The sequence below is a fragment of the Pseudoalteromonas sp. SWXJZ10B genome (assembly GCF_015864475.1).
In the GTDB taxonomy this organism is placed as follows: domain Bacteria; phylum Pseudomonadota; class Gammaproteobacteria; order Enterobacterales; family Alteromonadaceae; genus Pseudoalteromonas; species Pseudoalteromonas arctica.
This window is the reverse complement of record NZ_JADYXD010000003.1, coordinates 57,056-114,726: the sequence shown is the minus strand read 5'-3', so window position 1 is coordinate 114,726 and position 57,671 is coordinate 57,056. Positions and strand designations below refer to the sequence as shown.

The following is a 57,671-nucleotide window of genomic DNA, read 5'->3' as shown; positions in this document are numbered from 1 at the left end:
TGCCAATATTGTGTATGGCGGCACGCAAACAAGCCCAGTAATACCAAAACTTAATGGCCGACCACTCCCGGGCAACGAGTTTGTAAAATTTAGCTTGCCTGTAAGTTACATGCAACAAGCCAAAGGCCCTTATAAAGTTATCGACAATCACGAAGTCACCACGCTTGAAAAAACCTATAAAGCGGGTTCGTACGGCGAGCTTAAAAATAATATTGCGGTTAATGGCGGCGGTGGTGGTTACCTATCTAACGAAATATCGTACCGAAGCATTCGCCTGCGCGATGCGCTTAATTCAAGTATACCTACAGGGCATATTCATACCCCACGTATACAACAATTCGAACCTGAAACAGAAGCTAAAATAGTAAAACAAATAAAGGCAATGCTAGAGCAAAGCTTAGTAGCGCTATAGTTTATAAAAACCAATTTAAGCGCATAAAAAAGGGCAATAATATTGCCCTTTATTTTCTCACGCACTCTCCCATTATAAATTACATGGTAAACGCATTCTTAAACTCTATTCACCGTGGTCTCGACAGAGTAATTGACTCGATGAGCAATAAACTAAAAAGCTAGGCATTTGATGTGTAGTCAAAATTTGGCGCCTTTGGTTTTTACAGTTAACTGAGGGCTTAATTAGCTCTTAATTTATTTAATGCTATTCCAAATAGGTAACGTTTTCCAATCTTCAGGAAAGCCCATTTCGGTTACGTCAATATTATACACCTCAATCAAGCTAGCTAACTTTTGTTTCCAATGGTGATTAGGGCTAATTAAATCCATAAAATAAGCACACATAACGAGTGTGTTGTATAACTGCTTAGTTGTATCGCTAAAGCTATTAAGTAAAACACTGTCGCCATTTGTTGGCAGCTTCATGGTAAATGTAAAATCTCGGTTGTATAAGCGGCTATGATGGGCACAGATATTACGCACCGTAGTTATGTGGTGTAAAAAAGATGAAAGTATTGTTTCTTTAACTTTATATGAATCTGCAATATCATTTTTTAGCGCTCGTCGCCCTATTGCATCATAACTTCTTGAAAGCCAGCCGAAGCTCATTACTTCAGCAATAATCCAAATAGCGGGTGTTTCTTCATTATATTTGTAATTTTGCTTTTTTATATTTGTATCTGACGTTCGTTGAATTTCAGCACAAATATTACTAACAAAGTCGTTATGGTTAAATTTAGAAGTAAATGCAGTAGGATTTAAGTGTGCATGTGAACCATGCTTTTTTGCTAAATGATATGCCCATTGAGTTCGCAGAGAAACTTCTATTCGCTCAATGGCATCAAGTAATAACAACCTTAGCTCTCTATCAAAAGAATACAGATTTAACACTTGCTCAAACGTAGTACAAGACTTAAAAGTATGATTTTGATGATCTTCAATAAACGACCACCAATAAGTGCCTAGTCTGTAATAATTAATATGGCTAAGATAAAAGGCTGCTGATTCTTTATCATTAATTACTAGCCCGCGCTCTTCTAGTAAGTCGACTTGCTGCGCAAATGTTATAGGGGCTTTAGGGAACTGCATGAAGGCTAAATCCTTTTACCATGCTATAGAAATAATTAACCCCTCGCAGGGCGCTGAGCTTACGGGTAGCGGGAGGGGTGTTGTTACGCGTAATTATAGAGCTTAAAAGTATAATTTCAAGATATTTATAGCTTGGGCTGATACTGGCGCTAAACGATAACTGTGGGGCAAGCCAAGGGACTAATTTATATGGCGTTCTTTATTCAAGCCACGATTCATATTCACACCAATCGACGTCATGACTAGGTGCATAGTCATATTTAAATTGAGTTTAAATAATAAGAACGCTTAGTTTTGAATAAAAAGGTCAAGCAAAAACAGTAGCCTGCTTGACCGGAGCTTTCTAATGGATGAGTTTTTTATATTTCGAAAGTGGGATCACGGATACTGACACCCTATTATTTATTTAACTTATCCTGAATTTCTTGCTCTGTCTTCCTGTAACTTAGACTATGAATAAAGTCGATATTCGCACCCATAATCCTAAGCACCGACCAAACCTGATTAAGCACTAAGTATAAAATAAAGCCAAAATAAAATAATTTAAACCAATATGAATATTCTTTAACAAATATAAATGACTCAAATATAGGTTTTAGTGTGTTCAGCATTAAAATCCAAATAAGAACAAAAGCTGAAGTAAATATAGTCAAAACAAGCATTTTGATTCTTTGTGTTGCCTCAATCCCTTCTAAAAGCTTTACTTTTTTGGGGTTAGCTAAGGCAGTTATAGCTTCGGGGTATAGATACGCAACCCAAATTCCTGCAAGTGTAAAAACAGCGGCTGAAATATTCTGAAGAGTAGCCAATACTGGTGAAAACTTTGAAACTGCAACTGGGTCAAGCATGGGGTCAAATCTTGACTTCATACATCAAGCTATCTCGCAAAGAAGCATGAGCATGGTGAGCATGGGGTCAAATCTTGACTTCATACATCAAGCTATCTCGAAGTTTTTCGAACTGTAAGTTGATCTTATCATCTTCAATTATTAACTTATTTAGCCTACATACCGTTTGGGATATGGCTGAATAATGTTGAACATTAAAAAAGGCTTGGGGTCTAAAAAAGGCTTGGGGTCAAATCTTGACTTCATACATCAAACTATCTCGAAGTTTTTCGAACTGTAAGTTGACCTTATCATCTTCAATTATTAACTTATTTAGCCTGCATACCGTTTGGGATATGGCTGAATAATGTTGAACATTAAAAACAACGGCTAACGCTTTCAAATTTTGCCCTGTTAAATCTTGGCATAATTTTATGGCAAACATACGAGGTAAGTTTTTCTCTTTACGCCCTTTTTTAACCATTACAATATCATGTGCATCTATACAAAAATATTTAGCTAAGTACGCAATAACATCATCAGTTGAACGCCTCTGAACAACAACGCTTTTTTCGTTGTCTGATTTTGCAATGTACTTCTTAATATTCTGAATAAATTCATCGCCGCCCAAAACCGAAAATAACTTTTTAGCGCCATAAAACGTACTTATTTCTTTATTATTTTCATATTCAACAAACTGTTTATACGCAGCATATTTACGATTTTTTCCTTGAAGCGAAAATATAAAATCCAGAACTAGCCATTTTGGTGTTGCTGCCTTTTTTATAAAAGCTGGATAGCTAGACCATTTATAGTCAATAAGCTCATCTACTAACGGTGTACTTGTTTCTATTGGGTTACGATGTATATAACGGCTAACATGTAGTAAGTAATTATCAGCATCCACCAGCACCGCCTTGTAGCGACCTCTAAACAGTGCACCATCTGTATTGTGTGTTCTATTAAAATATTGCGTATAGAGACCATTAATATGTTTCATGGCTCTGCCTAAATTTGCATCAGGGGTTTTTATTAGTAGGTGGTAATGATTGGTCATTAAACAATACGAATGCACTTCAATATTAAAACGAAGGCTTGCTTGCTCAATGCAGTATAAAAAATGCTTAAAATCGTCATCACTCAAAAAGGTATTTTCACGCCCTCTGCCGCGATTCATCACATGATAAAACGCATTCTCATACTCTATTCGCAGCGGTCTAGACATAATAATAAACTCAATGAGCAATAAACTATAAATCTAGACCATTGATGTATGAAGTCAAGATTTGACCCCTTTGGTTCCCTTAAATCTAGACCATTGATGTATGAAGTCAAGATTTGACCCCTTTGGTTCTTTCTGAGATAAGGGCTTTTAATTGGTTTGAAACTTGGTTAATCTGCATGTGAACTCTGTTTTTAGTCATGTTTTTATTGGCGTAACTATTTGATCATTAACAGAGTTCAACTTCAAGTTTTCTTAAGATCCAACCTATGAATAATTACTATAAAATACTAAAATATTTTCTGGATGACTTAATCATTTGAAAAATAAAGTAACTGTTAATTACACGAGTGAACCAATCAAAAATATAAAACCACTCTCCTCCTTTATAGTTAATTGATTCCACTCTATGCGTTGGGTTCAGCAATGTAATCGCATCAATTAAATTAAGAAGCGGTAGCTGGCTTAGGTTCACTAGACTGATGCCTTGAGAGGTAAAGCCAATAATAGTTATAATTGAATTTACAAATAAAAATAGTACTAAATTGATACTTATAAAACCTATCAAAGATGTTTTAAAACAACTCCCGTGTTTAGAAGCGTTATACCCAATAGTCAATAGTAGCTTATCAAACTTGCTAGAAGTTGTTGCTCTGGTATTTTCTAAGATTGCTACTTGTGCATTTTGCAACTTTATTAATTGCCCTTCATTCTTATATCTGACTTGGACAAACTTAAAATAAGATGAATTAGCTAAACTATAGTCTACACCTTCCAGTTTCCAAGATGTATTAACCGACAATACTTCACTGAGATCAGTGTTTTTCAACTCAAAATTATTAACTTCATCTATTGAACAATTAATAAAGCTCTTATTGTACAATCTTGAGGAAAATATAAAAAAGCTATCTGTAACAATAACATCCCTCAATTCAAAATTTTGTTCTTTATTAAAATTACACTTATCTACTCTATAGTATGAAATATTAACGCCAGTAACTTTCAATTTATTATCAAAAGTAGAGTTTTCAAAATTTAACCTTTTAATTGATATCTCAAAAACATCAATATTACTAAATATCATAGCATCATCAATTGTAAACCTGTTTAACTCTACTTTTTCAATCGTAGAATAATGTAAATCCTCGTGCAGGTCACTCTCTTCGATTAAGTCTCGTTCCAAGCTTTCCTTAAGGCTTATTATCTCAATACCTTTTGAAAAAAGTATTTTACCACTCAAAGTAATATTATTTTCTAATCCAATTCCTGAATTCCCTATAATAACTATTAATTTCGAACCTATAACATTTTTTAAAATTAGAGTTCTATTAATAAGAACGATTATGACAGTGTCCTTAAACTCGCTATCATAAATAGAAACTAAGTTTTTATTTTCTGAGCTCCCACTATCTAATAATTTAAACCCATCTAAGTATGAAGTTTTTATAGAAACCCTTTCAATTTCTGAGTTGAAGCTAAACTTTAAACCTCTTATTAAGTCAGATCTATTAATAGTCAAGTATTTACAGATTAATGTTCGAAATTCAACATAACCACAAAATTCAGAGTTACTTTTTATTAATTCAATCTCATCCATACTTAGGCTAACAAGAGAATTTTTTTTCTTAAATAAAGCATCAGATCCTAGTAGGTAATTTTCTTTATTTTTATAATAATCATCTTTGCTAATTCTTAGGTTTAATTTTTCAGTGTAATATTTAATGTTAGAAATAATAGTAACCTCACCTTTTCTATTAAGGTGAGAAAAGGTACTGGAATTCAACAATCCTAATACTTTTTCTTGATCTATATCGTCTATATCATTACTAATTAAAAGTCCTTTCAATTTTTTTCCTTTATTATCTAATTAACTGAAAAAATGGGGGAGTTTACTGTTGAAATTCAGCTTTTTAATTTACTCTTAAATATTACTGATAATATTGCATATTAAAAAGCATTTGTTGATAAATACAAATAATAGATCTTTTTGCAGTGACCACAAAGCTGCCACCAATAGCCTAGAGAACATCGAATGTACAATGCAGAGCGTGAAGTTTGCTTCTTACCAACATCAAACACCAATCTCACGTTTAACAGCCTTCCCCGTCATCGCGCCCTGAAAATAAGCATTTGATGAGTAATGCATTTCATGGATGAAATGAAAGCCATGCTTGCACATGGATGTGCTTTCAATAGCGTGATGCTCGGGTGCGCTGAGAGTGTCCAGAGAGGGACCAGCGGCAGCCCCTCTTTGGCTGCCGTCGCCAGCGCGACAAAACCTTGAATAAGGTTTCTAATTTCTAGAAGTACGAAACGTATTCGCGTTATCGGTGATGATAACCTCAAACACCTATTCAAATACTTATTCGGGCTATCGCCCGCGCGTCAGCAAGCTAAACGCCTACAATAAATAACACATACTCTTGGCTTTTAAGCGAGTAAGTATATTTGTGATTTGTTGGGCTTCGTTTCCCTCTACCCAGCCTATGCAACTTGTGTTGTAAGGCGAAAGTTAAGTGCTTTCATCACTTTAAAAATAGTTTCCCAACGTGGCTTGGTTTTACCGTTAACTGCCTTATATAAGCTTTCACGGTTTAACCCCGTTGCTTTCGCAATATCACTCACGCCATGTTTTTTAACTAATAAGCCAAGTGCTTCAATAAAGGTATTTGGATCATCATCAGCTAAACACTCTTCTAAAAATGTATTAATTTCTTGCTGTGTTTCCATATAGTCAAACGGGTTAAAATCTGATGTTTGTAGCGCCATAGTAATTACTCCTATTTATTCAACTTGCTGAACAAATGTAGCCTAAAAGCTACAAGCGTACAATGTTATTTATAACTTTTGGGCTGCCGCCCGCGCGCCAGCAAGCTAAACGCCTACAATAAATAACACATACTATTGGCTTTTGAGCGAGTATGTATATTTGTGATTCGTTGGGTTTCGTTTCACTCTTCCCAACCTACGCCTATATAATTTATGGCTTATCGCTACACAAAAAAGCCGTTGCATTGCTGCAACGGCTTTTATAATTTTGATAAATTCCCAAACTATAATGGGACTTACTTACCATGGAATTTTTTCAAAAATTAATCGCGGTATGTCTCAACTGGTGGGCAAGCACATACTAAGTTACGGTCGCCGTATACGTCGTCTATACGTGTAACGGTTGGCCAAAACTTGTTTTTAGCCACTGCAGGCACTGGGAATGCAGCGTAAAAACGGTCGTATGCGCGGTCCCATTCATTACCTAACACGTCGCCTTGTGTATGCGGTGCAAACACTAGCGGGTTGTTTTCGATTGACCATTCGCCAGAGATTACTTTTTCAATTTCGCCTTTAATTGACACCATTGCTTCGATAAAGCGGTCAATCTCACCTTTTGACTCAGACTCAGTTGGCTCAATCATTAGTGTACCGGCTACTGGGAACGACATAGTTGGTGAATGGAAGCCGTAGTCTTGCAAGCGCTTAGCTACGTCCATTTCAGTAATACCTGATTGCTCTTTAAGCGGGCGTAGGTCAACAATACATTCGTGAGCAACACGGTTGTTACGACCACGGTATAAAATTGGGAAGTGCTTGCTTAGCTCATGCGTTAAGTAGTTAGCATTAACAATTGCCATTTCAGTGGCTTGTTTTAAGCCCTCTGAACCCATCATGGTGATGTAAGCCCATGAAATAGGTAAAATAGCGGCTGAGCCGTAAGGCGCTGCCGATACCGCACCATTACCAATGTTAGTACCTGGTACGTTAATTACGCTGTGGTTTGGCATAAATGGCGCAAGGTGCGATTTAACACCAATTGGGCCAACACCTGGACCACCGCCACCGTGTGGAATACAAAACGTTTTATGCAAGTTTAAGTGCGATACATCTGAGCCAATAAAGCCTGGGCTTGTTACACCAACTTGTGCGTTCATGTTTGCGCCGTCCATGTAAACTTGGCCGCCGTGCTCGTGAATAATGTCACAAATTTCGCGAATTGTTTCTTCGTATACGCCGTGCGTAGACGGGTATGTGATCATAATGCACGATAAGTTTTCAGCAACTTCTTCAGCTTTCGCTTTAAGATCTGCCATGTCTACGTTGCCGTTTTTGTCGCAGTTAACAACCACAATTTTCATGCTCGCCATTTGCGCTGATGCAGGGTTAGTACCGTGCGCAGAGCTTGGGATTAAACATACATTACGGTGTGCATCCCCGCGTGACTCGTGGTATTTACGAATCGCGATTAAACCTGCGTATTCACCTTGTGCGCCAGAGTTTGGCTGTAGTGATACTGCATCGTAACCAGTAATGTTTACTAGCCAATCGTGCAGCTCACCAATCATTATTTGGTAACCTTCTGCTTGATCTAGCGGGCAGAATGGGTGAAGGTTTGCAAATTCAGGCCACGTAATTGGGATCATCTCTGCGGTCGCGTTTAGTTTCATGGTACATGAGCCTAACGAGATCATTGAGTGATTAAGCGATAAGTCTTTGCTTTCTAGTCGCTTAATGTAGCGAAGCATGTCTGTTTCGCTGTGGTAGCTGTTAAAGTTTGGATGCGTTAGTACTTCGTCATCACGTACTAAACTTGCAGGAATTGACTCGCTGCCATTTGCTTCAACGTCGGCTGCAATAGCGTCAACACTTAGGCCATGGCCTTCGCCTAAAATAATATCGAATAACTCAGTAATATCGGCGCGCGTTGTGGTTTCTGATACCGAAATTGAGTACTCGCCGTCGTGGTTTGTTGCAAAGTTAACGCCTTTTGCAATTGCACGTGCTGTTACGTCGTTTTTGCTGTCGCTTACTACTGTTAGCGTATCAAACCAAGTGCTGTGCTTAAGTGCGATGCCTTTAGCTTTTAGGCCAGCAGCTAAAATATCAGCAAAGCGATGTATACGCTGCGCAATAGTTTTTAAGCCTTGTGGGCCGTGGTACACCGCGTAAAACGCTGCCATGTTGGCAAGTAATACTTGTGCTGTACAAATGTTTGAATTGGCTTTGTCGCGGCGAATGTGTTGTTCGCGCGTTTGCATTGCCATACGTAGTGCGTCGTTACCTAAACGGTCTTTAGATACACCAATAATACGACCTGGTAATGAACGTTTGTATGCGTCACGTGTTGCAAAAAATGCAGCATGTGGGCCGCCGTAACCCATAGGTACGCCAAAACGCTGAGCCGAACCAAGTACTACGTCTGCGCCTAGTTTACCCGGTGCTTTTAATAGTAATAAACTCATTATGTCGGCAGCAACACAGGCAATGGCCTTTTTGCTTTGTACGCCAGCAATTAGGTCTGTTATGTCTACCACTTCGCCAGATGTAGATGGGTATTGGAATAATGCGCCAAAAATGTCGTGGTTAACGGCATCTTCTGCTTTACCTACAATTATTTCAAAACCAAACTGCTCTGCACGCGTTGTTACTACGTCGATTGTTTGTGTGTGTACGTCGTCGGCGATAAAAAAGGCATTGGCTTTTTTAGCTTTTGATACGCGTTTTGCAAGGCCCATAGCCTCTGCAGCCGCTGTTGATTCGTCAAGTAGTGATGCACTTGCTAAATCAAGACCAGTTAAATCTAGGGTCATAGTTTGGAAGTTTAATAATGATTCTAAACGCCCTTGTGCAATCTCTGGCTGATACGGTGTGTACGCTGTATACCAACCTGGATTTTCTAGTACGTTACGTAAAATTACGTGCGGTACGTTAGTTGGGTGGTAGCCTTGGCCAATGTACGATTTGAAAACTTTATTTTTGCTGGCTACTGATTTTAGGTAGCTTAGTGTTTCAACTTCAGTACGGCTTTCGCCAACTGTTAGCGGTTGTTCTAGACGAATGCTAGCCGGTACAGTTTGGTCAATAAGCTCTTGCACACTCGATACTTCTAAAGCACTTAGCATATCGCTTACTTGTGCTGGGCTTGGCCCAATATGGCGGCGAATAAAATCTTGCTTTTGCTCTAGTTCTTCAAGAGATTTGGCGTTTGACATGAATCCAGATTCCTATGATCCTAAATGCTAATGGGTAACTAGCATTAATTAAAATATTTGACGATTTAACAGTTCACTCAGTATGGGGTTGTGCGCTGTAAAATCATAAAAGCCCCATTTTTATACATTAAACGGGGCTTTTAGTTATCTACAAAAAATGATTATTCTTCGTCGATAGTGTGCGAGTAACCTTCAGCGTCTAATAAGTTGTCTAGCTCAGACTCGTCAGATGCTTTAATACGGAATAACCAACCGTCGCCGTAAGCGTCGCTGTTTACTGTTTCAGGTGAATCTTCAAGCTCTTCGTTAATAGCAACAATTTCGCCACTGATAGGTGCGTAAATGTCTGATGCTGCTTTAACCGACTCTGCTACTGCACAGTCTTCGCCAGCGTCTACTTCGTCGCCAACTTCTGGTAATTCAACAAATACCATGTCGCCAAGAAGCTCTTGTGCATGCTCAGAAATACCAACAGTAAATGTACCGTCGCCTTCACTGCGAACCCACTCGTGTGAAGGTGCGTATTTTAACTCGCTAGGAATGTTGCTCATTTTATTTGTCCTTTGGTTTATATTGGGTGGATACCAATCACAATGATTATTGTGATTGGTATAACCAAATTATTTAAATTATTGATTTACCGTTACGTACAAAGCTAGGCTTTACTACTTTAACGTTTACTAATTTTTTACGCATTTCTACTTGAGCTGTGTCGCCTGTTGAACGTGGTACACGTGCAAGGGCTACACTAAAACCAAGTGTTGGTGAAAAAGTACCAGAAGTAATAATACCTATCCCACCGTCAACAATTACTTTAGAACCGCTACGCAAAACGCCTTTTTCTTCAAACACTAAGCCAACTAGTTTGTCAGTGCTTTTTTCTGCGCGTTGCTTAACAAGTACGTCACGACCAATAAAGTCGCGTTCTTCTGGTTCCCATGCAATGGTCCATGCCATGTTAGCAGCAAGTGGTGATACACTTTCGTCCATATCTAGGCCGTAAAGGTTCATACCTGCTTCTAAACGTAACGTGTCGCGTGCACCTAAACCAGCTGGCGCTACACCTGCATCTAGCAGTTGTTGCCATAAATCGGCTGCTTGGTCGTTCGGTACTACTATTTCGTAACCGTCTTCGCCAGTATAACCCGTTGTGGCAATAAATAAATCACCTACTTGAACGCCAAAAAACGGCTTCATACCTTCAACGGCTGCTTGTTGCTCAGCATTTAAAAGTGTGGCTGTTTTTGCTTTAGCGTTAGGGCCTTGCACTGCAATCATTGCAAACTCTGGGCGCTCTGTAACAGTTACGTCAAAGTCGCTCGATACGTTAGCTAAATGTGCTAGGTCTTTTTCGCGCGTTGCTGAGTTAACAACTAGGCGGTAAAAGGTTTCGCTAAAGAAATAAATAATTAAGTCGTCTATTACACCGCCTTGCTCGTTAAGCATGCCTGTGTAAAGCGCTTTACCTGGTACGGTTAATTTTGCAACGTCGTTAGCTACTAGCTTACGTAAAAATGCTTGTGCTTGAGGCCCTTCAATATCAACAATAGTCATGTGTGATACATCAAACATGCCTGCGTCGGTGCGAACGGCATTGTGTTCTTCTATTTGTGAGCCGTAGTTGATTGGCATTTCCCAGCCATGAAAATCAACCATTTTTGCGCCCGCTTCTAGGTGCTTAGCATGTAGTACAGTTTTAGAAGTCATAACATTCCTTCACGTTTAAATTAACCCTGTTTAGGGCGTGGCTTAAATTAGTTTTTACTTAACCGTAATTAAAAACAGGTAAACATTGTTATGTTCACCTGTTGTTTGTATTCGTTATGCGGCTTCACTATGCATAAGTGCAAAACCTTGCGCTTGCATGTAGCTTTGCCATTTTTGTAATTCTTGTTGTTTAGCTACTAATACAAAGTGTTGTTCGTCGTTTTTATCAATAGCGGTAATAAATACATCACCACTTTGCGCACCGTAGCATAGTTGCGCGTCAGAAAGGCGCAAACCTGGTGTTAATTTAAAAGCATTTACTAAAGTATCAAACGCGTTGTCGCCACTTAAAATAAAGCTTGCTAGATCGGTGCGTACTACATAATCAATATCAAAACGTAGCTGTTGCTCGTTTATAAGTGCTTGTAGTTGAAGGCTTGCATTGTGTGGCAGTACGAATCTAAAGGCGGTTTCGCTAAAGTAATAAACAGCAAAGCTGTAGTCAGAATTATAGTCGCCATCAAGCGTGCCCTTTAAGCCTAAACCGCTGGCGGTAAGCTTAGTTAAATCAAGGCCTAAAATAGTGCTTAAAAATACACTGGTTTCGGTGCCGCTAAAATCCATTACAACGTGATTGTTGCTAGTTTGCAAAGCGTTAGTAACCGCACTACTTGCGTTGCTGTGGCGGGCAAACATTATTGGGTTAAAAGTCATAACAAACACCTGTGTATTTTCGATTATAAAAGTATATTGCCCACGCCGACCAACAACAAATTGTAATTTTTTATCAATTGATAAATAATACTTATATATATAGCTATATAAATTGTAATTTTAAATATGAAAAACATATCAACAGACGGTTTACGTACTTTTGTGATGGTAGTTGAAATAGGTGGTTTTGCTAAAGCAGGCGATTTACTTGGCCTTTCGCAACCTGCTGTAAGTTTGCAAATAAAGCGCCTAGAAGATGTGCTCGGATATAAACTATTTAAAAAACAAGGACAGCGCCAAGTATTAAACCAGTACGGCGAGCTATTATTGCCTATGGCAAAACAAATGATGCAACACAACGATGCTATTTTGCAGCAGTTCACCTCAGAGAACATTGCAGGTAAAGTGCGTTTGGGTATTCCGAGCGAATTTGCAGCGCGTATTTTACCTTCTATTATTGGCGACTTTGTGGCGCTCTACCCTGAGGTGTCGTTAGAGGTTAAGTCGCGTTTAAGTAAGCATTTGCTTTCGGCCTCAAGGCAAGATCAGTTCGATTTAGTACTTGCACTAAATGAGCGGCTCAACTCTGATAAGTTTCCTATTTTTATGCAAGACGAATTAGTGTGGGTGGGCGACCTATCACTTGCGCAAAACGATGTAGTTACGCTAGTTACCGCACCAGAGGGATGTATTTATCGTCGCCGTGCAATTGATGCATTAAAAAGTGCGGGCATAAAATACCGAATTGTCTATAGCAACGCCGATTTAACCGGCCTTATTGCGGCATTAAAAGAAGGCTTAGGCATTACGGTACTTGCTAAAAGCACAGTACCTAGCGAGCTTAATTATCAAGTTCAAACCAAACATTTACCCACTCTTGGCAATATTGGTATTAGTTTAATTAAAAGCTCGGGCGAATCGGATCATGCTGTAGATAAACTCGCGGAGTTTATAGCGCTACGCTTAGGTTATAGCTAATCAAAACTTTATAACTAGTTTATAAGTTATGAAGCAATACAAAAGTAACGGTTTAGTTAACAACATTGCATAAACAGGTGTTTTTAGTTCTATTAAACTGAATAATTAAATACTTAATAACATTGATTCGTATTCGTTAACGTGTTCAAATTACGCCAATTAAGATAATTGACATGATTAGGAACACAATGAACCCTAAGTTTTTAGTATCTACCCTGGCAACTGCGGTTGCTTTGTCTTTTAGTGCTACTGCAATAGCAAAAGACACCAGCGATAAAGAACAACGCTTTGAACAAATTACCGTTATTGGCTCAGAACAAGCAATTAACGATATTCCTGGTTCGGCTACGTTTATTTCTGAAGAAGAGCTTCAAAAATTCCAGTTTACCGATATTTCTCGCGTTTTAGCGTCTGTTCCGGGCGTTTACGTGCAAGAAGAAGAAGGCTACGGTCTGCGCCCTAATATTGGTATGCGCGGTACAGGTACTGGCCGTAACGATAAAATATCAGTAATGGAAGACGGTGTATTAGTTGCACCAGCACCCTATTCAGCACCTTCTGCTTACTACTTCCCTACTATGGGTCGTATGGAGTCTATTGAAGTATTAAAAGGCGCGGCATCAGTTAAGTATGGCCCGCGTACTACGGGTGGTGTTTTAAACTTACTTTCGCGCAGCTTACCAACTGAGCCAAATAGCTCAAAAGGTATGGTAGATGCAGCCCTTGGTAGCGACGGTTACTACAAAGGCCACGCTTACTTTGGTAAAGAAAAAAACAACACAGCAGGCTTAATTGAAGTATTTACTTACGGCGCAGACGGCTTTAAAGAGCTGCCAGTAGGTAATGACAACACCGGCTTTGAAAAAACAGATTTACTATTAAAGTTTGGCCATACGTTTGGTCAAAACGATGCGCATAATCTTGAGCTAAAAATTAAGTACTCTGACGAAACATCAGACGAAACATACATGGGCTTAACTGACGAAGACTATCAAGAAAGTCCTTACCGTCGTTATGCTGCATCGCAAAACGATGAAATGAATACTCGCCACAACGCATACCAACTTAACTACGCGTACCGTTTTGGTGATGGCTATGAATTTTTAGCTACGGCTTACTTAAACGATTTTCATCGTAACTGGTATAAAGCCAGCAAAGTAAGCGAAAGCTACCTTGAGCAATACAGTGAATTTGAAGCAAACCCTACAAGCGAAGGTATTGAAGGTATTGGTATTAAAGCTAATAACCGCGATTACCAAGCTAAAGGTATTCAGTCTGAATTACATATTCCTGCAGGCGACCACTATGTGACTGTTGGCGTACGTTACCACGAAGACGAAATGGATCGTTTTCAATGGGAAGACAAATACACACTTAATCAAGATCTAAGCTTAACGCTTACAGAGCAAGGCGTTCCGGGCTCTGACAGCAACCGTGTAGATAGCGCAGAAGCAAGTACCTTGTTTATTCAAGACGAGTGGACAATTGATGCATTAGTAGTAAGTGCAGGCCTTCGTTATGAAGACATTACTATTACGCGTGAAGAGTGGTCTAAATCAGATCCAACACGCAGCAACGGTTTAACTAAAGATGTGTCGAACGACACTGAAATTTTAGTTCCGTCACTAGGTGCTACTTACACACTTAACGAAAACGTAACGCTACTTGCGGGCATTCAAAAAGGGTATGCACCAGCAGCACCTGGTAATGCTGACCAAGAAGAAGAAGAAAGTGTAAATATTGAGTTTGGCTCTCGCTTTAATATGAATGGCTTTAGCGGTGAAGTAATTGGCTTTTACTCTGACTACAGCAACATGCACGGTAACTGTACTGCAGCGGTTGGCTGTAGCGACGACAACATTGGCGACCAATACAACTACGGTGAAGTAGAAGTAGCGGGCTTTGAATTTAGTGCAGGCCGTACTTTTGCAACTGATACAGCTATGTTCCCAGTTAAATTAACATACACCTACACAGACTCTGAGTTTAAAAACGATTTTGATTCAGAAATTTGGGGCACGGTAGAAAAAGGCGATGCAATGCCTTACGTACCAGAAAACCAAGTAGCGTTATCGTTAGGTGCTGAGTTTTCTGCGTTTGTAGTTAACAGCCAAATACGTTACGTATCTGATGCGCATGCTAACTTAACGCAGTCGGGCTTAAACGCAATTGATAGCCGCGTAGTATGGGATTTAGCTGCTAAATACTTAATCGATGAAAATCAAAAAGTATACCTAAGCGTTGATAACTTGTTTGATAAAACATACGTTGCTAACCGTTCAAACGGTGGCATTCAACCAGGTAAGCCGCGTACTGTACAGATGGGCTACACTTACTCATTCTAAATTGAAAGCTGGTTAAACGGTTCACTAACAGCGTTAATAATTTTTTATGTAAGACCAATACATCTAAATTATTGCCTTGTTATTAAACCGTTTACCTGCGCTTTGTATAGGATAAGTGGTTTATTAGCTGCTTTAAAAATAACTCATGTAAGAACAATTATATTTCGTTATTTTTGCCTTGCTATAGAGTTATTTTCCTATCGCTATAATAGAGCATCAATTGATGTAAAGTTAAAAGCGTAAGTTACAGATACAAAAAAGCCGAGATTGAATTTCAATCTCGGCTTTTTTAATACTTAATTTAAATTAGGTATTATTAATTAGGTATTAGTTATTTGCGTTACGTTGGCGTAATACTTCAAACAAACAAATACCCGTGGCTACCGATACGTTTAAGCTTGAAACAGTACCCGCCATTGGGATTTTAACAAGCATATCGCAATGCTCACGCGTTAAGCGTCGCATGCCCTCGCCTTCTGCGCCCATAACAATAGCCATTGGCCCCGTTAAGCTTGCATCAAATACGTGGTTATCAGTTTCGCCAGCAGTGCCTACAACCCATACGCCTGCATCTTTAATTTCGCGAAGCGTACGTGCAAGGTTAGTCACTTGAATAAGCGGTACTGTTTCGGCTGCGCCACAAGCTACTTTACGTGCTGTGCCGTTAAGCTTGGCAGAGCGATCTTTAGGTACAATTATAGCGTGAACACCAGCAGCGTCAGCACTACGTAGACATGCGCCTAAGTTATGCGGATCGGTAATACCATCAAGCACAAGTAAAAACGGTGTGTCTTCACGAGCGATTATCGCATCAAGATCTTTTTCGTTAAACGTTGGCGCTGCTTTTACGTTGGCAATAATACCTTGATGCTGCTCACCCTTTGATTTGCTATCAAGGGCTTTACGCTGCATAAACTGTACTGAAATACCAAACTTACGTGCTTCATCAATAATCGGAGTTGAGCGTTTGTCGTCACGACCTTTAAGGGCGTAAATTTCTACAAAGCGCTCTGGCTCGCTTTCTAAAATTGCTTCAACAGAGTGAAAGCCAAAAATTAATTCATTACTCACGTATTATCTGCTCCTGGGCTAGTACTTTTACGGGCATTTTTGCCAGCTCTTTTAGGCTTTTTAACTGCCTTCTTCTTCGGCTTTTTCTTTACGGCAGTGTCTGCTGCTTTTTTATCTGCGGGTTTAGTTGCAGACTTATTTGCAGGCTTGCCTTTATCTTTATTTGCTGGCTTTTTTTTACCTTTTGGCTTGTCATCGCTGTGCGACTTTTTACCCGGTACTTTGCCTGCTTTTAATTGCGAACGCACACTTGCTGGCGCATGCTCAGATTTACCTGAACCTTTTTTTGGCGCACGACGACGTGAGTATCTGTCTTGTGCAACATCGCCTTTAAGCGTTAAGTTGATACGGCGATCGTCTAAACTAACCGACGCAACTTTTACTGTTACTTTATCGCCAAGGCGATAAATTTTGTGAGAGTGCTCACCTATTAAGGTGTGTTTTGCAGCATCATGCGCAAAAAACTCGTCGCCTAAATTAGTAACATGAATAAGCCCATCAATTTGTAAATCGTCTAAACGAATAAACAAACCAAAGTTAGTGACCGATGAAATAACACCGTCAAACTCGTCACCTACGTGATCTTGCATAAACTCACATTTAAGCCAATCGGCAACTTCGCGAGTTGCATCATCGGCGCGGCGCTCTGTGGTAGAACACTGCTCACCTAGTTGATCAACTTCGTCGTCGGTATAAGCGTATTCGCCAGACGTTTGCTGACCTTGTGCTTTTATAACTGCTTTAATAGCACGATGTACTACTAAATCTGGGTAACGACGTATTGGCGATGTAAAGTGCGCGTAAGCCGATAACGCTAAACCAAAGTGACCAATGTTATCTGGCTGATATACAGCTTGTTTCATTGAACGCAGTAGCATAGTTTGAATAAGCTCGGCTTCTGGGCGGTCACCTAGTCGCGCTAATACTTGGGTTATTTCTTTTGGTGTTGGCTCGTCGCTTAATGTGCTTTCGATACCTAACTCGCCTAAAAACTTAGTAAAGTTACCTAGCTTTTCGCTGTCTGGTTCGTCATGCACACGATAAAGCGCGCTTGCTTCGTGCTTTTCAAGAATTTTAGCCGCCGATACGTTGGCTAAAATCATACATTCTTCAATTAGTTTGTGCGCATCGTTACGAATAACAGGCACTATTGATTCTATTTTACGCTGAGCGTTAAATACAAAACGTGTTTCTAGGGTTTCAAACTCAATGGCACCACGCTCTTGACGTGCTGCTTTAAGTGCCATATACATTTGCTGTAAGTCAGTTAAATGTGGCACTACGGCTGAGTATTCTTCGCGTAGTTTTTCGTCGTTTTGTAAAATGGCATTTACTTTGGTGTAAGTTAAACGTGCATGCGAGTTCATTATCGCTTCGTAAAACTTATAGCCCGAAAGTTTACCCGAGCTCGATACGGTCATTTCGGCAACCATACATAAGCGATCTACTTTTGGATTAAGCGAACATAATCCGTTAGAAAGCACTTTTGGTAGCATCGGAATTACTTGCTCAGGAAAATACACTGAGTTACCACGCAAAATTGCTTCTTTGTTAAGCGGCGTGTTCATTCCTACGTAATGCGATACATCGGCAATGGCAACCCATAAGCGCCAGCCACCCGATTTTTTAGGTTCACAGTATACGGCGTCATCAAAGTCGCGAGCGTCTTCGCCATCAATAGTTACAAGTGGTAAGTCACGTAAATCTACGCGGCCTTGTTTGTCAGCGTCTTCAACAAACTCACCTAGGTGAGCAACTTGTGCTTCAACTTCTTCTGGCCATACATGTGGAATATCGTGATTGCGAAGTGCGACTTCAATTTCCATACCTGGGGCTAAATGCTCACCAAGTACATCAATAATTTTACCTACCGCGTTCATGTTACGGCTTGGATTTTGAGTGATTTTAACCTGCACCATTTGGTTATGGCGGGCACCGTTTTCGTTGCCTGGTAAAATCATTATATCTTGCGTTATGCGCGGGTCTTCAGCTACCACAACGGCAACACCATGCTCTACAAAGTAACGGCCAACAATTGGCGCGCGCTCGTTAGTAAGCACTTTTATAATACGTGCATCGCATTTTGAGCCAGAGCCACGTTTAGTGCCTTTAGCTAGTACAATGTCGCCATGTAACACCATATTCATTTGGTGCTTAGCAATAAACCAATCTTTACTCTCGCCTTCAACTTCTAAAAAGCCAAAACCGTCTCTGTGGCCTATTACTTTGCCTTTGGTTAAACCGGCTTCGTCAATTAGGGCATAGCATTTAAATTTATTAAAATACAGCTGTCCGTCACGCTCCATAGCGCGAAGGCGGCGTTTAAATGCTATTTGGCGTTCGTCATCGTTTACTGCTAGTTCTTCACATAATTGCGCGTAGTTAGCAGGCTTTGAACGCTCTTGAAGGTGAGTAAGTATAAACTCACGACTAGGGACTGGGTTTTCGTACTTTTCTTGTTCTCGACTGAGATTTGGATCTTGGTTTGACATTCACTATCTTGTTAGTTGGTTATGTAGGTATTTTAACCCATATAGTTATAATGAGACAGGTAAAAGCGATTAAACTTTTAAGAAAGCACTTTTACCTTGCTGTTTATCTTGCTGTATAGTTTAAAAATCTAGCGCAATGGGGCTTAACGACCCCTTAACTGCAAAGTGTTTAGCCATATCGTAGTAATGCTAAAACCCTTTCGCGCTATTATAACCTGAGCTCTGGCTAATAAATCTATCTCGAGCAGCTATTTTCAGCGCTAACAGCGTTGAATATACTTGCAATAGGCTAGGGTCTGTTGATCTTTGCGGATTAAAATTTGTTCAAACTAGGGGCTATTTAATCGCGGCGCGAGATTTGTAACCTAGTGGGCTAAGTAAAAACCGAGCAACAAAGAGTAAGTAGCCCCTAGGAAGAACCCTTTGGGCAGCGCCTGTTTGGCATTAATGCTACGTTATCGCCCATTTATGGGGAATAACCACACTGCATAGGCTCTGCCTTGCCTAAATACCAAACAGACTGCTGCAAATTTAACCTTGAAAGATCAACAGACCCTAGCTATTGACGCGTAAATTCGCCTTGTTTTCACTGAAAATCTCTGGCTAGAGAAAATAAATTTAAATATCAACATGATTCAATACGTTAGTAAATCTCTTAACCAGAGTTCAGGTTATTTATTTTTTTGTAGGTTTTTCCAGAGCAGTTTGCTTATATTATCAATAAAGCTTGGGTCTTCTTCTTTCATTGTAAGCAAAATTTGCTTATTCATTTGTGATTTATTTTGAGCGTAAATCCAGCGGTTTTTGTTAAACTGCTGGGCAAACTCAAGTACACCTGCTTGTAGTTCATCGTTATTTGCAAACACAGCTTCAACTACTTTGTTCTCTAGCAACTGCTGTGCACCAACACGCTCTCCTGACATAGCTAAACGATTAAAGAATGTTTGCGAAATAGCTTTATTAATTATAGGAAACATCGACGGTACAAACGGCACCATTACGTCCACTTCAGGAAAACAAAAGAAGCCTTTATCTGACTTCATAAATCTAAAATCGCACGCACACGCAAGCACCGAACCATTGCCATAGGTATGCCCGTTTAACGCAGCAATAATAGGCATAGGAAAAGTAACTATGCGCTTAAACAAGTCACTTATTTGAATCATAAAGTCAGAAATTGCAGCAGGTAAAATACTTGGATTGGACATCCATTGAAGGTCGATACCCAATGACCAATTTTTATCACTCGAGGACGTTAAAATAACTGATTTAATATTTTGATCTGCTTCAATGTGGTCAAGGTGTAAATTAAACTCGGCCAAAAACGCTGGATTGTGACGGTTTTCAGCGGTATTCATGGTGAGTATAGCGGTGTTATTTTTAGTTGTTAGTTCTATTAAATTTGCCATTAAAACCTCTTTTAGCGCTTTTTAAGCTAATTTTAAGCGCTGTTCGTTACTTTTATAAGTAATACCAACCTGCATAAATCTTTGATCAATTTAACGAATTAAATTTCACTATAACGTCGTTAAAAAATTTTTATTTAGAACAACTAGATACAAAAATTTTTGCCTAGTTCTAGCGTAATTTTCTTAACGTTAAATAGACCCCATATATAAGCAGATTGGTATAACATAGTAATACTTTGCTTATAATTTATAAACCCACTATTTAAAGCCATCCTTTTTGTTTAGCTATACGCGCAGCATCTATACGGTTAGTGGCGTTTAGCTTAGCAATAGCGTCTGATAAATAATTACGTGTGGTACCTTCACTTATAAATAACTGCTTGGCTATGTCGCTTGTTTTAAGGCCGTCGCTTGCAAGTTTAAGTGCTTTGCGTTCTTTATCTGTAAGCGGATCTGCGTCGTCTAATGCATTGATAGCAAGCTCTGGGTCTATCACTTTTTGTCCCTGCATTACTTTTTTAAGCGCATTTATTAGCTCTTCACTGGGTGCTTCTTTTAAAATAAAACCTTTAACGCCTGCCGTAAGCGCTCGCCTAATATAACCCGCACGAGAAAATGTGGTCATAATAACCATTTTTATAGCGGGGAACTTAGCGGCTATTTTTTCACTCAGCTCTATACCATTCATGGTTGGCATTTCTATATCGGTTAAAATTATATCGGGATGTAAATCACTATCAAGTGCTTCAATTGCATTAAGTGCATCTTGCCCGTTACTTGCTTGCCCAATAATCTCAATATTAAAATCGAGTCCTAACAATGCTGCTACTGCGTCGCGCACAAGCGCTTGATCTTCCACTAAATACACTCTGATCATTGTAAATCCTTAGCTGAAATTGGTAGCATTACATTTAAAGTAAAAATATCGCCACAGGTAAATGTTGCACTGCCATTGAGTTGCTCTGCTCGCTCTTTAATACCATTTAGGCCATTGCCCGAATTTAATGTAGAGCACGGTGCACGATCAATAACGGTAATGAGTAGCTGCTGCGCTGTTTGTTCTATATTTATTTCGCAATTTTTTGTGCTGCTATGACGTAGCAAATTGGTAACGGCTTCTTTAATTATAAGGCCTGCGATGCCCTCTACTTTAGCGGGTAGAGTATTTAAAACTACATTAAATGAAACGTTAAAGTCTTGTTCTATTAATCTTTGTTTTAACTGTGCTACTTGGCTAACAAGGTTAAGCTGTTTTAAATCACTAACGGCGCTTCTTACATCACTGAGTAACTGCCTTGCCAGATCGGCCACTTGTGCAATTTCGCTATTTGCTTGAGCGTAACGCTCACCTTGGTTTAATTTATTTGCAAGCTCAGCTTTTAAAGCAATAGATGACAGTGAGTGACCTAAAATATCATGCAAGTCGCGGGCTATCCGTTCACGCTCAGCAATTGCTGCTAATTGCTCTAATTGGTTAGCGCTTTCTTGCTCACGTTTTTTGTACAGGCTCTCTCTTTTAGCTGCAATACCGTAACTAAATAAGGCTGCACATAAAATCAAAGCAACGGCTAAAAAGTATTGAACCTTCCCTATATCACCAATATATGCGCTTAATAAAACCGTAGATATAATCGCGAGTGCAGCATAAATTCTTTGATGGTAGTTGTATGCATAGCCTGCTACGTAGGCTGCAAAGCCAAATAAAGTAGGAGTACCTGTGGTGTAAAAAGTAGCGCAAAAACAAATTAATAGCATGGCTACAAACAACTTGGTCACCCCTGCACTTTTGCAGTTTATTGCTTTTACATATAAAAGAATAAAAGCAACATAAAAGGCTAAAGACATCGTTATTTGGTTAGCAGTAAAGCTCGCAAAATTAATTATTAATGGGAGTAAATAAAAGCCTGTAAAAATTAAATGCCCATATTTCCAAAAACCTTTATCACTTTGTTGAGAAAAGGAGTTAAGCGAGCTCATACAAATACCTCTGGCATATTATTTTTACTTATAGGACTATTTTTATTAATAAATATAAATAACATAAAAATGCATGCCAGCATAAAGCAATCTGCGTACGTAATCGTAAAACTTAATGCCTCTAGCACTTCATTAATAGTTAAGCTGATTAAAATTAAAGAATTCATAATTATCCCCTGTTGAGTAAGGTAACTATGCCAGCGTACAAAAATAATAAGAGTGTGAAGTGTCATCAACTTTTATGACATTTGTCATGCGATAAAAAAATTCATCTTAAGAATTTTTAAGCAATGTTAATATGTTCAAAAAGTACAACAAGGAAACTAAATGCAATCTCAGCAGCAAAGTTTAATTTATTTGCACATAGCGGTATTACTTTTTGGCGGAACCGCTTTATTTGCCAAGCTTATTGGTTTAAATGCTTTAGATATTACCGTTTACAGAACTGCAATTGCAGGAATGGCTATTTTAGCCATGCTGTATTTTCAAAAAAAACAAATTAAACTAAACAAGCCTAAAGACTACTTTATTGCATTATTTTTAGGTGTTGCGGTGGGTATTCACTGGGTAACCTATTTTGCTGGTATGCAAATGGCCGGTATAACAATTGGGATGTTGGCATTTTTTAGCTACCCCGTAATGACGGTATTTTTAGAGCCCTTATTTAATAAAAGCAGGCCAAAAGCAAAAGATATAATAAGTGCGGCGGTGGTTGTTTTAGGGATTTACCTGTTAGTACCAAGTGCAAACTTGGGCGACGATGTAACCTTAGGTGTAATAACAGGTGTGATATCGGCATTGTTTTTTTCAATCAGAAACATTACCCATAAGCGCTACTTTAGCCAATATGGTGGCCCGCAAACGATGTTTTATCAAACCTTAGTGGCAAGCATTATGCTGTGCGCATTTATAGAAGTGCCGGTATATGAGGTTAGTCATCACGACCTAATTTTAATTGCCATAGCGGGTGTTATTTTTACAGCTACACCGCACTCGTTATTTGCAGCAAGTTTAAAGCATTTATCAGCGGCAACTGCGGGGTTAATTTCTTGCTTACAACCACTTTATGGCACCATACTGGCTATAGTAATTATTCATGAACGTCCTACTGTTATGACGTTAGTTGGTGGAGCACTTATTGTTAGTGCCGCTTGTTTTGAAACGTGGTCAATCACTAAAAAGGCTCGACAATGAAAGTATTTGCACACCGTGGTGCCAGTGGGGATTTTCCTGAAAACACCAAAAGCGCTATTTTAGAAGCGTTAAAAGTAGGTGTTGATGGTATTGAAGTAGATATTCAAAGTTCCATCGATGATTACATGTTAATACACGACTCATGGCTCGATAGAACCACCAGCGGTAAAGGTAGGGTGAGTAACTTTACGGCACATGAACTCTCTAAACTTGATGCTGGAAATGGTGAAAAAATTCCCACTCTTCAGCAGCTGTTTGATTGGAATAATAATAAATCTTTATTAAATATTGAGCTTAAACATACGTTTGAACTAGAAAGGTTTGTGGCTCAACTTGAAGAAAACATTGAAGCTAACAAAATATCGAAAGCAAATATTTTAGTATCATCGTTTGATCATCATCAACTACAGTGGCTTAAAAGCAAGCTACCGTGGCTTAAAATAGGCGCCCTTACTTCTTCTATTCCAATTAACTATGCAAAGTTTGCAAGTGATTTAAACGCTTATAGCGTACATGCAGATAAAACCTTTATAAATAAGGCTTTTGCCGATGATGCAAAAAAAAGAGGCTTAAAGATTTATGCTTATACGGTCGATAGAGAACAAGATATAGCGCTAATGCTTGAGTATGGCATAGACGGAATTTTTACAAATTACCCAGCGCGAACCAAAGCTTACTTGTTATCGTTACAAAAAAGCTAACTTACACCTCCCTAACTAAAATAAGAATCGTAGGGCTTAAGCATAATGAGTAGTTTTATGAAAATTTATAACTATATAGAGCAAACATTCTTTTTTACGTTAACGCGTAAAATAGTCGGTAATTTAAGTTTTGTATTATTGTTCCAAGCAATTACGTTATTTTGGCTGCATCAGAGCTTAAGCGAACAACAGCAAAGTACAGGGCTATTTTGGCTGCTTACGCTTGTTATTATATCTGGTTTTATTTTTACTCTTTTTTATATGCGTTTTTTAATTGTTCGCCCTGTTACTGCTATGCGCGATACTTTAATAAAAATAAACCAACAAGATGCAAATTTAGCAGCAAAACTTCCCCACTTTTCGTATGACGAATTTAAAGATTTAAGTTCACAATATAATATATTTACTGCCCATTTAAGTGAGTTACTCAGCACAACATATAACAGTGCTCAAGCTAGTGCACACAGTAATATACAAGTCACTGAATCGATGAAAAATACTGAGCAATCAAGTGAGCAACAAATACAGTTAAGCCACAGTATTATTAATGCCAGTATGCAAATAACCCAAAGCTTACAAAACATAGTAAATAATACAGATAGCGTGCATAACGTTAATAATGAACACCTTAACTTTGTAAAACTATCTGCATCAGAGCTCGCTGCTTTAGTAAAGCAGGTTAAACTTATTACTAATATGCTAGGTAGCTTTTCAAATACAATTGCGGGACTGAAAGAGAACAGTGAAAACATTCGTAGTATTTTAAAAATGGTTGAAGAGTTTTCTGATCAAACTAATTTGTTAGCCCTTAACGCCGCAATAGAAGCAGCTAGAGCGGGTGAAGCTGGCAGAGGGTTTGCCGTAGTTGCAGACGAAGTACGCACACTTTCAATAAAGGTCAGTGGCGCAACTAGGCAAATAAGCGACTTTATTACTCAAATGAATGAGCTAGTAAATGAAACAAATAAAGAGTCAGAGCAATTAATGACTCACTCCAATAACGCACAAAGCTCAATTAGTGCAACCTCCGAGGGTTTTACAAAAATGCTTAGTGAGTTTGAGCACAACCAACAGCAACTACAACAAATAGCCAGTGCTGTGCATATGCTTGAGGGCACTCAAACTAATACTCACCAATCGGTAGAGCAAATAGTAGCTTTAGGTGAGCAAGCTAAACAGCAAATAGATACGGCATTAGCCGATAGCGAGCAATCTCAACAGTTAAGCTTACAAACCCAACAACAGTTAAAGCGCTTCGTGCGCTAAGAAGCGTTTTCGGGCTCGGAGAAATATGGTAAATTACGCAGCTATTAATTTAAGTGTGTGAAGTGTGTGAGCAACCCTACCCCAAACTATGAAAAATTAGCCCTGCAAATAAAAACCTGGGGGCAAGAGCTTGGTTTTAGCGAAGTAGGTATTACTGATATTGACCTATCTAAGCACGAAGCCCAATTGCAACGCTGGCTTGATGCTGGCTACCACGGCTCGATGGATTATATGGCTGCTCACGGCATGAAACGCGCTCGCCCTGCTGAATTAGTACCTGGTACACAGCGTGTTATATCCGTAAAAATGAATTATCTTCCTCCCGATGCTGGCTTTGCAAAAACCTTAAAAAATAAAGAAAAAGCATACATAAGTCGTTATGCACTGGGTCGTGATTACCATAAATTAATGCGTAATCGTTTAAAAAAACTTGGCCAAAAAATAGAGCAAGAAATTGGCGAATATGGCTTTAGGCCATTTGTAGATTCAGCCCCGGTACTTGAGCGTCAACTTGCCGAAAAAGCCGGTTTAGGGTGGCGTGGTAAGCATTCGTTATTAATTAATCAAGAAGCAGGATCGTGGTTTTTTTTAGGCGAACTATTTATTGATTTACCTCTACCAATAGATGCAGAGAACACGTTTGAAGGCTGCGGAAAATGTGTTGCTTGTATTACTCTTTGCCCAACAGGTGCAATTGTAGAGCCTTACGTTGTTGATGCACGTAAATGCATATCGTACTTAACGATAGAACACCAAGGCCCCATACCCGAACAATACCGAACTTTATTAGGCAACCGTATCTATGGTTGTGATGATTGCCAGTTGGTATGCCCTTGGAATCGTTATGGACAAATAACGGATGAAAATGATTTTCATCCTCGTACTCAATTAAAAAATAAAGATTTACTTGAGCTATTTGCTTGGGATGAGCCTACATTTTTAAAAAATACCGAAGGCAGCCCTATTCGCCGCATAGGTCACGAACGTTGGTTACGTAATATAGCGGTCGGTTTAGGTAATGCAGAGTTTAGCCCGGCTATTATTCATGCTTTACAAGATAAAAGCCAAATATCCAGCGAGCTTGTTTTAGAACATATTGAATGGGCGCTTGCTCAACAAAACGATAAACAACGATTACAAATTCGTAAAACGGCTAGGTTAATCAGAATCGTAGAAAAAGGCTTACCCAGAGATGCATAATGCAGTTGGAGTAAGCCTTAAAGTAACATTATTTAATTAAATATATTTAGCTCTTTAAAAGCAATGACAGGTCTTGCTCAATTTCAGCAAAAGCTGCTTTTACCTGTTTAACAGACTCCTCTCTGGCCACTGAGTTTTGGATAGTTTCATCTACTTTTTTATAAATAAACACCTCCTGATCTTCATCTAATCCCATTGATGGGATACGTTCTTCGAGCTCTTCTTGTAACTGTTTAAACACTTTTTCGTTGTTTTGACGGTTGTCATTCAATAAGCTAATTAAGCCATGAAACTTACTGTGAACTGTACTTGCTACGGCATTAAGTTTTGCCTGTTGTGATTCAAGCATTTTCTTAGTCATGATGGCGCGTAGTTGCTGCTCGGTAACACTGACAATAAAACATACGTGGTCGCGTATACGCCCGTGTTTATCTGGATCGTGATCAGGCATATTTAAAATAAGTAAGCTAATCAATTCATAGTTAACTAAAATTCGATGCGAAAATTCATGTAAACGCCCTTTGTTTTTAAGCATTTCAAATAGCTCCACCACAATAGGTGAACACACGCCGCTTAATGCAAAGTGACTAATTTCATCGTTCTCTCTAAACTCAACATTACTTTGCAAATCAAAAGATTGTAGGCAATCTATAAGCGCTTTACCTAGCTCTTGAGGGTCGTTAATAAAGCCTATGTTTTCAACGTAGTTAACTATCTGCCCCATTTCACTGCTGTTAGCCATGGCATTAAATGCAGTTGATGTAGCATCTTCAACTTGCTTTTCAAGGCTTTGTTTTTCAACAAGTACTTGGTTTAAATTTTTAAGCTTTGACTTAAGTTCATCATGGCCAAAGGGTTTTACAATATAGTCTTCTGCACCAACCGAGTAGCCTTCCATACGCTCTTCAACTGTGCCACGAGCAGACACAAACATAACAATAATGTGTGCTGTATTTGGGTTTGCTTTAAGTGCCTTACATACTTCATAGCCGTTCATTTGCGGCATACTTACGTCGAGCAATATAACCTGAGGCATATAGCCTTCAACCATGTTTAAACACTCAGGACCACTTGTTGCTACTTGTAATTCAAAATCAAGATCCTCTAAAATCTCCTCAATAATTTCAAGGTTAAAGGGTTCGTCATCAACGGCAAGTATTTTAGTTAAGGCCATAATTTATCATCCATTCAAATTCTCAAAAAAAGTTACTTGGTATGCTAACTAGCAATTAATTACTGTGTTGTATTAATTGATCTTCAGCCAAATGATCATCTAGATTTATTTCTAATGGCACCTGTATAGATATAGTTGCACCACCATTTTCGTTGTTACGTGCAGTGATCTCACCTTGATGTAAAGACACAAACTCTCTACACAATGCAAGGCCCAATCCGGTACCACCGGCACCGCTATTTGTTTTGCTGCTTTGTACAAACTTAGTAAAAATATGTTCCAGCTCATCTTCTGGTATACCGACCCCATTATCGGTAACCTCTATGGTAGCAAATCGACTATCTGACTCTAAATTTATCTGTATTTTACTTTTTGGTTCACTAAATTTGAGTGCATTACCTAATACGTTTCGAAGTAACTGGTTTATTTGCTCTTCATCACACTGCGAAATTACAGGTAGCGGCTGCGCGGTGAATACAACCTCAATTTCTTTTTCCATTGCCGTACCAGATACATCATCAATACTTGTTTTTATAATGTTCGCTAAATTATATGGACGAGGATTAAATGGAAACTTACCCACATCAAGCTTAGATAGGTCGAGTAAATTATTTAGTAACGACAGTAAACGCTCACCACTACTCTCTATTCGCGATAGGTATTTAATTAGTTTCTCTTTTGCAAAATCTCCAGTTTCTAATTTGCTTAAACCAAAACGCGAAAAGCTTAAAATAGAGTGCATTGGTGTGCGAAGTTCATGCGACATGTTTGCTAAAAACTCTGATTTACTTAAGTTTGCAGCTTCAGCAATATTTTTTGCATGTTCAAGCTGTGAAGTACGCGCTCTTACTTGCTCTTCAAGGATATCTTTTGCTTCAAGTAGTAAATCTTCTTTTTGCTTAAGGTGGGTTACATTTTTAAATATTACGGCAAGTGCTATTTCACCATGGTGATCTATCTCATTAAAAGATCCCACTAACGGTATATAGCCCCCTGCAGTTTTAGATAAACGTAAGTCGCAGCTAAATTGGCGATTACTATTTAATGTCGAAATTTTATTTTTAATACCTAACGTTGAATCATCATCTAAAAAGCTAAATACTGATTTACCTTCTAGTTCGTTAAACGGTAAGTTAAATAGTTTTAAACAAGCATCATTAGCTTCTATCACTCTACCGCATTTCTCAAACAACATAATTGCATCAGGCGTATGCTTATAAATAACCTGAAGTAGGCTGTCTTTTTCAATCAGGGCATCAACCGTATCTTGTAGCCTTTCGACAAGTTCTGCGTTATGGCGTTTTAATAACTCTGTTTGCCACAGTTTATGTATTGATTGTAATAATGAGCTGTCGTTCAATGGCTTAATAAGTACGTCTTCTACACCTTGACGAATAGCTTCAATCATTGAAACTTGATCGGGACGTGAGGTAAATAATAAGCAACGGCAATGTGGTTGCATTATTTTTAAGTTTGAAAAAATTTCTAAACCGGTTCCGTCATCTAAAACAAAATCACTTATCAGTATATCGATTTTCTTTTCTTTCGTAATTTCTAAAGCTTCTGCAGAGGTGGTTGCTGTATGGGTCTCGATATGAGCACCAATCAAGCTGCTTTTCATTTTTTCGAGGCGCTCAGGAACATGATCGACGAGTAAAATAGCGGGTAATTGCAAAATATGATTAGAGCCTAATTCTAGTAGGCTCTCTAAAAGAGAAGTAATTTCTTTATTAGAAAAAAATGGGTAGATCACGGTTGCGTCAGGCGCAACATGATTTAGCTCACTAAACGCAGTTAGTTGCTCACCACTTTGTGCTTTTGGAGCAAGCAGCATAAAACGCTCTTGCGCTATTTGGCTAACAAGCGGTTTTATAGAATCAACAGGCACACCATGGGCAACAACAACTAAGTCGTAGTCGCCTATATTGGTATACATGTCTAGCATGCTGAAATGAATTAATTCGACTTCACATCCTATTAATTCTAAAAGCACTTTCACACGCATTGCGATGACACTGCTACTATCAACAATTAATATTTTTCGAATCATCAAGCTACACTTCAAATTAATAAACTTAATATGATAATAGCGTAGACTATTTTTATTTAATTGGCATAAACCCTTCGTCTTATTTTGTAAAAAAATATTACAACATTATGAAAAATAATTTATTCCAGATGTTTTCCAAAAATAGTAAGGCTATACGCCTTATCATCCATTATGGCAACGCTTGGCAACTCACCCCATATTGCAAAATCAAAATGCTTAAACAATTTAACACTCGGTAAGTTATGACTAAAAATAAAGCCGAGTAATACTTTAATATTTAATTGCTTAGCTTGTGTTTGAGCAAATATCATTAGCTTTTTACCAAGCCCTTTACCTTGCGCTTTACTGGTAATGTAAATGCTCATTTCTACTGTGCCGTCGTAAGCTGGGCGCCCATAAAACGATTTATAACTTACCCAAGCAAGTACTTGGTTATTTTCGCAGTAAACGTAAATAGGCCTTTTATCGTTGTGGCTATTAAACCAGTCACGCTTTTCGTCAACGCTCACTTCTTGCGTATCTGCAGTTACCATTCGCCCTGCAATAGTTTCGTTGTAAATGGCTACAATTTCATTAAGATCATTAATAGTTGCTAAACGGATTGTCATAGGTCATTAGAGGGTTGATCAATTTGTTCCATATTAGCGTATGATTATCCAATCAAACAATCGTAAAGTTTAGGTAATGTAATGCTTAAAATAATTATAATAGGTTTAACGGCTTTACTTATTAATGCCCCCCTTCAAGCTCAAACACCATCAATCATAAATAAAACCTCTACACAGGACTGCCAAGATTTTACCAATGTAGATATACGAAAGCTTCGCTCAAAAGAATCTATTAACTTGTGCCAATTTAAAAATAAACCTTTGTTAATAGTAAACACGGCAAGTAATTGTGGTTTTACATATCAATTTAAAGGCCTTGAAGCGCTATATCAACAATACAAAGAGCAAGGTTTAGTCGTATTAGGGTTCCCCTCTGATGACTTTTTTCAAGAAGAAGACAATGAAAAAGAAACAGCGAAAGTATGCTTTGTAAATTATGGTGTAACTTTTCCCATGTTTGCCACCAGCAAAGTTCGTGGTAGCGAAGCAAATCCAATTTTTAAATATTTGAATGAGCAAACTAGCTCTCCAAATTGGAACTTTTATAAATACTTAGTGTCTGCTGATCGTAAAACAGTTTTACGGTTTAACAGCAAAGTGGCACCTAATTCAGAGCAAATGATTACTGCAATTGAAACTGCGTTTTCTGATAAATAAGTTTATACTGGTACAATTAGTTGAAACTAACTAGAATGATATTTCAATTCGGTTAAAAAAACACCACACTATACTCGGGAGATTTTATGACAGTAGCAAGCGCACGACATATACTTGTAGACAGTGAAGCACAATGCTTAGACTTAAAAACAAAAATTGAGCAAGGCGAAGACTTTGCTGAACTAGCAAAAGCACATTCTAATTGTCCTTCAGGTCAGGATGGCGGTGCTCTTGGTGAGTTTGGCCCTGGTATGATGGTTCCAGAGTTTGATAAAGTTGTGTTTTCTGCGCCAATTAATCAAGTACAAGGCCCTGTGCAAACTCAATTTGGTTATCATTTACTTGAAGTTACTAGCCGTTCAGAATAAATTTAACTGTACTGTAAGTAACATTTGATAAAAGCCGCTTATGCGGCTTTTTTATGGAGTAATTATGCAATTAATTGGTTCTGTACCTTCACCTTACGTGCGCCGCATTAGAATTTGGGCACAACAAAACAGCTGCAAACTAGAGCTTGTAAGTCTTGATATATTTTCTGAGCAAGATCGCCCTACTATGGCCAGTAAAAATCCAGCTCGAAAAATCCCAATACTGGTAGATGGCGACTTAACTCTTAGTGACTCTAATTCTATATTGCGTTATTTACTTGAAAAAACAGGTCAGCCAAAACTAACGTGGCCTCAAGAGCACTTACTTACGACTATAAATGCTTGTAACGATTCGTTAGTAGAAATGGTGTTATGTAAACGTTCTGGATTTGACACCAAAAGCGATAAATTATTTTTTAATCTGCAAAACGAACGTATTGAACAAACATTAAGCTTTTTAAATACCCATTTAAGCGATGAAGAATTTAAAAGCTGTGAATACCTCAACATCAGTTTATACTGCCTGCTTGATTGGATTTGCTTTCGCGAATTAGCTGACTTTAGTCAGTATTCAGCGCTTGTTGCTTTTCATAAGCAATATGACGAGCGCCAAGCAGCAATAGACACCAATCCTCGTCACTAATTTAAAAGGGTAAACACATGAGCGATATCGAAATTGAATCACAACTAGTTAACTTCGTAGAAAAAGTACGTGTTAGCGAAGTAATTTGGGCACTTGGTGCAGAAGATAATGGCTTTGTAGTGTGCGATTCTAACCAATTTGACGAAACTGACGTACTACTGCTTTGGGAAAGTGAAGCAGCAGCTAAAGCACAGTGTAAAGAAGAGTGGAAAGATTACAGCCCAGTAGAAATCAACCTTGATGAATTTTTAGATGCATGGGTTGAAGACTTAAATGAAGATAACGCACTTGTTGGCATTAACTGGAATGATGACCAAGTATGTGCAGAAATTGAACCTACAGGTTTAGCTCGCGCATTGAGTGAATAATACTTTATACGCTTTACTCTAAAAGCGGATAAAACCCGACTAGCATCTACTGCTAGTTGGGTATAAAATAAAACACATCATTATTTTCAAGGTATTACGTTGAAAACCCATCTTGGTCGCCGGCCCTTTTCAGCCATGGAACTGCACACTCTTTATAATGGATATATATACGGTGATTTTAAAGTTGCACGAGAGCAACCAAAACACTGGCATTTTTGGCTCCCTTTAATTGCATATTATAGTGGTGCTTATAGCGATGAGATTGGTTATTTAACGCTTGATGATCTGTCCCTTGAAAAAAACGTCTTATGCTTTAATTTTCATACCCACGGTAAAATAAAACCTCGCTTAGTTCCTGTACATCAAGCACTTATAAATGCTGGATTTAATGAATATATAACGTTCATCAAATCGCAAAACCAACACCGATTAATGTTCGACTTACCGGCTAAAACTGGCAGGTACAGTGAAAAAGTCCGCATTTGGTTTTCAGGCGAAGGTGAGCGAGCCGGTTATCTGCAAAAATGTGATATACCAAACGTAGATCAACTCGGTATGAAAACAGCAATAAGCAGTCTTCGTCTTAACTTTGAGCAACAAGTGCGTATATACGCCCTACAAGCTAACTCTAAAGATGCCTTTAATTACTTGATGGGTTTTAACGAGTATCCACACGATGTGTTTAGCGATACCCACTTATTAAATACCGTTGTCCAACAAATACGTATTATTAACTCACACCTGCATTGGCAGCGTTTTATAACACGCGAAAGCCACTGACAAACTTTGTTACTATTTCCCCTTAAAGTCACCGTTATAATCAATTACTCTATTTAAAAAAACTGTTAGGATATCTAACCCCCTAATTATATGAGCATAAAAAAGCCTATTTAGGGTAGTTTCTAACAACAACAATCTAGGGATCACTATGTTTCTTAAAAGCCTCTTAACAGTGAGCGTTGCTTTGGCAATGGGTGCTGCAAACGCTAACGAATTCGTTATTGAAAAACTCGCAAAACCAAGTTCACAACAGGTGTCGTTAACACTCGACCCGAGCCAAGATACATTCACAGGGATGACTGAGATTTCCCTAGAAGTACTAAAACCAACAAAATACATTGAGTTAAATGGCGTAGCTTACGCTGTTAAAATGGCGCAACTGCTTGGTGATGAAAACTGTGATTTAAACAATGAAATGCTTAAAACAGGTAAAGTAAAATTTAGCTGTGATGAGCAAATTCAACCAGGTAAATACACACTTAAAGTTGATTTTTCAGCGCCATATAACCGTCAAAGTGTTGGTTTATACAAAACATTAGACCAAGGCACTCCTTACTTATTTACTCAATTTGAAATGAGTGATGCACGCCGTGCATTTCCTGTTTTTGACGAGCCAAGTTACAAAATTCCATTTCAGTTAACGATTACTGCGCCTACATCACAAAAAGTATATTCAAATACGCCAGAGCTTAAAACAACAGTTAATGGCGATATGACCACACACTTTTTTGATAAAACACCGCCAATCCCTTCATACCTAGTAGCGATGGCTGTTGGCCCGTTTGAAGAATTAGAAATTAAAGGCATGCCAATTCCTGGTCGTGTAATTACCCCACAAGGTAAAATTCACTTAGCCCAATACGCAAAAGAAAATATGCCAAAAGTACTGGGCGCACTTGAAGCGTATTTTGGTATCCCTTACGTTTACAAAAAATTAGACTCAGTAGCGGTACCAGAGTTTCCATTTGGCGCAATGGAAAACTCAGGCTTAGTGACCTACAGAGAAGATATTTTATTGGTTGATTTAGCTGCCGCAACACGCAGTAAAAAACAACGTAATGTATCAATTATTGCTCACGAACTTGCTCACCAATGGTACGGTAACTTAGTAACCATGAAATGGTGGAACGACTTATGGTTAAACGAAGCGTTTGCTAGCTGGATGGCTGCAAAAATTACTAAGCAGCTTAACCCTGAGTTTGAATCGCACTTAGACCTGCCACAAAACAACGTAATGGCACTTGATGCACGCCTAAGCACCAAGCCTATTCGTAAGCCAATTAAAACCGAAGCTGACATTATGGACGGTTTAGGTCTTGCTTACAGTAAAGGCAGCTCAGTACTTGCTATGGTTGAAAACTGGATTGGCGAAGATGCATTTCAAAAAGGTATTCAAAGCTACTTAAAAGAGTTTTCATATAAAAACGCAGAAGCGGCCGACCTATGGGAAGCACTTGGTAAAGCATCAAATCAAGACGTAGCGAGTGTTTTAAAATCGTTTATTGAACAGTCTTCTTTCCCACTAGTTAAAGTAACTCAACAAGGTAGCAAAGTAACTATTTCACAAAGCCGCTTTGTAAATGCAGGCGTTGATGCGCCAGAGCAGTTATGGAATGTACCGGTTGCAATTAAATATGGTGCTGGCGATAAAGTAAAAACAGCAAATGTATTACTTAATAAACAAAGCCAAACGCTAGACTTAGACTTTGAGCCAGAATGGATTTATCCAGATCAGGGTGCACTAGGCTACTACCGCTGGGTAATGGATGACGCACAATTTAGCGCACTTGTTAAAAAGGCGCCAAGCGTACTGAGTGACCGTGAACGCTTAGCGTTGTTATCGGCTACTGATGCACTACTTGACGCTGGTGTTATATCTGCTGCTAAGTTAATGCAAACACTTGAAGTGTTCGTAAGCGATAGCCACCCTCGCGTAGCAAATACAGCGCTAGGTTACTTAGTATCGCAACAACGTACTTTTAAAGACGATAGCAATAAAGACCTATGGCCTGAATTTATTCGTAATGCAGTAACGCCTGCAGCTAAAAAATATGGTTTAGAAGCTAAAGCGGGAGAAGACGGAGCTATTGCACAACTTCGTGCGGCCGTGGTATCACGCTTAGGTTTTGATGGTGAAGATCAAAACGTCATTAATAAAGCGAAAGAACAAACACAAGTTTATTTAAATGATCCACAAAAAGTAGACCCTTACTTAGCGGGTACGTACTTAACTCTTGCTGCTTTTCATGGTGACAAAGCGCTGCTTGATCAATTCATGACAACGTTTAAAACAACGAAAGATCCACAAGTACGCACTAACATGCTTGCTGCAATGGGCTTTTTTGGTAAACCTGAATTACAAAAAGCGGTATTAGCTTATAGCTTAACGGATGAAGTAACTGCCTCTGACATGCGTACTATTTTGTCAGGTCAAAGTTATACAGATGAGCGCCAAGCGTTATTTATTGACTGGGTTTACAGTAACTACGATAAAGTAACAGCAAGCTTACCGCCTTTCTTTATTCCTAACTTACCGTACTTTACAACGGCGAGTTGTAATGCAGAAAGCTTAGCTAAAACAAAGACCTTTTTTAACGAAAAAGTAGCTGATGTAGCCGGTTACGCTCGTACATTAAGTAAGCTTGAAGAAAGTACAAACGATTGTATCGCGCTTAAAACACGTGAACTAGAATCGGTTAATAGCTTCTTAAAAAGTAAGTAACCCTTAGGTTTATTAAGCTATAAAAACACAAAAGCCGCTGAATATAAATTCAGCGGCTTTTTACGTTTATATTTTTGCTTTATTAATTACCAATAATCATCGTTAGCTTAGCAATAAAGTCTTTTGCTGCTTGCTCAGAGTTTATTTTAAATGCCACACCGTAGTGAATAGGCTGAGCACTTTTAAAAATACGTGTAGGAAAGCGTGTCATCTCGCTGCTATGAAAGTAGCCTTGCGCACGCGTTACGCCATCAATATCACTAAAGTCATCGCTAAACACCTCAAATGCTGGGCGAATTACTATTTTACCCTTACCGCTTTCGCTGTGGGTATAAAATGCTTCTTTAGAGTTTACTAACATGTACTCTGCAATATTTTTAATCTTAAAATTACTTCTACACTGTAATTTAATGAGCTGTTCTGTCAGCTCGTCTGCACTATAAGCCACGTGTAATCCCTATTAGTTAATTTGCGTATTAGATTAACGCATACACACAATAAAATCTGAATTTATTTGTCTGCTTTACTGCGTTATATCACATACAAAAGCGAGTTTTTCATTGTTGTAACTCATTCTTGTTATATTTGTTTCGCAGTAGGTGCTTAAATTAAGCCATTGCGATACTTCATTACTTCCATCAAGTTTACGCTGATAAACGCGGTTTTTAATAGCATAAGCGATAGTTGCATCATCTTTCAAAATAAAATCTTGAACTTGAGCAGGTAACCTTAGTAGGTCTTCAACTTGTTTATCTTGTGGATTAAAACTCGCTAAAATATGTTGCTCGTTTTTAGTGTAACTAAATAAAAATGCAGCCGTAGAGTTGTTATAAATAAGCGTTCGGCCAATATTACTGGCAGCTATTTTCCCCTTCGCTTGTACAACAGAAGTATATTGAAGAGTGTGAGGCTTTCCTAAAATAAACATCACTAAATCATTTTGAACACCCCATGCATGGTACCCAACAGGTTCAATCCAATCAAAAATACGACTTGGCGCATCTTCGCTTTTGAGTGGGTATTGCCACAGTTTTTGCTTACCATCTGCCTCTACAACAATCGCTGATACTGCATCACCACTTGGCATAACCGTTGGTGAATATTCGCTTACGGGAGAGTTACTGATATTAATAACTTTTTTTGATGTTAAATCGTAATAAGCAATATCGGTTTGGCTTTGCTCACCTGCAATCACCTCATGAGTAAAGTATAAACCTGTACTTGTTAAGTGCGGTTGGTTGTTATAACTGTTTTTATCACTCACTATACTAACTTGCACCCCGAAAGGTGTATTTAAATCAGCAAGTAATACTTGGCTTTTTGGCATGCTAGCCTGCGCCATAATTGGGCTAAGCGCTGCTATAGAAAATATCCCAAGTAATGGTTTAATAAGTTTCATGCTTTCTCTCGTTTTAATTTTAAGCACCTCATGATAACGTTATTTGCTGATGACGTCACTTGAGCTAAGTCAGTCAACTCTTAAGATACCCAAACGGCTTAAAATAATGTTAAGTTTAGTCTGGTTATAAAACCTGGTCCTAAAAAAGAGAATTAACATGTCAGCTAAAAATCCTATTATTGCGATTACGGGTTCGTCTGGTGCGGGTACAACCACCACAACCAATGCAATTAAACATATTTTCCGTAGCCTTAATATTGAAGCGGCTTTTATCGAAGGAGATAGCTTTCATCGTTACACTCGCCCTGAAATGGATAAAAAAGTACGTGAAGCACAACAAGAAAATAAACACATTAGTTACTTTGGCCGAGAAGCAAATGACTTTGGTGCTTTAGAAGCGTTGTTTGAAAACTATAGTGAAACAGGCCAAGGTAAGTTACGCCGATACTTACACACCTTTGATGAAGCCGTCCCATATAATCAATTACCGGGTACATTTACTCCTTGGCAAGACCTTGATAGTAATACTGATATATTGTTTTATGAAGGGTTACACGGCGGCGTAGTTGATCAAGATGTAGACGTTGCAAAGCATGTCGATTTATTAATAGGCATGGTTCCAATTATTAACCTTGAGTGGATTCAAAAATTAATACGCGATACATCCGAACGAGGCCATTCTCGCGAAGCGGTTATGGGCTCTATTGTGCGCAGTATGGATGACTATATAAATCATATTACCCCGCAGTTTTCTCGTACCCATATTAATTTTCAACGCGTGCCTACTGTTGATACATCAAACCCATTTAGCGCCAAAGATATTCCATCTCTTGATGAAAGCTTTGTAGTTATTCGCTTTAGGGGTATTGATGATGTTGATTTTCCTTATTATTTACGCATGATCGAAGGCAGTTTTATGTCTCGTATTAATACGCTTGTAGTACCAGGCGGCAAAATGGGCTTGGCTATGGAGCTTGTGCTTACTCCATTAATTAAAGATATTATTTTGAAAAAGCGTGCACTGGAAAACCTAGCACCACTCGATTTACCTATTTGATTACCGACTCTTTTTTGTTAAAGCTAACTCACGTACACTGCTGATTTTGCTCAAGGTGAGATCAGCATGTCACAACAATTAAAAATTATTGTCGGTTCTAAAAATCCTGTAAAAATAAATGCCGCTAAACATATTTTTACTATGTATTTTCCAGAATGTATCATTGACTGTGAAGGTGTGAATGCTCCCTCAGACGTGCCCGATCAGCCTATTGGCGAAGACGAAACCCGAATTGGCGCTCAAAATCGAGTGAATTACTGTAAAACTCACCATCAGGCTGACTATTATGTAGCCATGGAGGGCGGTGCAGAGCAATTTAGCTATGGGCCTGCAACATTTGCTTATGTTGTTATTGATAATGCCTTAAATCAAGTTGTAGGGCGTAGCAGCAACCTTCCTCTACCCCAAGTACTTTATAATGCATTACTTAAAGGTGAAGAACTTGGCGATGTAATGGACAAAGCATTTAATACCACCAACGTTAAACAAAAAGGTGGCGCTATTGGTCTACTTACCAACAATCATGCCACGCGCGAAAGTACCTATACACAAGCACTCACTTTAGCTATGGCGCCTTTTTTACACCCTGAGCTATACGGCCAAACAAATTAATTTAGGAAGTTTAATGAAGTACAACTATGTATTGTTTGATGCAGACGAAACCTTATTTAGGTTTGATATTTTAGCGGGCATGACTCGCATGTTTAAAGCTTACAACGTAGATTTTAGCCAAGACGATTATATTCATTATCAAAAAACCAATAAGCAGCTGTGGGTGGATTATCAAAACGGTTCTATAACTGCTGATTATTTACAAGTAACACGCTTTAATGAGTGGGCTTCAAAACTTAATGTGCCAGCAAAAGAGCTAAACGATGCTTTTTTAGATTCTATGGCGCAAATTTGCGAGCCATTACCTGGTGCTATTGAGCTTTTAAATAAACTTAAGCCAAATGCTAGATTAGGTATTATTACTAACGGATTTGCCCGCTTACAAACCGTACGCCTTGAGCATACTGGCTTAAAAGATATGTTTGAATGGTTAGTTATATCTGAACTTGTAGGTATAGCAAAACCGAATAAAGCGATTTTCGAGCACACATTTGAGCTAATGGGTAACCCAGATAAAAGCGAGATACTTATGGTGGGTGATACTGCTGCAAGTGACATACTTGGCGGCAACAATGCAGGTATTGATACTTGCTGGTTACAGCACCCTGGTGAGCAATTAGCCGACGGAATAAAGCCAACCTATACCGTAGCTAGTTTAAATCAGTTACAAGCTCTTTTGGAGCTATAATAAAGTATAGAGCTATTAAATTTCACACAAAAAAATGACGCTAATTAGCGTCATTTTTTATAACTGTTTTTCGAGCTGCTCTTTTACTGCTTTTAGGCTGGAGCTAACTCAAGACCGGGTGCAGGCATCGTCACAGGCGTTTCAAATGTTGCCCACTCCCATGCTGACTCTGTAGCCATAATTTTACGAAGTAATTTATTATTTAAATCATGACCCGATTTAAATGCAGTTACTTTACCTAAAAGGTTATGGCCTGTCATAAACATGTCACCAACACAGTCTAATATCTTGTGCTTAACAAACTCGTCGCTATAACGTAAACCGTTAGGATTTAACACTTTGAACTCATCAAGTACCACAGCACTATCCATGCTACCACCTAGCGCTAAGTTGTTTGCATGCATGTATTCAATATCTTTCATAAATCCAAAAGTACGCGCACGGCTAATTTCTTCAATAAAGCTTTGCGTTGTTATATCCAACCCAATACGTTGGCGACTTTCATTGATAGCTGGGTGGTTAAATGCAATCTCAAAGTCGATATGAAAACCATCATATGGTTCAACTTCAGCCCACTTATCACCTTCTTCAATGCGTACTTTTTCTTTAATACGGATAAAGCGTTTAGCAACGTTTTGCTCTTCAATTCCGCCTTTTTGTAACAGATATATGAATGGTAATGCACTACCATCCATAATCGGCACTTCTGAGCTATCTAATTCTACAATTAGATTATCAATGCCCATTGCAGCAACAGCTGCAATAAGATGCTCAGTAGTCGATAAGCGAACACCATCTTTGTTAATTAAACAGGTACACAACTGCGTATCACCAACGGCTTCAGGTGTTGTTTCAAAATCAACAACCGGATCAAGGTCGACACGACGAAATACAATCCCAGTATTTGCGCTCGCAGGTCGGAGAGTTATTGTGACCTTCTCACCTTTATGAAGTCCAATTCCTATGGCTTTGACTACTTCTGCAATCGTACGCTGTTTAATCATAGGTATGCTCACTTTTAAATCAGTTACAGTTATATGGCGGAGTTTAACATAAATCCTTTTGCCTTTCAATATTCGTACATATTTCAAACAAAAGTATTATTAAATGTTAATCAGCCTGCTTACGTAAAAAAGCGGGGATATCAAAATAATCACCACCTTCTGATTTATCCGCTTTTTTACTATTTTGTGCTGAAGAGCTTGATGCACTGCTTGAACTAGTTGTAGGCGCTTTTTCTTTGCTTTGCGTTTGCGCTTTAGCAGTGTTTTCTTCAGTGTTTGTATCTTGGCTTGCAAAGCTTGGTACGTACATACTGCTCGTTTGGTTTGATGTGCTTGCAACATCAGAACCTGATGCTTTTTTAAAGCCGTTATCAACAATACCAAACTGTGGACGACGATCGCCGCCTAACCCAGTTGCAACAACCGTTACACGTAGCTCATCAGTCATTTCTGGGTCGATTACCGCACCAACAACAACCGTTGCGTTTTCTGACGCAAGTGCTTTAACGTGATTACCAACAATTTCAAATTCTTCAATCGCAATGTCCATACCTGCGGTGATATTAACTAAGATACCTTTAGCACCTGTTAAATCAACGTCTTCTAGTAGTGGGCTTGAGATAGCCGCTTCTGCTGCTTCTTGTGCACGATCAGGGCCTGACGCAGACGCAGTTCCCATCATTGCAGTACCCATTGCAGACATTACAGTTCTAACATCGGCGAAATCCACGTTAATTAAACCAGAACGTGTAATTAGCTCTGCTATACCTTGTACCGCACCAAATAATACGTCATTAGCTTTAGCGAAGGCATCTAGAAGTGTAGTCCCTTTTCCTAAAACTTTAAGCAATTTATTGTTCGGAATTGTAATAAGTGAATCTACAATTTCTGACAATTCGTTAATGCCTTGTTCAGCGGCTGCTGCACGTTTTTTACCTTCAAAATCAAAAGGACGTGTTACAACTGCAACGGTTAAAATACCGAGTTCTTTAGCAATTTTAGCAACTACCGGTGCTGCACCAGTACCTGTACCGCCGCCCATACCGGCTGCAATAAATACCATATCGGCGCCTTCAAGGCTGGCACGAATTGTATCTGCATCTTCTTCAGCCGACTTACGGCCTACTTCAGGGTTTGCGCCCGCACCCAACCCAGAGGTTATTTGCGTGCCTAGCTGAACTGTAATATCGGCAGCAGAGTTACGTAATGCTTGCGCATCCGTATTAGCGGCTATAAAACGCACGCCTTCTATTTGTTGTTTAACCATGTGCTCAACAGCGTTACCGCCACCACCGCCCACGCCGATTACTTTTATTACAGCTTCTTCGCTGTGTTGTTCCATTATATCAAACATGTTTACTCTCCGACTTGAGTCTTAAAACTCGCCTTGGAACCATTTAGTAATGCGGTTCCACCAATTATTGTTATCCTCTGCTTTCGACTTTTGTGCATTCATCGATTGCATGGTACGCCCGTATTGTAACAAACCAACAGCGGTTGCGTACGAAGGATCATCTACGTAGTCTGTCAAACCAACCATCCCGATTGGTTTGCCTATCCTTACTGGCATTTGGAAGATGTCTTCTGCCACTTCCATCGCGCCAGTCATTTTAGCAGTTCCGCCTGTAATAACGAGACCTGCCGCAATTTGGTCTTCTAAGCCTGAACGACGAATTTCTTCCATCGCAAGCTCAAATAATTCTCTAAAACGAGGCTCTACCACCTCAGATAATGTATGGCGCGACATCAGTCTTGCTGGTCGTCCGCCTACACTAGGTACTTCAATCGTGTCTTCACTACTAGCCATTTGACTACTAGCACATGCGTATTGTACTTTGAGTGACTCTGCATGTGATATAGGTGTACGAAATATTTTTGCAATATCACCAGTAACTTGGTTACCAGCCACAGGTATAACGGCAGAGTGACGAAGCGCACCATTAATATAAATGGTGATATCCATAGTACCGCCGCCAATATCAAGTACTGCAACACCAAGCTCTTTTTCATCTGGCGTAAGCACTGAATAACATGATGCCAACGCAGTAAAGATAAGCTGATCAACTTCAAGACCACAGCGCTCTACGCATTTCTCGATATTTTTTGCCATATCGTTTGAGCACGTAATAATGTGTGCACGCGCTTCCATACGAACACCACTCATGCCCAATGGGTTTTTAATGCCCTCTTGCATGTCGATACTGTATTCTTGCGGCAATGCATGCAGCATTTTACGCTCTGCCGAAATAGGCACAGAACGCGCAATATGAATTACATTTTCAATGTCTTCTTCAGTGACTTCAGTGTTATTAATTGCCACCACGCCACTTTCGTTTTGACATTGTATATGCTTGCCAGAAATACCCAAATACACAGAGCTAATACGACAATCAGCCATTAACTCGGCTTCGTCTATTGCTCGGCGAATAGACTCAGACACTAAGTTTAAATCGTTAACGCCGCCTTTATCCATACCATGAGATACTTGGCTGCCCACACCAACAATGCTGAGCTTGTTATCTGCGGTGATTTCACCTACCGTGGCAACCACTTTCGAGGTGCCAACGTCTAACCCTATTACTAGGTTTCTTTCTGCTGACTTAGTCATGCCTTACTCTTATTTTGTAATTGTTCTTCTTGCACTGGCTTAAAGCTGACTGCAAGGCCGGTATCATACCGTAAATCTATTGTATCTACTTGTGCATCTGCACGTTGTTCCATTCGTGGATAAACGTCTATAAAACGTTGTACACGCTTGGCTTTATCTTTACGTCCTAAATTTAAACGTATTCCGTTATCTAACCATAGTTGCCACGAAAAGCGCTCCGACAATGCCAAACTTGTTAACGTTAAGCCGTTAACTTTTAGCATTTCATCAAATTGCTTAAAAGCAATCCACGCTTCTTCTTCGCTGCCTTCTGGGCCGTATAACTGCGGTAAGTCATCATCTAACTTATCGCTGCTGGCTTGAAATGCTTGACCACTTTGGTTGAGCAATAAGTCGCTATTCCAATGTGCTACTACTTCATGTTCAACAACATATACTTGTATAGTATCAGGCCATTGTTTACGCACCGAAGCGGTAGCAACCCAGGGTAAGTCTTGAACTAGCTGCTGCACATGCTTAACATCAAGTTCAAAAAAACTACTTAAATCGGCTTTTTTAATCGCTTTTATAATTGCCGTTTCATCTGTGTATTTAGGCTGCCCTTGCACTGTAAGGTGCTTAATTTGAGCATCTTTGTTTTCAACTAACCAATCCGATACACCTGTCGTAATTTGCACTAAGCCAATTACAACTATCAGAAAAAAGCTCACACCAAAAATCAGAGACCAATTAAGTTTCAGTTTGATTTCCTGAGCTTTTTCTAAAAGGGGATGCATATTAAAGCGTTTGCTCTAAAATGCGAACAACTAATTGTTCAAAAGTTGCCCCATTCGCTTTTGCTGCCATTGGCACTAACGACTTTTCAGTCATGCCAGGTACTGTATTTACTTCAAGCAGGTAAAAGTTACCTTGCTCGTCTTGCATCGCATCAACACGGCCCCAACCACTTGCGCCCACTAAATCAAATGCATCTAGCGATATAGCTTGTAAGTACTTAGTATCTTGCTCTGATAAATCTGCAGGGCAATGATACTGCGTTGTATTTGATTGATACTTAGCTTGGTAATCGTAAAAACCATTTGGTGTCGTCATCTCGATGACTGGTTGTACTTCATCGCCAAGCACTGTAACTGTGAATTCACGTCCCGTGATCCACTGCTCTACAAGCACTTGATTATCAAACTTAAATGCATTAGCTAGTGCGTCTTCAAGTTCTTGTGCTGTACTTGCTTGCGCCATACCTATGCTTGAGCCTTCGTGCGATGGCTTAACCATTACCTTTTTAAACTCACCCATAATAGCTGCAGCATCAAAGCCTTTTTTAGCGTCAACTACGGTATAAGGTGCAGTGCTTAAACCCGCTGATTTAAATAAGTGCTTACAACGTACTTTATCCATAGCAAGTGCTGAACCCAGTACATTACTGCCCGTGTAAGGCAGGTTCATAAACTCAAGCGCACCTTGTACAGTTCCGTCTTCGCCACCACGACCATGCAAAGCAATAAAAACGCGCTCTACATTTAATTCTTTTAACTCCCACAAAGAACGACTTTGCGGGTCAAATGCAATTGCATCAATGCCACTATTTTGCAGCGCATTTAAAACAGCCTGACCCGATCGTAAAGACACTTCACGTTCTGCTGAGTTACCACCTAGCAGTACCGCTACTTTACCAAATTGTGTGTTTACCTGAGTCATACTTCACCTTGCTTAAGTTTTTCTATCGACATACCCGTCGCAGCTAATGTTTTAACTAACTGACCTATATTACCAGCGCCTTGGGTTAATACTAAATCATTATTTTGTAAATTTGCGGCCAAAACGCCTGCAAGCTCTGCATTTGTTGCTACATGCAGCGGCTCTTTGCCACGTTGACGAAGGCTACGGCATAAGCTTTTGCTGTCTGCGCCAACAATAGGATCTTCACCAGCGCTATACACATCAAGCAGTAGCAACTGATCTACATCAGCAAGTACTTTTACAAAATCTTCGTATAAGTCGCGTGTACGGGAAAATCTATGAGGTTGATATACCATTACTAAACGCTTATCAGGCCAACCTTCACGTACTGCTGCAATTGTTGCTGCAACTTCTGAAGGATGATGCCCGTAATCATCAACTAACATCACATTGCCACGCTCGTTTTCAAATTCACCATAGTGCTGAAAACGACGACCAATACCTTCAAACTTCTGCAGCGCTTCTAAAATTGCATGATTCGCAATATTTTGATCTTTTGCCACAGCAATCGCAGCGGTTGCATTAAGTGCGTTGTGTCTACCTGGCATATTCAACGTGGCAGTTAAACACTCACCTTGTTTGTTAGTTACTGTAAATGTGCACGTGTTAGCTGATTGGCTAAAGTCGCTCATGCGGTAATCAGCATCCTTCGATTCGCCATACGTGATAACTGGGCGACCAAAACGCGGGATAAGTTCAGCAGCAACTTCAGAATCAATACATACAACAGCTAAACCATAAAACGGCAAGTTATGAATGAAATCTACATATGTGTCTTTCATCTTTTCAAGACTGCCGCCATAAGTATCCATGTGATCTTCTTCAATATTTGTGATCACCGAGACCATTGGCTGTAAGTGTAAAAACGACGCGTCGCTTTCATCAGCTTCGGCAATTAAAAAATCACTTTTACCTACTTTTGCGTTACTACCTGCGCTATTTAGCAAGCCACCAATAATAAAGGTTGGATCAAGCCCTGCTTGTCCATAAATACTCGCAATTAAGCTTGTTGTCGTTGTTTTACCATGCGTACCCGCAATGGCTATACCGTGGCGAAAACGCATTAACTCAGCCAACATTTCTGCGCGGCGAACAACAGGAACTCTTGCGGCTTTGGCTGCAATAATTTCAGGATTTGTTTCATCAATCGCACTTGAAACAACGACTACATTGGCATCTTTCACGTTATTTTCATGATGGCCTATAAATACTTCTGCACCGGCTTTAATTAAACGATCTGTCATAGCGCTATGGGCAATGTCAGAACCTGTAATACGGTAGCCTTCAAAAGCGAGTACTTCAGCAATACCGCCCATACCTGCTCCACCAATACCAATAAAGTGAATGGTTTCTATTCGGCGCATTGCAGGGCGTGTGTGTTTTTCTTGTACTGACGTTTCTTTCACTTATTTTCTCTTATTTGTTACTTGCTCACAGTGCGTTGCTACGCTTGCTGTGGCATCTAAAATGGCTTGTTTTTTTGCATTTGTAGCCATTTCAGTAATTAATGAAGGTTGGGCTAAATACGGGCTTAATAGTTCAACAATTGATTGTTTATTAAACTGCCCTTGTGGCATTAATAATGCGCCATTAGCCATCACTAAATATTGTGCGTTCGCTGTTTGATGGTCGTCCACAGCATGTGGAAACGGAACAAAAACGGCCATTTTACCTGCCGCTGCAATTTCGCTAACAGTTAACGCACCAGCACGGCAAACAACAATGTCGGCCCAGCTATACGCTGCGTCCATATCATCAATAAATTCAGCTATTTTTGCATTACTGCCTGTAAAAGCATGCATTTTATAAGCGGCTTCTACAGTAGTTAAATGACCCTTACCTGTTTGATGCCATACACTTATTGGAGCTGTATTATTTAGTGCTTTAAATGCTTCTGGTAATGTTTGATTAAGCACTTGTGCACCAAGCGAGCCGCCCACTACTAAAATATTAATAGGGCTTGATACATCGCGTTTGGCTATATTCATAACGCTTTGGCGAACTGGGTTACCTACTAGCTCGGCTTGACCCTGTGCAAAAGCACTTGGAAATGCAGCTAATACTCGTGTAGCCACCTTAGCTAGCAGTTTATTGCTCATACCCGCTACAGCGTTTTGCTCGTGAATAACCAGCGGGATACCTAAACTTTTTGCGGCAATTCCCGTTGGCCCCGTAACATAACCGCCCATTGCAAGTACTACATCAGGACGCTGTTCTTTCAATACCTTACGCGCCTGCAATACTGCATTAATTACCATGAATGGGGCTTTAATAAGACGCTTTAATCCGTTACCACGAACACCTTTAACGTTAATAAAATCAATATCTATATTGTGCTTAGGTACAACGCTCGCTTCCATTCGATCTGGTGTGCCGATCCAGCTAACTTGCCAGCCCTGCTGTTTTAAATAATCGGCTACTGCAATACCGGGAAAAATGTGTCCGCCAGTTCCACCAGCCACTACTACTAATTTTTTACTCATCGCTTACCTCCGCGTGAGGTGGCTTGTTTGGTTGCCATTTTGGTTTCAAAATCTACGCGTAATAAAATACCCGTGGCAATCGTCATAATTAATAAGCTTGAGCCGCCATAAGAAATAAACGGCAGGGTTAAACCCTTCGTCGGTAAAATACCCGCACTCGCACCTACATTCACCATGGTTTGAAATGCAAACCAAATACCAATGGCAAATGAAAAGTAGCCTTCGTATTCCTTGCCGCACTTAAGCGCTTGTTGGCCTATTAATAAGGCTCTAAATACTAAAGTAGCTAATACCGTTAAAATACTTACAACGCCTATTAAGCCAAGTTCTTCACCTATAACGGCAAAAATAAAATCGTTATGTGCTTCAGGTAAATATTGTAGCTTTTGTACACTGTTACCTAAGCCTTGGCCAAACCAACCACCCTGGCTATATGCCATTAGCGATTGCACCAACTGATAACCCTTGCCAAAAGGATCATCCCAAGGGTCTAAAAAGCCAACAACACGTGCCATACGATATGGTTCAACAATAATAAGTAATACAACCAGACCAACGCCCGTTAAAATAAGTACAAAAAACTGCCATAACTTAGCACCAGCTAAAAACAATAAACCAACCGTTGTTACAAACATAACAACCACTGTGCCTAAATCTGGCTGCAGCAGAATAAGCAGTGCATACACTGCAAATACAGCAATTGGCTTTGCAAAGCCTTTAATATTTTCTTGTACTTCTTCGCGTTTTCTTACCAAATAACCCGCAATATAACTAAAAAAGTACAACTTAGCGGCCTCAGCCACCTGAAAACCAACAGGTCCAATAGGTATCCATCGTTTAGCGCCGTTTACTTCACGCCCAATAATCAATACCGCTATTAATAGCACCATACCTAGTATTAATAGATAAGGGTTTGATCGTTTCCACCACTCCATTGGCACACAAACACTTATCCAAAAAAGCACAAAAGCCATTGCCAAAAACATGCTGTGGCGAATGGTAATATGGTACGGGTCATCAAATAACCGCTCTGCGGTAGGCATTGATGCGCTGGTCACCATGATAAAACCAACACCAATGAGCATTATTACGCAGTACAATAGCGGTACATCGTATAACTGCGCCGAAGGCTTAGGTGTTAATGCGTCTCTTATATCGGCAAAAGCAATCATAACGCCCCTGCCATTACACACTGAACAAAGTCATCACCGCGTTGCATATAGTTGTTATACATATCAATACTGGCACATGCGGGTGCTAATAAAACAATATTGCCTGTACTACTAAGTACTTTGGCCAAAGTAACGGCTTCTTCCATATTGTTAGTTAAATAACTCTTATTGGTAATCGCAGCTAAGTCACTTGCATCTTTACCAAAACAAATTAATGCTTTTACATGCTGTTCTATGTAAGGTTTAAGCGCATTTAAATCAGCGCCTTTGGCATCGCCACCAGCAATAACAATCAGATTTTCACCGCCACTAGCTAAACTATCTATTGCAGCAATGGTCGCTCCAACATTAGTTGCCTTTGAATCGTTAAAATACTTTACACCGTTAAGCTCAGCTACAAATTGGCAGCGATGAGCCAACCCATTAAATTGACCTAATGCATTTTTATATTGCTCTTTGCTTACTTCAAACGGACTTAAGAGCGCCATTACTGCAAGCGTATTTAAATAATTGTGCTTACCCACTACCGCAAGCGTATCAACAGCTAAAAAGGCATCGCCTTTAACCATAAAGTGAGTTTCGCCATTATGTTGCGCTAAATGGTAATCACCTTGTTGAGCACCAAAGCTGATTAGGGGGGTAGAACCGCGCTCAACTGGATGTGTTTGACTATCGTCTGCGTTGACAATAATAAGCTCTGCACCGTCATAAATACTTAGCTTTGAGTCTATATAAGCTTGGTAACTGTCGTAGCGATCAAGGTGATCTTCAGACACATTTAATACCGTTGCACTCACAGGTTTTAAACTTGTTGTGGTATCTAGCTGAAAACTAGATAACTCAAGTACATACACGTCAAAATCATCACTGAGCAAATCAAGCACCGCTGTGCCAATATTTCCACCCAAAGCAACTTTATAGCCGGCTTGTTTTAATACTTCATAAGCGAGCGTAACCACGGTTGATTTACCATTAGAGCCCGTTACTGCAACAACCGGTTTTGAATTAATACGTGAAAATAACTCAACGTCGCCAATCACTTCAACACCTGCGTTAATTGCATTTGCAACAGCTTTTATTTTTAAGCTAAGCCCAGGGCTTATAATAATCATATCGCTTGAACAAAGCTCTGCGTCATCCAAATTACCAAAGTGGGTATCTAGAGTTGGCGCGTGCTCTTTTAACCAATCAATCCCCGGCGGGGTTACTCGGCTATCAATGACCTTTGGTGTGAGGCCATGAGATAATAGAAAACGCACAATGCCCAGACCGGTTACACCGAGTCCGAGCACTGTTATTTGTTTGTTTTTTATCTCGTTTAAATACTGCATTTATCGAATCTTTAAAGTAGCTAAGCCAGCAAGCACTAGCACAACAGAAATAATCCAAAAGCGCACAATAACGCGAGGCTCTGGCCAACCTTTTAATTCATAATGATGATGAATCGGCGCCATTCTAAAAATGCGTTGTCCGCGTAATTTATACGACCCCACTTGTAATATTACCGATAGTGCTTCCATTACAAATACACCGCCCATAATAATAAGCAGTAACTCTTGGCGTACTAAAACAGCAATAATACCTAATGCGCCACCAAGTGCTAATGAGCCAACATCGCCCATAAATACTTGTGCTGGGTAAGTGTTAAACCATAAAAAGCCAAGCCCTGCGCCCACAATGGCAGTACATACAACCACAAGCTCACTCGCCAGCGGTAAATGTGGAATATGTAAGTAAGCCGAAAAGTTAATATTACCTGTTAAGTAAGCAATAATTGCCAGTGCTGAAGCCACTAAAATAATTGGCACAATCGCCAAGCCATCTAAACCATCGGTCAGGTTTACCGCGTTTGATGTACCTACTATGGCAAAATACGTAAGCACGATATAAAACAAACCTAATTGCGGTAACACGTCTTTAAAAAATGGAACAACAAGTGATGTTTCAGATGCTTGTGCACTGGTAAAATACAAAGCAGTAGCTACAACTAATGCAATGACTGACTGCCAAAAGTACTTCCACTTAGCAATTAAGCCTTTTGGATCTTTACGAATAACTTTACGGTAATCATCAACAAAGCCAACAATACCTAAAGAGCCAATTACAAACAGTGTTGCCCATACGTATTTATTTGATAAATCGGCCCAAAGTAGCGTGCTGGTAAAAATGGCCGCTAAAATAAGTAAGCCGCCCATAGTCGGCGTACCCGACTTAGACAAATGCGATTGCGGACCATCGTCTCGAACTGTTTGGCCTATTTGCATACGTTGCAAACCACGAATTAACTTAGGTCCTAAATAAAGAGACATAATTAGCGCAGTTAAAATACCTAAAATGGCACGTAGCGTTAAATACGAAAAAACATGAAAACCACTAAAATACTGTGTTAAATACTCTGCCAGCCAAACTAACATTATGATACTCCATTGATGGCTTGTTGCTGGCCATTAACTAAATCGGTTACTAATAATTCCATGCGAGAACTGCGCGATCCTTTCACTACTATTGTTGTTTTAGTATTCACTTTATTAATACTTTCTTGAATTTTTTGCTGCATCTGTTCGCGGCTCGAAAAGTGGCGATTAGGTAGTTCAAACACATCACTTGCGTATTTACTTAACACACCTAATGTAAATAACTCATCAATCCCTTGCTCAAGTGCATACTCGCCAACTTCTTGATGGTACGTACGTGCATCTTCACCTAGCTCACCCATGTCTCCGAGCGCTAAAATGCGGTGACCTTGCATATCACTTAACAAGTCAATCGCAGCCTTTACCGACTTAACATTGGCATTATAGGTATCATCAACCACGGTGAGTAAATCAGACACTTCAATTAAATTAACGCGCCCTTTTACATCACCCATTGTGGCAAGTGCATTGGCTATTTCTTCAAGAGTTACATCAAACTCGCTAGTTAATGCGGCTGCAATAAGCGCGTTCCCAATGTTATGTTTACCAGGCAATGCTAAAGTAACAGGTACTTGCTTGTTTTTAGTGCAAAGCGTAAAGCTTGCACGCGCATTGGCATCAAGCGTGATGTTCTCTGCCCAAATATCTAGTTTTTCAGTTGTAGAAAAACGTTTAACACTTCGCCCTTCAAGCTTATCTAACCAATATTGGCTAAATTCACTATCACAGTTAACAATCGCAACGCCGTTATCTTTAAGGCCATCAAAAATCTCACCTTTAGCTTTTGCGACGCCCATTAAACTACCAAAACCTTCTAAGTGGGCTGCTGCAACATTACATACAACGGCTACATCTGGTTTTGTCATTGCAGTGGTGTAGGCAATTTCACCTAAGTGATTTGCACCCAGTTCAATAACCGCAAAACGATGTTGAGGCTCTAAGCGCAATAACGTAAGTGGGACGCCAATATCATTATTAAAATTACCTTTAGTAGCTAATACATCACCGTGGACCGACAAAATAGCGGCGCACATTTCTTTTACCGTGGTTTTACCCACACTGCCTGTAATAGCAATTGTTTTAGGCGCCACTTGCGCAATAACAGCAGTACCAATTACACCTAGTGCAATACGTGTATCGCTTACTATAAATTGTGGAATATCTACATCAACTTTGTGCTGAACAATAACGCCAATAGCACCTTTTTGTTTAGCCTCAGTTATAAATTTATGCCCATCAAAATTTGGCCCTTTCAGTGCTAAAAACACTTCGCCATCGCACACTGTACGAGTATCAGTATTTATATTAAGCACGTGTTGATTATCACCTTGATAATCGGTTGTTAGCACATTAGCTAACCAATCAAGATCCATTGGGATCATTGTGTTATCCCTCTTACTGCTTTTTTTAGTTGTTCTTGTACATATCGGCGATCGCAAAAGTCGATTCGCTTATCGCCTATAATTTGATAATCTTCATGGCCTTTACCTGCAATCAAAATAACCTCATCAGCTGTAGCGTTTTCTATAGCAAAACGAATTGCAGTTGCTCTATCAGCCTCTAAATGTGCATTTTGAGGATGGGTTAAACCGCCAGCTACATCTGCAATAATGTCATCAGGATTTTCTGAGCGAGGATTGTCACTGGTAATAATCACTTTATTCGCATTTTGCTCTGCAGCTTGCGCCATTAATACGCGCTTTCCTTTGTCTCTGTCACCACCGCAACCAAATACACAACTTACACCACCTGGCACATGCAGCTGCAATGCTTGTAATGCAAGTGCAAGTGCATCGGGTGTATGCGCGTAATCAACAACACACGTTGGCATACCTGCTTGGCTAAATGCTTGCATTCGCCCTGCTACTGGCTGTAACTGCGCACAACCTGCAACTAATTGCTCAAGCGGATAACCAAGCCCTAGTAATGTAGCGAGCGCTGCCGTTAAGTTATATAAGTTGAATTCGCCAAACAGAGGCGATTTAACTGATAAATCCCCCCAACTAGTCGACAACTGCGCCGAAATACCTTCACTTGAATACTCAACATTAGAAAAGTAAACATATTGACTGTTTTTAGGAGCTAAGTTTTTACGCCCATAACAAATTAGGTTATTAAAATCATACTTTTCAAGCCATTGCTCAGCTTGAAAATCATCTTGATTAAGCACTACAACTTGCGGTTCAAAATCACGGAAAAGCATTAGTTTCGCATCACCGTAACTTGCCATATCACCATGGTAATCTAAGTGATCGCGCGAAAGATTAGTAAACACAGCAGCTTTAAATGCGCATTTAGCAACACGTTGCTGCACTAACCCATGAGATGATACTTCCATGGCTACTAGCTTTTTATGCTGCGAATTTAAATCACTCAAAATATGCTGTAAATCAACCGCAGAAGGCGTGGTGTTAATCAGTGGAATTAAATTATCAGGGTGGCCGTAACCTAAAGTCCCTATAATAGCCGAATCAGTACTGCAAAATTGCGCCAAGTGGGCAATCATTGCTGTGGTTGTCGATTTACCGTTTGTACCTGTCACGCCAATTAAATCAAGAGCCTGACTTGGCTGGCTATAAAAGCGACTTGCTAATTCTGGAAGCTTTTTATCAAGCTCCGAAACTAAATATAGTGGCTCAAAACTTGTTTCAAATTCACATAATCTGTCAGCAATAATAGCTGTTGCGCCATTTTCAATTGCTTTATTAATAAATTGTCCGCCATCAAGTGCATGGCCTTTAATAGCAACAAATACATCACCTGGCGTTACTTCACGACTATCAAGGCGTAAATGTTTTACCAGCTGCGAGGGCGCATCTATTTCGATGTATTTTAAAATGTCCTTTAAATCACGCATCGTTGTCCTTACCTTTTACGTACGCAACCTCTTCCTTGTCAGGCGCTACGTTTAATATTCTTAATGCGTTAGAGATGATTTCTGCAAATGCAGGGCCAGCGGTGGCACCTCCATAGTACACATCACCACCTGGTTCATTAATCATAACTACCACGGCTAAACGAGGATTACTTGCCGGCGCTACACCTGCAAAATAACCTACATATTCATCACCATAACCACCTGCTACGGCTTTTTTAGATGTACCTGTTTTACCAGCTGCACGATACCCATCAACTTTTATGTTGCGAGCAGTACCGTCTTTTTCAAATACACTTTCCATCATGTGGACTACGGCTTCTACGTCTTTTTGTTTAAAAATACGTTCGCCTTCAGGTATATTGTCTTGCTTTAAAATAGTCAGTGGTCGGTTAACTCCACCAGCGCCTAACATGGTATAAAAGCGCGCCATTTGCGCAGTACTTACCGAAATCGCATAACCAAATGATAAAGTGGCAATTTCAAAGTCAGACCAACGACGATTTGGATAAAACAAACCGCTGCTTTCACCTACCATTCCAGTACCAGTATCACTGCCAAATCCTACTTTTTGGTATAAGCCAACAAGGTAATCTTTAGGCACTAACTGAGTAACCTTCGCAACTCCCATGTTTGAGGAGTACTTTAGTATTTCGCGCAGTGTTAGTTCGCCGTGATTACGAGTATCTCTAACTAAACTACCACCTAAACGCATCCAACCTGGGTAGGTATCAATCGTGTCATCTGCCTGAATGGCGCCGTAGTCTAGCCCAGCCAAAATGGCTAGAGGCTTAACAGTTGAGCCTGGTTCAAACAAATCTGTAATTGCGCGGTTACGACGCTTATGAGGTGCAGCATCGCTTAAGTTATTTGGATTAAATGAAGGGCTATTTACCATTGCCAGTACTTCACCGGTTTTAACATCAACTACCATAGCTGAGCCCGATGTGGCTTTATAAGTCAGTACAGCTGATTTTACGGCCTTGTACGCAATGGCTTGAATTCGTTGATCAATGCTTAGCTCTATACTTTCTGGCTCTACACGTTCACGTTCGTCAAGTACTTCTACCTCACGCCCTTGTGCGTCTTTACGAATGGTACGGCGGCCTTCCTCGCCCGTTAAAGCGTTTTCGTATAGCTTTTCAATGCCTTCAATGCCTTTGCCATCGATATTGGTAAAACCAATAACATGCGCGGTAACTTCACCTGCAGGGTAGTAGCGTTTAGATTCATCTAGTAAATGGATACCAGGGAGGCGTAAATCACCAATATAATTTGCTACAGCAGGAGTAACTTGGCGTTTTAAATACACAAAGCGACGCGAAGGATCGTTTAAAAGTCGAGAGTTAATCTTTTTAGGATCAATACGCAGCACATCGGCAAGCTCGCGCCAGCGTAAATCGTTTTTATAATAAAGAGCAGTACGCTTATCAAGTTCAGCAGTGTTTTCAGTTAAAGATAAGTGATCTTCGCCGCTTTTACGTGCTTGTTTGATTACTTTAGTGACAAGCGACTTATGCAATGCTTTAGGGTCTGCATATACGCTCACAACCGGCACACTTACCGCTAGTTCTTTACCATTACGGTCAAAAATCATTCCGCGTTGCACATGCAGTTTTTCAACACGCACCGTGCGTTTATCACTTTCTGAACGTGCTTTATCAGGTTCTATCACTTGTAAATAAGCAGCGCGAGATACGAGTGTTACAAACACCATAAACACAACTGTACACACCAGCATAAAGCGCCATGTGATTAAATTAGTGACTGGTTTTTTGCCTCTATTTCTCATTGTACTATTATTACCTGCTCATCTTGACTCGTAGGTCGTTTCATTTTTAATTGTGATATAGCAACTTCTTCAATGCGTGCATGTTGCGAATAAAATTCTTCTTCAACAAGTAAGTAGCGCCACTCTAAATCGAGTTCATCACGTTCTTGTAATAATTGATCTTGCTTTATAAGTTGCCCACGAGCTAAATGTGTTGTTTGCACAACAGCTAAACTAGAAGCGAATATCACAACCAACAAGGCCGAGGTTAGCTTGTTAGCACCTAGGCCTTTTAATATTTCAAAGAATAAATTGGGTTGACGATAGCTCGCTTTTTTACTCATCCCAACCTCTGTGCAATCCTAAGTACAGAACTACGAGAACGTGGATTACGTTCTACTTCAACAGTACTTGGCTTAATAGCCTTACCCACTGCTTTTAACGTCAGGTTTTTATTTATTTGTGCATCAGTTAAAGGCAGACCTCTGGGTAACACTTCTCCCCTACTCTGTTTTCTAATAAACTGTTTTACAATACGATCCTCTAGTGAGTGAAACGAAATCACCACTAAACGTCCGCCTGGCTTTAGCACTTTAACTGCAGACTGTAGCGCTGTTTGAATCTCTTCAAGCTCGCTATTAATGTAAATACGAATCGCCTGAAAAGTACGTGTTGCAGGGTGCTTAAACTTATCTTTTACAGGTACTGCTTCATCAACAAGGTCAGCAAGTTGCTTGGTTGTTGTGATTGGCGTGTGCTCACGAACTTCGAGTACTTTGTGTGCAATGCGTTTACCAAACTTTTCTTCGCCCAGTTTTTTAATTACGTGGGTAATATCATCTAACTCGGCTTCTGCTAACCACTGTGCAGCACTGCGACCTGTTGTTGGGTCCATACGCATATCAAGTGGCCCATCTTTCATAAAACTAAAACCACGCGCAGCGTCATCCAGTTGTGGCGACGAGACACCAATGTCTAATAAAATGCCATCCACTTTACCAATTAGATCGTTCTGCTCTGCTACTTCGTATAAATTTGAAAAACGAGTATGTGCAATCGCAAAACGTGGATCATCAGCAAATTTTTCGGCTGATTGTATCGCTTGTGGATCTTGGTCAATTGCTTGCAGGCGACCTTCATCACCTAGGCGTGCTAAAATTTGTCCAGAGTGGCCGCCACGTCCAAACGTACCATCCATGTATATACCGTCTGGCTTAATTGCGAGGGCATCGATGGTTTCGTCCATTAATACGGATACGTGTTCAAATTGCGCTGTCATTAGCTATTATTTGCCTTTTTTTGTGCTGTTAGAGTGTAAAATTATCTAAATCTTGGTTAGGTTCAAAATCACCAAGCCTTTCAAGCTCAGTATCTTGCTGCATTTGCTCGTGCCAACGCGCCTCATCCCAAATTTCAAATTTATTCATCAAACCAACTAGCATGATTTTTTTGCCAAGTGATGCATGAGCCCTCAGTGACGGCGCAAGCAAAATTCGACCATTTTTATCAAGTTGATATTCAGTAGCATTCCCGAGCAACATACGCTGCATTCGACGGGCTCGTGGGTTCATATTGGAGATTTTAGCTAAACGGCTTTCTATTTCTAGCCACTCAGCCAGCGGATACAACCATAAACACGGCTCATTTAATGCGACGGTACAAATAACCGTTCCCTGATCTTCAGACAATAGAGATTCTCGGTACTTAGTCGGTACCGCAAAACGCCCCTTATCATCCAAACTCAGTGAACTCGCGCCACGAAACATAAAAAACCTACTTTAAAATTGTTTTATTCAACTTTTGTTTATTTTTATCCAGTGTGATCCACTAAAAACCACTTTTTACCACA

51 protein-coding genes (1 of these 51 cut by a window edge) are annotated in these 57,671 nt (G+C 39.6%); 16 read left to right on the top strand and 35 right to left on the bottom strand.

Translation table 11 applies throughout. The features are described 5' to 3' along the window. A protein-coding gene (locus I6F54_RS04070; RefSeq protein ID WP_197139854.1) for a hypothetical protein crosses the window boundary here: on the top strand, positions 1–412 show its 3' portion. 737 nt of this gene lie to the left of the window's left edge; only the last 412 of its 1,149 coding nucleotides appear in the window; the start codon falls outside the window, past its left edge; the stop codon is at positions 410–412. Between the two features lie 236 nt (positions 413–648). Here the strand turns inward: I6F54_RS04070 and I6F54_RS04065 are convergent, their stop codons facing one another. From I6F54_RS04065 to I6F54_RS04025, 9 genes are all read right to left on the bottom strand, one after another. Then, on the bottom strand, positions 649–1,542 hold the full coding sequence (locus I6F54_RS04065; RefSeq protein WP_197139852.1) for an Abi family protein: 894 nt from the start codon (positions 1,540–1,542) through the stop codon (positions 649–651). Between the two features lie 398 nt (positions 1,543–1,940). Next, on the bottom strand, positions 1,941–2,411 hold the full coding sequence (locus I6F54_RS04060) for a hypothetical protein (protein WP_197139850.1): 471 nt from the start codon (positions 2,409–2,411) through the stop codon (positions 1,941–1,943). Positions 2,412–2,619: 208 nt separating this feature from the next. Beyond that, on the bottom strand, positions 2,620–3,594 hold the full coding sequence (locus I6F54_RS04055; RefSeq protein WP_197139848.1) for a transposase: 975 nt from the start codon (positions 3,592–3,594) through the stop codon (positions 2,620–2,622). 277 nt (positions 3,595–3,871) lie between these two features. Further along, a complete protein-coding gene (locus tag I6F54_RS04050) occupies positions 3,872–5,437 on the bottom strand; it encodes a hypothetical protein (RefSeq protein WP_197139837.1) in 1,566 nt (521 codons plus the stop codon). A gap of 638 nt (positions 5,438–6,075) precedes the next feature. Beyond that, complete coding sequence (locus I6F54_RS04045; RefSeq protein WP_007579952.1) at positions 6,076–6,360, bottom strand: addiction module antidote protein; 285 nt, start codon at positions 6,358–6,360, stop codon at positions 6,076–6,078. A 323-nt stretch (positions 6,361–6,683) separates the two neighbouring features. Next, positions 6,684–9,575, bottom strand: a complete 2,892-nt coding sequence (gene gcvP / locus I6F54_RS04040) for an aminomethyl-transferring glycine dehydrogenase (protein WP_197139835.1) — start codon at positions 9,573–9,575, stop codon at positions 6,684–6,686. Between the two features lie 161 nt (positions 9,576–9,736). Beyond that, entirely contained in the window at positions 9,737–10,126 is a 390-nt protein-coding gene (gene gcvH, locus I6F54_RS04035) for a glycine cleavage system protein GcvH (RefSeq protein WP_165727660.1), read from the bottom strand. A gap of 73 nt (positions 10,127–10,199) precedes the next feature. Then, complete coding sequence (gene gcvT / locus I6F54_RS04030) at positions 10,200–11,282, bottom strand: glycine cleavage system aminomethyltransferase GcvT (protein ID WP_197139833.1); 1,083 nt, start codon at positions 11,280–11,282, stop codon at positions 10,200–10,202. A 114-nt stretch (positions 11,283–11,396) separates the two neighbouring features. Continuing rightward, positions 11,397–11,996, bottom strand: coding sequence for a hypothetical protein (locus tag I6F54_RS04025; RefSeq protein WP_197139831.1), 600 nt, complete (start codon positions 11,994–11,996; stop codon positions 11,397–11,399). 126 nt (positions 11,997–12,122) lie between these two features. On the opposite strand from I6F54_RS04025, the gene I6F54_RS04020 reads away from it, so the two are divergent. Next, complete coding sequence (locus I6F54_RS04020) at positions 12,123–12,974, top strand: LysR family transcriptional regulator (protein WP_007579940.1); 852 nt, start codon at positions 12,123–12,125, stop codon at positions 12,972–12,974. A 188-nt stretch (positions 12,975–13,162) separates the two neighbouring features. Next, on the top strand, positions 13,163–15,319 hold the full coding sequence (locus I6F54_RS04015; protein ID WP_197139829.1) for a TonB-dependent receptor family protein: 2,157 nt from the start codon (positions 13,163–13,165) through the stop codon (positions 15,317–15,319). A gap of 327 nt (positions 15,320–15,646) precedes the next feature. Here the strand turns inward: I6F54_RS04015 and rlmB are convergent, their stop codons facing one another. The 5 genes from rlmB to I6F54_RS03990 all read right to left on the bottom strand — a co-directional run bounded on the left by rlmB (position 15,647) and on the right by I6F54_RS03990 (position 22,268). Beyond that, positions 15,647–16,390, bottom strand: a complete 744-nt coding sequence (gene rlmB, locus I6F54_RS04010) for a 23S rRNA (guanosine(2251)-2'-O)-methyltransferase RlmB (protein ID WP_007378377.1) — start codon at positions 16,388–16,390, stop codon at positions 15,647–15,649. Further along, the gene (rnr, locus tag I6F54_RS04005; protein WP_197139827.1) at positions 16,387–18,882 is read right to left on the bottom strand and encodes a ribonuclease R; all 2,496 of its coding nucleotides are present in this window, start codon (positions 18,880–18,882) and stop codon (positions 16,387–16,389) included. Before rnr ends, rlmB begins: the two co-directional genes overlap by 4 nt. Positions 18,883–19,553: 671 nt before the next feature. Then, positions 19,554–20,291: an enoyl-CoA hydratase/isomerase family protein gene (locus tag I6F54_RS04000; protein WP_197139825.1), complete on the bottom strand. Its 738-nt coding sequence runs from the start codon at positions 20,289–20,291 to the stop codon at positions 19,554–19,556. A gap of 262 nt (positions 20,292–20,553) precedes the next feature. After that, positions 20,554–21,168 carry a response regulator transcription factor gene (locus tag I6F54_RS03995; RefSeq protein WP_058154167.1) on the bottom strand — a complete coding sequence of 205 codons (615 nt, stop codon included), beginning with the start codon at positions 21,166–21,168 and terminating at the stop codon, positions 20,554–20,556. After that, positions 21,165–22,268, bottom strand: a complete 1,104-nt coding sequence (locus I6F54_RS03990; RefSeq protein WP_165727667.1) for a sensor histidine kinase — start codon at positions 22,266–22,268, stop codon at positions 21,165–21,167. The genes I6F54_RS03995 and I6F54_RS03990 overlap by 4 nt, the downstream gene beginning before the upstream one ends. A 327-nt stretch (positions 22,269–22,595) precedes the next feature. Here I6F54_RS03990 and I6F54_RS03985 point away from each other — a divergent pair, with 327 nt between their 5' ends. The 4 genes from I6F54_RS03985 (at position 22,596) to queG (ending at position 26,629) form a co-directional block, all read left to right on the top strand. Then, a complete protein-coding gene (locus I6F54_RS03985) occupies positions 22,596–23,462 on the top strand; it encodes a DMT family transporter (protein WP_197139823.1) in 867 nt (288 codons plus the stop codon). After that, entirely contained in the window at positions 23,459–24,163 is a 705-nt protein-coding gene (locus I6F54_RS03980) for a glycerophosphodiester phosphodiesterase (protein WP_165740593.1), read from the top strand. The genes I6F54_RS03985 and I6F54_RS03980 overlap by 4 nt, the downstream gene beginning before the upstream one ends. A gap of 45 nt (positions 24,164–24,208) precedes the next feature. Further along, positions 24,209–25,429, top strand: coding sequence for a methyl-accepting chemotaxis protein (locus I6F54_RS03975; RefSeq protein WP_101216875.1), 1,221 nt, complete (start codon positions 24,209–24,211; stop codon positions 25,427–25,429). A gap of 66 nt (positions 25,430–25,495) precedes the next feature. After that, positions 25,496–26,629, top strand: coding sequence for a tRNA epoxyqueuosine(34) reductase QueG (gene queG / locus I6F54_RS03970; RefSeq protein ID WP_197139821.1), 1,134 nt, complete (start codon positions 25,496–25,498; stop codon positions 26,627–26,629). A gap of 46 nt (positions 26,630–26,675) precedes the next feature. On the opposite strand, the gene I6F54_RS03965 is transcribed toward queG, so the two are convergent. The 3 genes from I6F54_RS03965 to I6F54_RS03955 all read right to left on the bottom strand — a co-directional run bounded on the left by I6F54_RS03965 (position 26,676) and on the right by I6F54_RS03955 (position 30,461). Next, positions 26,676–27,803, bottom strand: coding sequence for a response regulator (locus I6F54_RS03965; RefSeq protein ID WP_165727670.1), 1,128 nt, complete (start codon positions 27,801–27,803; stop codon positions 26,676–26,678). 55 nt (positions 27,804–27,858) lie between these two features. After that, positions 27,859–29,853: a hybrid sensor histidine kinase/response regulator gene (locus I6F54_RS03960; RefSeq protein ID WP_197139813.1), complete on the bottom strand. Its 1,995-nt coding sequence runs from the start codon at positions 29,851–29,853 to the stop codon at positions 27,859–27,861. Between the two features lie 119 nt (positions 29,854–29,972). After that, a complete protein-coding gene (locus I6F54_RS03955; RefSeq protein WP_007579917.1) occupies positions 29,973–30,461 on the bottom strand; it encodes a GNAT family N-acetyltransferase in 489 nt (162 codons plus the stop codon). A gap of 81 nt (positions 30,462–30,542) precedes the next feature. Between I6F54_RS03955 and I6F54_RS03950 the strand changes: the two genes are divergently transcribed. The 6 genes from I6F54_RS03950 (at position 30,543) to I6F54_RS03925 (ending at position 35,999) form a co-directional block, all read left to right on the top strand. Then, complete coding sequence (locus tag I6F54_RS03950) at positions 30,543–31,118, top strand: glutathione peroxidase (protein WP_024590220.1); 576 nt, start codon at positions 30,543–30,545, stop codon at positions 31,116–31,118. An 86-nt stretch (positions 31,119–31,204) separates the two neighbouring features. Continuing rightward, positions 31,205–31,486, top strand: coding sequence for a peptidylprolyl isomerase (locus I6F54_RS03945; RefSeq protein ID WP_002958009.1), 282 nt, complete (start codon positions 31,205–31,207; stop codon positions 31,484–31,486). Positions 31,487–31,550: 64 nt separating this feature from the next. Then, positions 31,551–32,129 (top strand): glutathione S-transferase family protein, encoded by a 579-nt coding sequence (locus I6F54_RS03940; protein WP_197139811.1) that lies wholly within the window; start codon positions 31,551–31,553, stop codon positions 32,127–32,129. Between the two features lie 17 nt (positions 32,130–32,146). Further along, entirely contained in the window at positions 32,147–32,497 is a 351-nt protein-coding gene (locus I6F54_RS03935) for a DUF2750 domain-containing protein (protein ID WP_007579911.1), read from the top strand. A gap of 99 nt (positions 32,498–32,596) precedes the next feature. Beyond that, positions 32,597–33,277 carry a hypothetical protein gene (locus I6F54_RS03930; RefSeq protein WP_024590219.1) on the top strand — a complete coding sequence of 227 codons (681 nt, stop codon included), beginning with the start codon at positions 32,597–32,599 and terminating at the stop codon, positions 33,275–33,277. Positions 33,278–33,425: 148 nt separating this feature from the next. Further along, entirely contained in the window at positions 33,426–35,999 is a 2,574-nt protein-coding gene (locus I6F54_RS03925) for a M1 family metallopeptidase (RefSeq protein WP_197139809.1), read from the top strand. 82 nt (positions 36,000–36,081) lie between these two features. On the opposite strand, the gene I6F54_RS03920 is transcribed toward I6F54_RS03925, so the two are convergent. Together I6F54_RS03920 and I6F54_RS03915 are read right to left on the bottom strand one after the other, a co-directional pair. Then, entirely contained in the window at positions 36,082–36,447 is a 366-nt protein-coding gene (locus tag I6F54_RS03920; RefSeq protein ID WP_007579906.1) for a hypothetical protein, read from the bottom strand. Positions 36,448–36,522: 75 nt separating this feature from the next. Then, on the bottom strand, positions 36,523–37,398 hold the full coding sequence (locus I6F54_RS03915; protein WP_197139800.1) for a hypothetical protein: 876 nt from the start codon (positions 37,396–37,398) through the stop codon (positions 36,523–36,525). 157 nt (positions 37,399–37,555) lie between these two features. Here I6F54_RS03915 and I6F54_RS03910 point away from each other — a divergent pair, with 157 nt between their 5' ends. The 3 genes from I6F54_RS03910 to yjjG all read left to right on the top strand — a co-directional run bounded on the left by I6F54_RS03910 (position 37,556) and on the right by yjjG (position 39,755). Then, positions 37,556–38,455: a phosphoribulokinase gene (locus tag I6F54_RS03910; RefSeq protein ID WP_007579904.1), complete on the top strand. Its 900-nt coding sequence runs from the start codon at positions 37,556–37,558 to the stop codon at positions 38,453–38,455. Positions 38,456–38,521: 66 nt separating this feature from the next. Continuing rightward, complete coding sequence (gene yjjX / locus I6F54_RS03905) at positions 38,522–39,067, top strand: inosine/xanthosine triphosphatase (RefSeq protein ID WP_197139798.1); 546 nt, start codon at positions 38,522–38,524, stop codon at positions 39,065–39,067. Between the two features lie 13 nt (positions 39,068–39,080). Continuing rightward, positions 39,081–39,755, top strand: coding sequence for a pyrimidine 5'-nucleotidase (yjjG, locus tag I6F54_RS03900; protein ID WP_165727676.1), 675 nt, complete (start codon positions 39,081–39,083; stop codon positions 39,753–39,755). Between the two features lie 92 nt (positions 39,756–39,847). On the opposite strand, the gene lpxC is transcribed toward yjjG, so the two are convergent. From lpxC to mraZ, 16 genes are all read right to left on the bottom strand, one after another. Further along, entirely contained in the window at positions 39,848–40,759 is a 912-nt protein-coding gene (gene lpxC, locus I6F54_RS03895; protein ID WP_007582940.1) for a UDP-3-O-acyl-N-acetylglucosamine deacetylase, read from the bottom strand. Positions 40,760–40,865: 106 nt separating this feature from the next. Continuing rightward, a complete protein-coding gene (gene ftsZ, locus I6F54_RS03890) occupies positions 40,866–42,113 on the bottom strand; it encodes a cell division protein FtsZ (RefSeq protein ID WP_007582938.1) in 1,248 nt (415 codons plus the stop codon). Between the two features lie 21 nt (positions 42,114–42,134). Then, on the bottom strand, positions 42,135–43,367 hold the full coding sequence (gene ftsA / locus I6F54_RS03885; RefSeq protein WP_197118615.1) for a cell division protein FtsA: 1,233 nt from the start codon (positions 43,365–43,367) through the stop codon (positions 42,135–42,137). Next, entirely contained in the window at positions 43,364–44,143 is a 780-nt protein-coding gene (locus I6F54_RS03880) for a cell division protein FtsQ/DivIB (RefSeq protein ID WP_007582934.1), read from the bottom strand. The genes ftsA and I6F54_RS03880 overlap by 4 nt, the downstream gene beginning before the upstream one ends. 1 nt (position 44,144) lies before the next feature. Next, positions 44,145–45,065, bottom strand: a complete 921-nt coding sequence (locus I6F54_RS03875) for a D-alanine--D-alanine ligase (RefSeq protein WP_024592944.1) — start codon at positions 45,063–45,065, stop codon at positions 44,145–44,147. Next, positions 45,062–46,513 carry a UDP-N-acetylmuramate--L-alanine ligase gene (murC, locus tag I6F54_RS03870; RefSeq protein ID WP_002957994.1) on the bottom strand — a complete coding sequence of 484 codons (1,452 nt, stop codon included), beginning with the start codon at positions 46,511–46,513 and terminating at the stop codon, positions 45,062–45,064. The genes I6F54_RS03875 and murC overlap by 4 nt, the downstream gene beginning before the upstream one ends. Continuing rightward, positions 46,514–47,590: an undecaprenyldiphospho-muramoylpentapeptide beta-N-acetylglucosaminyltransferase gene (gene murG, locus I6F54_RS03865; protein WP_197139796.1), complete on the bottom strand. Its 1,077-nt coding sequence runs from the start codon at positions 47,588–47,590 to the stop codon at positions 46,514–46,516. Further along, on the bottom strand, positions 47,587–48,762 hold the full coding sequence (gene ftsW / locus I6F54_RS03860; RefSeq protein ID WP_007582927.1) for a cell division protein FtsW: 1,176 nt from the start codon (positions 48,760–48,762) through the stop codon (positions 47,587–47,589). Before ftsW ends, murG begins: the two co-directional genes overlap by 4 nt. Continuing rightward, on the bottom strand, positions 48,759–50,093 hold the full coding sequence (gene murD, locus I6F54_RS03855; protein WP_197139794.1) for a UDP-N-acetylmuramoyl-L-alanine--D-glutamate ligase: 1,335 nt from the start codon (positions 50,091–50,093) through the stop codon (positions 48,759–48,761). The genes ftsW and murD overlap by 4 nt, the downstream gene beginning before the upstream one ends. Further along, on the bottom strand, positions 50,094–51,176 hold the full coding sequence (mraY, locus tag I6F54_RS03850) for a phospho-N-acetylmuramoyl-pentapeptide-transferase (RefSeq protein ID WP_007582922.1): 1,083 nt from the start codon (positions 51,174–51,176) through the stop codon (positions 50,094–50,096). Beyond that, complete coding sequence (locus I6F54_RS03845) at positions 51,176–52,558, bottom strand: UDP-N-acetylmuramoyl-tripeptide--D-alanyl-D-alanine ligase (RefSeq protein WP_197139792.1); 1,383 nt, start codon at positions 52,556–52,558, stop codon at positions 51,176–51,178. The genes mraY and I6F54_RS03845 overlap by 1 nt, the downstream gene beginning before the upstream one ends. Then, positions 52,555–54,033, bottom strand: a complete 1,479-nt coding sequence (gene murE, locus I6F54_RS03840) for a UDP-N-acetylmuramoyl-L-alanyl-D-glutamate--2,6-diaminopimelate ligase (protein ID WP_197139790.1) — start codon at positions 54,031–54,033, stop codon at positions 52,555–52,557. Before murE ends, I6F54_RS03845 begins: the two co-directional genes overlap by 4 nt. Further along, entirely contained in the window at positions 54,026–55,843 is a 1,818-nt protein-coding gene (locus I6F54_RS03835; protein WP_166419355.1) for a penicillin-binding transpeptidase domain-containing protein, read from the bottom strand. The genes murE and I6F54_RS03835 overlap by 8 nt, the downstream gene beginning before the upstream one ends. Beyond that, positions 55,840–56,166, bottom strand: a complete 327-nt coding sequence (ftsL, locus tag I6F54_RS03830; protein ID WP_007582915.1) for a cell division protein FtsL — start codon at positions 56,164–56,166, stop codon at positions 55,840–55,842. The genes I6F54_RS03835 and ftsL overlap by 4 nt, the downstream gene beginning before the upstream one ends. Then, positions 56,163–57,101, bottom strand: a complete 939-nt coding sequence (gene rsmH, locus I6F54_RS03825) for a 16S rRNA (cytosine(1402)-N(4))-methyltransferase RsmH (protein ID WP_008167099.1) — start codon at positions 57,099–57,101, stop codon at positions 56,163–56,165. Before rsmH ends, ftsL begins: the two co-directional genes overlap by 4 nt. A gap of 28 nt (positions 57,102–57,129) precedes the next feature. Further along, positions 57,130–57,588, bottom strand: coding sequence for a division/cell wall cluster transcriptional repressor MraZ (mraZ, locus tag I6F54_RS03820; protein WP_007582904.1), 459 nt, complete (start codon positions 57,586–57,588; stop codon positions 57,130–57,132). Between the last annotated feature and the right edge of the window lie 83 nt (positions 57,589–57,671).

Coding starts and splice junctions, on each gene's coding strand:
- I6F54_RS04065 (WP_197139852.1), bottom strand. CDS start 1,542: ATGCAGTTCCCTAAAGCCCCTATAACATTTGCGCAGCAAGTCGACTTA.
- I6F54_RS04060 (WP_197139850.1), bottom strand. CDS start 2,411: ATGAAGTCAAGATTTGACCCCATGCTTGACCCAGTTGCAGTTTCAAAG.
- I6F54_RS04055 (WP_197139848.1), bottom strand. CDS start 3,594: ATGTCTAGACCGCTGCGAATAGAGTATGAGAATGCGTTTTATCATGTG.
- I6F54_RS04045 (WP_007579952.1), bottom strand. CDS start 6,360: ATGGCGCTACAAACATCAGATTTTAACCCGTTTGACTATATGGAAACA.
- gcvP (WP_197139835.1), bottom strand. CDS start 9,575: ATGTCAAACGCCAAATCTCTTGAAGAACTAGAGCAAAAGCAAGATTTT.
- gcvH (WP_165727660.1), bottom strand. CDS start 10,126: ATGAGCAACATTCCTAGCGAGTTAAAATACGCACCTTCACACGAGTGG.
- gcvT (WP_197139833.1), bottom strand. CDS start 11,282: ATGACTTCTAAAACTGTACTACATGCTAAGCACCTAGAAGCGGGCGCA.
- I6F54_RS04025 (WP_197139831.1), bottom strand. CDS start 11,996: ATGACTTTTAACCCAATAATGTTTGCCCGCCACAGCAACGCAAGTAGT.
- I6F54_RS04020 (WP_007579940.1), top strand. CDS start 12,123: ATGAAAAACATATCAACAGACGGTTTACGTACTTTTGTGATGGTAGTT.
- I6F54_RS04015 (WP_197139829.1), top strand. CDS start 13,163: ATGAACCCTAAGTTTTTAGTATCTACCCTGGCAACTGCGGTTGCTTTG.
- rnr (WP_197139827.1), bottom strand. CDS start 18,882: ATGTCAAACCAAGATCCAAATCTCAGTCGAGAACAAGAAAAGTACGAA.
- I6F54_RS04000 (WP_197139825.1), bottom strand. CDS start 20,291: ATGGCAAATTTAATAGAACTAACAACTAAAAATAACACCGCTATACTC.
- I6F54_RS03995 (WP_058154167.1), bottom strand. CDS start 21,168: ATGATCAGAGTGTATTTAGTGGAAGATCAAGCGCTTGTGCGCGACGCA.
- I6F54_RS03990 (WP_165727667.1), bottom strand. CDS start 22,268: ATGAGCTCGCTTAACTCCTTTTCTCAACAAAGTGATAAAGGTTTTTGG.
- I6F54_RS03985 (WP_197139823.1), top strand. CDS start 22,596: ATGCAATCTCAGCAGCAAAGTTTAATTTATTTGCACATAGCGGTATTA.
- I6F54_RS03980 (WP_165740593.1), top strand. CDS start 23,459: ATGAAAGTATTTGCACACCGTGGTGCCAGTGGGGATTTTCCTGAAAAC.
- I6F54_RS03975 (WP_101216875.1), top strand. CDS start 24,209: ATGAGTAGTTTTATGAAAATTTATAACTATATAGAGCAAACATTCTTT.
- I6F54_RS03965 (WP_165727670.1), bottom strand. CDS start 27,803: ATGGCCTTAACTAAAATACTTGCCGTTGATGACGAACCCTTTAACCTT.
- I6F54_RS03960 (WP_197139813.1), bottom strand. CDS start 29,853: ATGATTCGAAAAATATTAATTGTTGATAGTAGCAGTGTCATCGCAATG.
- I6F54_RS03955 (WP_007579917.1), bottom strand. CDS start 30,461: ATGACAATCCGTTTAGCAACTATTAATGATCTTAATGAAATTGTAGCC.
- I6F54_RS03950 (WP_024590220.1), top strand. CDS start 30,543: ATGCTTAAAATAATTATAATAGGTTTAACGGCTTTACTTATTAATGCC.
- I6F54_RS03945 (WP_002958009.1), top strand. CDS start 31,205: ATGACAGTAGCAAGCGCACGACATATACTTGTAGACAGTGAAGCACAA.
- I6F54_RS03940 (WP_197139811.1), top strand. CDS start 31,551: ATGCAATTAATTGGTTCTGTACCTTCACCTTACGTGCGCCGCATTAGA.
- I6F54_RS03935 (WP_007579911.1), top strand. CDS start 32,147: ATGAGCGATATCGAAATTGAATCACAACTAGTTAACTTCGTAGAAAAA.
- I6F54_RS03925 (WP_197139809.1), top strand. CDS start 33,426: ATGTTTCTTAAAAGCCTCTTAACAGTGAGCGTTGCTTTGGCAATGGGT.
- I6F54_RS03915 (WP_197139800.1), bottom strand. CDS start 37,398: ATGAAACTTATTAAACCATTACTTGGGATATTTTCTATAGCAGCGCTT.
- I6F54_RS03910 (WP_007579904.1), top strand. CDS start 37,556: ATGTCAGCTAAAAATCCTATTATTGCGATTACGGGTTCGTCTGGTGCG.
- yjjX (WP_197139798.1), top strand. CDS start 38,522: ATGTCACAACAATTAAAAATTATTGTCGGTTCTAAAAATCCTGTAAAA.
- yjjG (WP_165727676.1), top strand. CDS start 39,081: ATGAAGTACAACTATGTATTGTTTGATGCAGACGAAACCTTATTTAGG.
- lpxC (WP_007582940.1), bottom strand. CDS start 40,759: ATGATTAAACAGCGTACGATTGCAGAAGTAGTCAAAGCCATAGGAATT.
- ftsZ (WP_007582938.1), bottom strand. CDS start 42,113: ATGTTTGATATAATGGAACAACACAGCGAAGAAGCTGTAATAAAAGTA.
- ftsA (WP_197118615.1), bottom strand. CDS start 43,367: ATGACTAAGTCAGCAGAAAGAAACCTAGTAATAGGGTTAGACGTTGGC.
- I6F54_RS03880 (WP_007582934.1), bottom strand. CDS start 44,143: ATGCATCCCCTTTTAGAAAAAGCTCAGGAAATCAAACTGAAACTTAAT.
- I6F54_RS03875 (WP_024592944.1), bottom strand. CDS start 45,065: ATGACTCAGGTAAACACACAATTTGGTAAAGTAGCGGTACTGCTAGGT.
- murG (WP_197139796.1), bottom strand. CDS start 47,590: ATGAGTAAAAAATTAGTAGTAGTGGCTGGTGGAACTGGCGGACACATT.
- ftsW (WP_007582927.1), bottom strand. CDS start 48,762: ATGATTGCTTTTGCCGATATAAGAGACGCATTAACACCTAAGCCTTCG.
- murD (WP_197139794.1), bottom strand. CDS start 50,093: ATGCAGTATTTAAACGAGATAAAAAACAAACAAATAACAGTGCTCGGA.
- mraY (WP_007582922.1), bottom strand. CDS start 51,176: ATGTTAGTTTGGCTGGCAGAGTATTTAACACAGTATTTTAGTGGTTTT.
- I6F54_RS03845 (WP_197139792.1), bottom strand. CDS start 52,558: ATGATCCCAATGGATCTTGATTGGTTAGCTAATGTGCTAACAACCGAT.
- murE (WP_197139790.1), bottom strand. CDS start 54,033: ATGCGTGATTTAAAGGACATTTTAAAATACATCGAAATAGATGCGCCC.
- I6F54_RS03835 (WP_166419355.1), bottom strand. CDS start 55,843: ATGAGAAATAGAGGCAAAAAACCAGTCACTAATTTAATCACATGGCGC.
- ftsL (WP_007582915.1), bottom strand. CDS start 56,166: ATGAGTAAAAAAGCGAGCTATCGTCAACCCAATTTATTCTTTGAAATA.
- rsmH (WP_008167099.1), bottom strand. CDS start 57,101: ATGACAGCGCAATTTGAACACGTATCCGTATTAATGGACGAAACCATC.
- mraZ (WP_007582904.1), bottom strand. CDS start 57,588: ATGTTTCGTGGCGCGAGTTCACTGAGTTTGGATGATAAGGGGCGTTTT.